This is a genomic window from Halovenus aranensis, from assembly GCF_900100385.1.
GTDB lineage: Archaea > Halobacteriota > Halobacteria > Halobacteriales > Haloarculaceae > Halovenus > Halovenus aranensis.
The window spans coordinates 201756-257128 of record NZ_FNFC01000002.1 but is presented as its reverse complement, the minus strand read 5'-3'; the positions used below and the strand labels follow the sequence as shown (position 1 = coordinate 257128).

The window sequence follows — 55373 nt, the reverse complement described above, 5'->3', positions numbered from 1 at the left end:
CTGCCGAGTTCTCGCTCGATGGCGCGCTCGCGCTCGTCGGTCATGTCCTCGTCGTCTTCCTCCACCGGGTCGTAGCCCGCGGACTCGATTGCGTCGTAGAGCTCTCGCGGGTCCGTCTGGGCGGGATTGTAGCCGACGAGTGCCTCGTCGCTGGCGAAGTTGGCGTCGGCGTCGAGGACGCCGGGGGTCGATTCGAGTGCCTCTTCGACCGTGCCCGAACACGTCGCACAGGACATGCCGAGCACGGTAATTGTTCGCTGGCTGCGCTCTGGCGTGTACCCCGACTCCTCGATGGCCGCGTAGATAGCCGACAGGGAGACGCGGTCGGGGTCGTACTCGACGTGCCCCTCGTCGGACGCGAAGTTTGCACTCACGTCCGTCACGCCGTCGAGGTCACCCACCGCGTCCTCGATGTTGCCGGAACACGTCGCACACGACATCCCGGATATCTCGATTGTGGTTGTTCGTGAGTCCATTGGCTTACCTAGGGATACGTGGGTAAGAGTTATCTCCCTTTTCCCTTTGTATCGAAAGTGAAATCGCGACAGAATTTTGGAAAGTAAATCAGAGATTGCTCCAGTGGGTTTTTGTGCTGGTCAACCGGAGTATCGACTATGAACGAGTGTCCGGAATGCGGGACCCGTGTGCCCGAAGACGGGAACTTCTGTCCCGAGTGTGGAAGACAGTTCGGCGACAGCGAGCGCACACAGGCTGAGTCCCGTCGCTCGGACCGTCGCGAAGACGGCTGGCAGTCGGATGCAGATGACGAGGACTGGAAGTATCCGGTCGACCAGTCATCGTCGTCGACAGGTCGCCACCCAGCGGACCACAAACTGCTGTTGGGGGGTGTCGGTGGATTTTCACTGTTCGCACTGCTCGAAGGAGGGCTGCGGGTCCTCTCGCCAGACCGCGTCGCGAACGAGTTGGTCGAGACGACCGCCGAAGCCGGACTGGAAATCGAACCGGGGTTCGCCGAACAGGTGGTCCTGATAACGGGAGTCGTCGGCGTCGTCATGGCGCTTGCGGTGCTGGGGGTGACGGTCCGAAACTACGTCGAAGAACAGCTTCCGAACCGGTATTTCTGGGTGCTGATTGCCACGAGCGTGGTCGGATTCCTGTTCGCCAGCAGTCTCTTTCTCGCCGCGCTGGTGGCGTTTGGTATCTACGGGCTCGTCGTCATCGACTAGAAGTCAGTCAGCGCAGCTTGGTCGCGCTCGCACATGATGTCACGACTGGTCTGCCAGGACTCTCGCGCACAGGCAGGGAGTGAGCCGCGCTCGTGGACGTAATCGCGGAGAAACGTCCGCGTCGTCTCGTCACCGGGGTAGCCGCTTCCGACAGCACCGTACTCAGACGCTAATCCGTCGACATGGGTTTCGCGGGCCGATTTCGCGATGATACTCGCCGCGCCCACAATCGGATACGTCTCGTCTGCTCCGTGCTCTGCGCGCACGTCGGCATCTGCACCAATACTCGTCTGCACCCGGCGTTCGAACCGCACGGCGTTCGTGTCGCCGGCGTCGAGATAGCAGTGGTCGCCGCCTTGGGCGAGTTCGTCGAGCGCCTTGGCGTGGCCGTCGACGGTCAACTGATTCATATCCGTCTCGGGGTCGTCGATGCGCTCGACCGGTATCTCGACGACCGAGACGGCGTCGACCTGCTCGCGGAGCTGGTCGGCAAGCTCCTCGCGGCGAGCCGGGGCGAGGCGCTTCGAGTCGTCGACAGCCGCCGGTATCACGTCGGGTTCCGCCCGCACGGCCGCGACGAACATCGAGCCGAGGACCGGCCCTTTCCCGGCCTCGTCGACACCGACGTACATACCACAGTGTCTGGCCTGAATCGATTATAAACCTTGGCTGTTTGGCAGACGCCCGTCTGACGGAATCGGGCGACGAGAGCGGAGAATCCGCCGATTACTCCTCGAACCACTCCGCTGCGACCGGCTTCGCGAGCGGATGGAGACAGCATGGCCGTCTGGCGCGCCAGGCCGCGCCGTTGAGTTCGCTCGGCTGTATCGTGATTGTGCCGCCCGCGTACGTCCCCTCGAAGACGACACGGAGAGTGTGCAATACCTCCTCGTGGGCCGGGCTCGTTCGGCGTTCGTATCTGGTGCCAAAACAGCTCTCGATGGTACACTCGATGCCAGTCTCCTCGCGCACCTCCCGGAGAGCCCCCTCCTCGAAGGTCTCCCCGTCTTCGCGGCCGCCGCCCGGAATCCCCCACGCGTGGCCGCCGCGGCCCAGAATCAGTAGGACGCGCTCCTCCTCGCTATGGGCGTCGTCGGGCATCGACTCCGACAGCGGACTCGCCTGTCCGGGCCGCCGGACAATCCAGACGTAACTGCTGCCGATGTAGCCGTCTCGGGCGGCCCGAATCTCGGCCTCAAACCCATCCGGGTCGACCGTGACCGTCTCGGACTCCGTATAGCCGATGCGGTAGTCTTCGTTGAGGCGGTCGAGACGCGACTGAACCACCGTTTTGTTGACGTGTTCGGCCATGACTCACAGCGTCGAGACTCGACAGCAAATACGTGTCGGTCGACCGCATTACGAGGAGAGCAGTTCCCGCGAGGAGTTCGTGACGACCAGCAGACTGCTGGTGCCCATCGCCACAGCGGCGAACAGGGGGTTGATGATACCTGTCACTGCGAGCGGGATGGCGACGGCGTTGTAACACAACGCCCAGCCGATGTTCTGTTTCACCCGGCGGTTGGCTCCCCGGGCGAGTTCGAACACCGTCTCCAGCGAGTCCAGGTCGTCGGTCACGATAGCCACGTCGGCGGCGTCGGCCGCCAGTGCGGTTCCGCTGCCGAGCGCGATGCCGAGGTCGGCCTGTGCGAGTGCGGGCGCGTCGTTGGTGCCGTCGCCGACCATGACGGTCTGTTTTCCGGCGCCGAGCTGTCTGACGGTTTCGGCTTTGCCCTCGGGCGGCACACCGGCGAACACGTGGTCGACGCCCGGATGGTCGCTGAATCGCGTGGTCGCACGCTCGTCGTCGCCCGTCAGGATGGCTACTTCGACCCCGCGCTCGTCGAGACGCTCGACCGTTGTGTTCCAGTTCTCGCGTGGGCTGTCGCCGACGACCACAACGCCCGTTGCCGTGCCGTCCTCACCGACGACCACGGGAACGTGGCCGTCCGCTCTCGCATCGTCGAGTGGCTCCGTGAACCGCTGTGGGACCGTCCAGCCACGCTCGGCGAACAGGTCCGGGTGACCGACGAGTACGTCGGTTCCATCGACCGTTCCTCCGACACCGGTCGGGTAGCTCTCGAACGCGGAGACACGGCCTTGTCGGGAGTCATCCGCCTCGGCCGACTCGACGACACCGCCGTCCGGTGCAACCTCGTCGGTCCCGTAAGCGTCTGCAATCGCCTCGGCAATCGGATGCGAAGAGCGGGTTTCGAGCAACGCCGCGCGTTCGAGCGTGTGCTCGTCGCCGGTCGTGTCGACGACTCGCATCTCGCCTGTTGTGAGGGTCCCAGTCTTGTCGAAGACGACGGTGTCTACGTCCCGAAGACGCTCGAAGATAGTCTCGTCGAAGACGACGATACCGCGTTCGAGCGCTTCTCTGACGCTTGATGCGATAGCCAGCGGCGTCGCCAGTCCGAGCGCGCAGGGACAGGAGACGATGAGGACGGTCAGCGCGACCAGCAGCGTCTCCGAGGGGGTTGCACCGAGGCCAGCGTGGACGACAGCCACCACGACCGCAAACACAAGCACCACCGGGACGAACACTGTCGCCAGCCGGTCGGCGAGTTGCTGGACGCCGTGGTTGGCGCTCTGGAGGTCCCAGACCATATCCGTGATGCGACCGATACTGCTGTCTGCGCTCTCGCCGACTTCGACGACGAGCGAGCCTTCGGCGAGCAGTGAGCCGCCGACGACGGTATCACCTTCTCGCTTCGGGACGGGTCGAGACTCGCCGGTGACAACTGCCTCGTCGACGGTTCCATCGCCTTCGGAGACGGTGCCGTCGACGGGAATCCGCTCGCCGTTTTTGACGAGCAGTCTGTCGCCGGGGGCGACCGCATCGACTGAAACCATGTCGGTCGCGCCGGTACCGTCATAGCGGCGCGCTTTCTCGACCTGTGCCTCTGTCAGGTCGGCGAGTTTCTCGGTCGCTCGTCCCTTGATGTCGTTCTCGTAGTAGCTGCCGGCGGTGACGACAACGATGATACCCACCGTAACGTCGTAGTAGATGTGTGACTCGCCGACGAAGATGGCAAACGTGCTGTACGCCCAGGCAGCGCCCGCGGCGAGGGCAACCAGCAGGTCCATGTTCGGCTGGCGCATCTCCAGACTCACGTAGGCACCTTTCAGAATCGGACCCCCGGTATAGAAGAGGACGATACTGGTGAGCACGCCCATCGCGACGAAGAAATACGAGGCAGAGGTACTCGCAATCATCTCTTCGAGCATCTCGGCCTGTCCAGCCGGGTAGTAGAGTCCGCCATCGAAGTAGGTCGGATAGACGACCGCGAGATACATCATCATCACGGCCATCCCGAAGAGGACGCCGACGATGAGCCGCATTAGAATATCGTCCTTGGCCTGTCGCTCTCCCATCGGGTCGTCACGCGCGTACGCCCGATACCCGAGACCGGTAAGCTGGTCGCGTAGCGACGGTTCATCGACGGTCTCGGGGTCGTGTGCGATGCGGACGGTATCGGTGATGTAGCTGGCGTCGACACTTGCAACGCCGTCGTCCTGGCTCGCCCGGCCTTCGATGAACGTCTCACAGGTCGTACAGTGCATCCCGTCGATGCGGAGAAATGTCGTCTCGTAGGCCTCGGGAACGTCGTCGTCAGCCTCCAGCGTCGCCTGAATCGCTTCGACATCGTCATCGGCAGAGAGGTCGTCTCTGTCCTCGAGCGTCTGATAGACGCCGAGACAGCCACGACAGCAAAACTGCTCGCCGCCGTCGCTCTCGACAGGGGCGGTCCCGACCGGAAGGTCACAGAGTGTACAGCTGTTGTCTGTCATTGGCCCACTGAGCAGCCGTGCCCAAGTCAGTATTGCCGCTAAGGAACCCAGTCAAAATACGCTGTCGGTTGGTGAAAGAGACACCGGAGACCGCCCATCTGGGCGGTAGATACATCTTCGGACAGGTCGTTCAGGTAGAGCGTGAAATGACACGCAGGATTCTCTGTGTCGACCCCGACGAGGCAGACCGGTAGGCACCACGAAGAACTCTCGAGAAAAAGTATCGAGGCCACAGCAAGTCGCACAGAGGCGGTAGTGCCGGCGGGCTCGGCGTCGTCGCTATCGACCCGACGACTCACGACACCAAAACGGCCAACACGCTGAGCCAGGCTGTCGACGGCCGGATCGAGGTCCGCGAGCCAGACGGGGAAGCCGACGCCGACGGCGAACTGCGCGTGCAGGACCTCCGGAACCAGCCCGAGGAGTGACAACCGTTTACGCTCCCGAGCAGGCGCTAGTCCGTCCAGTCGTCGCGGCGCTCTATCGCACTCTGGAGCTCCCGAACGCGCTCGGGTTGGTGGCGGGCGATATCTGTCGCCGTGACGACCCCGACGAGGTCGAGGTCGTCGACGACGGGGAGCTTTTTGATGTCGTGTGCTCTCATCAGCTCCAGCGCGTGTCGGATAGAGGTCTCCGGCTTCGTGGTCACCACATCGTCGCTCATCCCTCGGGTGACCGGAATCGAGTCGAGTTCGTCCCCGGCGGCGTAGGCAGCTCTGAGAATATCCGAGCGCGTGATGACGCCGACCATCCACTCGTCGACGACGACGGCGCTCCCGACGCTGTGTTCGAGCATCACCGCGATCGTCTCGTACAGCGTAGCCTCGGCCTCGACGGTCACTGGAGGCGTCGACATGATGTCAGTGACCTGCATACGCGACCTTGGGGCTACAGAAACCTAACCGTTCGGCTCGCTTACAGGGTGTCCAGTGCGCTGCCGGCCCGGATGATGGCGGACTCACCGAATGCAGGGCCGACGAACTGAACACCGACAGGAAGTTCGTCGTCGGTTTCGCCTGCCGGGACCGAGATGGCGGGGAGGTTTGCGAGGTTGACAGGCGTCGTATTCGCGTCGGCAAGGTACATCTTGAGCGGGTCGTCGAGGCTCTCGCCGCGCTCGAAGGGCGGGACCGGCATCGTCGGTGAGGCGAGTACGTCCGCCTCCTCGAGTGCCTCGTCGAAGTCCTGTTTGACCCAGGCGCGAGCGTCCTGTGCCTTCTTGTAGTACTTGTCGTGATAGCCCGCAGAAAGGGCGTACGTCCCGAGGAGAATCCGGCGTTTGACCTCCGGACCGAACCCGTCCTCGCGAGCGGCGGCAAACGTCTCGTTCCAGTTCCCCTCGTAGCCGCCGGACTGGCCGTACCGGACGCCGTCGTAGCGCGCCAGGTTCGAGGAGGCTTCGCTCATCGCAATCACGTAGTAGGCCTCGACAGCGTGCTCGACGCTGGGCAGGCTGACCTCGTGGTAGCTCGCGCCCGCCGATTCGAGGGCGTCGATAGCGTCCCAGAACCGCTCGCGGACTGCGTCGTCTGCCCCCTCGACCAGTTCGGTCGGCACACCGATGTCCATGCCCGCCACGTCGCCGTCGGCGGCGGCGGCGTAATCGGTCTCGCCGTCCGGGTCTCGTGTCGTCGCGTCGCGTTCGTCTGGCCCTGCGATAACGTCGAGCAGTTGGGCAGCTTCCTCGACGGTCGGTGCGATTGGCCCGACCTGTTCGAGGCTGTTCGCGTACGCGACGAGGCCGTACCGCGAGACGAGGCCGTAGGTCGGTTTGATGCCGACGACACCACAGAACGCGGCGGGACACCGAACAGAGCCGCCGGTGTCAGTCCCAAGCGCCATGTCGGCGTCGCCGGCCGCGACGACGGCCGCAGACCCACCGGAGGAGCCGCCGGGAACGTGGCCCTCGGCGGCGGGGTTCTCAGTCGGTCCGAACGCCGAGGTCTCGGTCGTCGTCCCCATCCCGAACTCGTCCATGTTGGTCTTGCCGGGGATGGTCGCGCCGGCCTCCTTGAGGCGTTCGACGACCGTCGCGTCGAACGGCGGCACGTACGAGTCGAGCATCGCCGAGCCACACGTCGTCGGAACACCCGCCGTCGAGATGTTGTCCTTGACCGCGACGGTTCGACCGGCCAGCGGCCCGTCGTCGGCGCCGTCGATTCGCTGTTCGGTGATGTAACCGTTGTAGCTCATGACACCCTCGGGCCTTTGAACTGCCCGTCTTCGGTCTCCGGAGCGTTCGAAAGCGCCGCCTCGCGGTCGAGACTCTCCTCGACATCGTCGGTACGCATCACGTTCGTCAGGTCAGGGTCGCGGTCGACCTCGGGAACCTCATCGAGCGTCTCGAACGAAGCAAGAATATCCGCGAACTGCTCGGCGAACAGGTCGCGTTCGTCCTCGTCGAGGTCGATTCGCGCCAGCTCGGCGATATGCTCGACCTCGTCAGTATCGACGGGTGAGTTGCTCATGCCCGAGTGGAGTGCCGTGCCAGCGGTAAGCGTTTCGAAAGGGCACGACGGGTGGTTACGTGGACCCACCGCCGGCTTTGGGTAGCGACAGCGTAACTACCGTACCACGTGGCTCGTTTTCGGAGATGGTCACGTCACCGCCGTAGTTGATGACCAGCCAGTGGACGTGAGCAAGCCCGATGCCACTGCTGTGGCTCAGCGGGTCTTCGGGGCCGACCTCGATGGCCGTCCGCTCTTGCTCGGGAATGCCCGGCCCGTCGTCTGCGACGTGGACCAGAACGGGGGCAGAGGGGTCCTCCACGGTCTCGACGGTAACAGTAACCTGTGGCCGCTCGCCGTCGTGGTGTGTAATCGCGTTGTCGATGAGTTCAGCCATCAGCGACCAGCAGGTCCCGGCGTCGATATCGAGGTCGACCGGGTCGGCGTCGACGGTGACCGAGGCCGCCGGATAGCTCCTGGTGAGGTCGGCCACAACGTCTGAGAGCACCGTATCCAGGTTACAGGTCGAATCGATATCGTACTGATTGTCGAGGGACTGGCGGACAGTCGTTATCTTGTCACTCGTGTCCGCGAGTGACTCCGCCTGGGCGAGAATCCGGGAGAGTTTGTGCTGGTGGTCAGGGCCTACCTCGTCCATGAGCGACCGCGCGTATCCCTCGATGGCCGTCAGACTGTTCCGGAGGTTGTGACGGAGTATCCGGTTCAGGTCGGCGAGTCGTTTCTCGCGGAGCTTTCGCTCGGTAATGTCTGACTGGACGCCGACGAAGTTGGTTATCTCACCCTCCTCGTCAGTTATCGGCGCAATGGTCTGCTCGACGTAGTACAGTTCGCCGGACTTGCGGCGGTTGACGAGTTCGGCCTCCCAGACCTCACCGGCCAGAATCGTCTCCCACAGCTCCGAGTAAAAGGAGTCGTCCTGTTTGTCCGATTTGAGTATCGCCGGCGTTCGCCCGACCGCCTCCTCACTGCTGTAGCCAGTATCTTCCTCGAACGCAGGGTTCACGAACTCGATGACGCCCTGTCTGTCGGTGATGAGCACCGAGTGACCGGTCTGTAGGGCGGCCTCCTTGAACAGTTCGAGTTCGTGCTGTGACTCCTTGCGCTCGGTGATGTCGTGGACAATAGAGAAGAGAAGCTCCCTGCCGTCGATATCCAGCGGAGTCGAGTGTACCTCGACGGTCCGCACCTCGCCGGAGGCGAGTTCGTGTTCGAACTCGAAGTGGTTGCGGTCCTGTGCCTTAGCGCGTTCTCGCTCGCGGGCGACCTCCGACGCTGACATGCGGTTCATCTCCTGAATAGTCATCTCGGTCAGCGTTCCGACAGAGTAGCCATAGAACGCGGCAGCGGCGGCGTTGGCCTCGATGATTTCGCCCGATTCCGGGTCGATGAGCAGCATCGGGGCGCTGTGTGACTCGAACATCGTCCGAAACCGGCGTTCGCTCTCCCGAAGCTCTGTCTCAGCCTGTTTGCGGTCACCGATATCACGGAAGACGACGAGCGCGCCGGCGACGCGGTCACCCTCTGTGAACGGCGTGACACGGGCTTCGGCCGGAACCGCATTATCGACCGGCGCAGCGTCGGGCAACACCACCGACAACTCGACACGGCACTCCGTCACACCGTCGTGTAGGACGCGGTCGATACTGCGCTGAAACGAGCCGAAATCTCCATCGATGAACTCACGCAGGCGCGTGACAGAAGCTCCGACGAGCGCGTCCGCTGGTAGCGCTGTGACCTCGCAGACCCGCTCGTTCGCGTAGATAATATCGTCGTCAGCTCTGACGACGACGACCGGCTCACGGAGGTTGTCGAGGACGGCGGCTTCCGTGACCCGGTCGAGGTCAGAACTCATTGGCCCATCGTATAGGTTACAGAAGTATCAATATTCGGGCTCCACGCAGGCACAGACGTCGCTGGTGAAATGATAGGACAGCGTATGAATGTGGACTGCCGAGATTGCACGGCGTTCGGACGCGGGTAGGCCCGCGTGCCTCCTCCACCCCGCGGCCCTTCGAGCGACAGATGTCCGAGGGCCCGCTGCTCGCTTCCGCGCCTGGCGGACTACCCTCGGTTAACCAGACGCCTGCGCCCCTGCAGGCACAGTCGTCTGGACCTCCATCCCCGAAGGACGAGGCTTCGACGTTGGCTTGCGGGGCCCGCGACCGTCTACCGCACGCCCCCGGAATTTGGTCCCACTTAAGGCCACTTGTGGTATACGAGCGGGGCCTAACCGCCCGACCTAGTCCATCTAAGGATAGTTCGCGTTCCCCATAAGGGGCTTTCGGACTGGGTCGAACTCCGTAACACCCAACAGGGTTCCCCGGCTACCGTGGCGTATGGATATCAGCGGCACCGCAAAGAAGGTCCAGCGCGCGACGAAAGTTGCCGAGGAGAGCTACAAGAAGATGCAGGTGATGATGGAACAGCTCCAGCAGCTCCAGAACGACATGGAGACGACGAGCCAGCAGGTCGACGACATGGAATACGAGATGGCACAACAGCGCGCACTGCTCGAAGCTATCGCGGACGAACAGGGGCTCGATGTCGAGGATGTCCTCGACACCGCCGACCTCCCCGAACCCCCACAGGACGACGCGACTGCCGACGAATCGACAGAAGAGCCGTCGAGCGAGTCGGGAGAAGACGACGATACATAGTCCGTTTGATACCCAGACGCGCCGCTCTGGGGTAGGCCCCTCAGGCGCTTTCGAGTCGGTACGGCCAGTAATCTTTCTCTCGAAGTGCTTTCCCGGCAGTCTTGTGGAACTCGGGGAAGTCCTCGAACTGGGTATCGTCGTCGATGTCCTCGAAGATGTCCTCGACGCTGACGACGCGCTCGTAATCGATGCGAACCGGGTGGTCACCGTACTGTTCGACGTACTCGCCGACAGTAAACGGGAAGTCTTCGCCTTCGTCGACTTTCTTTGCGAGCACGGCGTGTCCGTACTTGCGTCGCCCCTCGCTACCTTTGTCACCATCCGGGTCGTGTGGCCAGTCCATACCGGGCGTTAGTGGAAACAGACAAAAAGGATTTCCTCTCGCCGCCGTATCTGACGGTGAGATTGTACACAAGATATTTTTCTGGCAAACCGTAGGTTGCCAACATGGACAGAATGCTGCCCACCGGTCCCGCCACGGTGTTCGGACGACTATCGCGCCAGCATCTCGCACTCGTCGCGGTTGCGGTGCTGGCACTCTCTGCGGGCTGTGCCGGCTTTGTCAGCGACGACAGTGCAGACGATTCGGCACCGCTTGGCAGCGTGCCCGCCGACGCAGACGGCGTTACACACGTCGAGCCCGCCGTGTTGACGGACTCGGTCACTGAGTCTGTCGTCGAAGAGGCACTCGACAGCGACGCTGTGAGCGAGAGTGACGCCGACTGGGGGACGTGGGAAGATACGCTCACCCAGTTCGAAAACGAGACCGATATCGCGCTGGACGACGTTCACAGCATGACGACGTTCACCGGTTCGGTCGACGGTGAGGAACTGTACACGGGTACAATATTCAAGACCGACCTCGACTGGGAGACCCTGCAGGCCGCCGGCGAGGAGGATGTCGAGTTCGAAGAGACGAGCTACAACGGCGTCACCGTCTACGAGACCGACGAAGAGATGTTCGACGACTCCTCGTGGGTCGCGGACTTCGGCGACGGAACCTTCGCGGTTGGCACGGATGCCGCCGTCAAAGACGTAATCGACACCCGGGAGGGTGATGCACCCGGAATCGATGCCGAGCTCCAAGACCTCTACGAGGGGACCACCGACGGCTACGTCCGCGCGGCGACGACGCTGTCCGACGAGCAGGCCGAGATGGCAAACAGCATCACCTCCGAGGGTGGCGGCTTTGGTGAGCTGTTCGCCCCCGAGGTCGAAGCAGTGACGATGAGCTATCACACAGAAGACGACCAGCTGAACGCGGAGACAGATGTCGTGTTCAATTCCTCTGACGGCGCAGAGACGTACGCAGGCTTCCTAGAGCCGTTCCTCAGTCCGTCGTCGCTCGACGAAGACCCCGACCCCGAAGAGCAGCCCATCGAGTGGCTACTCGACAGCACAACGGTCGATTCCTCAGAAGACCGCGTCACGCTCGCATTCCGCGCCGGGCCGGAGAACCTCGTGACCGCACTCGAAGCGGCTGAGGACGCAGACACGGAGTGGTCCGAGCTGTTCGGTGACGAACTCATAGACCAAGCCATAGCGGCAGACTGAGGTCACCGCTCTGTTTTCGACACCGCAGGAGTTGGCGACACAGCGAAAAACAGCCCCACGCGACGGTATCGAGACGGATAGCGACGACGCGGAGCCTAACAGGGAAGGTATTGGTTAGTTGGGTTACGCTGATAATATGTTGTTATGTCGAATCAACAGCTTGACAGCCGTCGTAGGCGGCGCGTACTGGCCGGAATCGGTGTCGCCACGGTCGGGGCGGGGCTGTCGAGTACCGCCGTCGCCGGGCAAGAAGACACAACCGTAGAGGTCACACTGGACAACGCTGGCATAAGCGCGTGGCAGATAACAAGCGTCGACGGGGCAGACGACGTTGGGCCGACGGGTGAGGACAACCCACAGCTGACGCTCAGTGAGGGCGTTCGGTACACGTTCGTCAACAACGGCGGAAGTAGCCACCCCCTCGCGTTCTATGCTGGCGACAACGAGACGCTGTTGAGCCAGAGCGACGACGGCTCGTTCGAGGGCGATTCGGAGACAGACTGGGTTGACGACGGCGGGAGTGTCTCGTTTACGCTGACCAGCGAACTCGCCGACGAGATGGCGAGCTACGCTTGTACGGTCCACAGTGCGATGACCGGCTCCATCGAGACGACACAGGAGGGGCCGGCGGCGACAGTCACGTTTGCTGACCAGTCGACAACAGGCACGTCGGTCGTCGTCGATTCGGCCGAGCTCACCGACGGTGGCTTCGTCACCATTCACGACAGTAATCTGCTCGACGGCGACGCACTGGGCAGTGTCATCGGTGTCTCTGACTACCTCGATTCTGGGAGCTACGAGAACCTGACGGTGGAACTCGACGACCCACTCACCGAGGGCGACACGCTGGTGGCGATGCCCCACCGCGACACCGACGGCGACGAGTCGTACAGTTTCGTCGAGAGCGAGGGCGGGACCGACGGTCCTTACGTCGTCGAGGGCGACCCTGTCACCGACGACGCCGACGTGCAGGTCGACGGCGCGGCTGCGGTCCAGATGCGCGACCAGACGACGATGGGAGGGTCGGTCACTGTCGACTTCGCCAGACTCGACGACGGCGGCTTCGTCACGATTCACGACAGTACGTTGCTCGACGGTGAGCCGTTGGGCAGCGTCATCGGCGTCTCTGAGTACCTCGACGCGGGGACATACGAGAACGTGACCGTCTCGCTGGACGAGGAGTTGGCGGAGAACGACACGCTGGTGGCGATGCCCCACCGCGACACCGACGGCGACGAGTCGTGCAGCTTCGTCGAGAGCGAGGGCGGGGCCGACGGGCCGTACACGTTCGACGGCGGAGCAGTCACCGACGCGGCCGACGTGACAGTACAGGGAACGGCGACCGTCTCGTTTTCCGACCAAGAGACAGACGGTACCACTGTCGTCGTCGATACTGCGATGCTCGACGACGGCGGGTTCGTCACGATACACGACAGCACCCTCCTCGATGGCGACGCCCTCGGTAGTGTCGTCGGTGTCTCGGAGTATCTCCAGCCGGGGAGCTACGAGGACCTCGAAATAACGCTCAACGAGGAACTGACCGAGGACGACACCCTCGTCGCGATGCCTCACCGCGACACCGACGGCGACGAGTCGTACAGTTTCGTCGAGAGCGAGGGCGGCACAGACGGCCCCTATGTTGCAGACGGGAGCGCGGTCATCGCTCAAGCAGAGGTAACAGTCCTTGGAGATGCAACGGTCTCGTTCTCAGACCAAGAGACCGACGGGATGGCAGTACTAGTCGACTCCGCAGAGCTAGACGACGGCGGGTTCGTCACGATACACGACAGCACCCTCCTCGACGGCGACGCCCTCGGTAGTGTCGTCGGTGTCTCGGAGTATCTCCAGCCGGGGAGCTACGAGGACCTCGAAATCGTGCTTGACGAAGAGATGACCGAAGACGACACGCTGGTGGCGATGCCCCACCGCGATACCAACGGCAACGAAGAGTACGACTTCGTCGAGAGCGAGGGCGGCGCAGACGGCCCCTACCTCAATGGCGAGGGTAGTGCCGTCGTTGACGACGCGACCGTGACCGTCACGAGTGAGATGGACGACGGCATGGACGGCGACATGGACGGCGGTATGGACGACGAGGACGAGACCGACGAGACCGAGAGTGCAGACGGCGACGGACCCGGATTCGGACCGGTCGCCGGTATCGCCGGCCTGAGCGGGGTCGCTACGTACCTGTACCGGACACTCGGTGTCGACGACGAGTCCGGCGAAAACTGACCGCACGGACAGCAGACTGCGGTGTTGTCTACTCGTCTCGGTCGGTGACGTGTCCGTATTCGGCGGCAATTGGGTAGTTCCACCCCCGACCAAGTGCCTTCGTCGTTACTCGTAACGGCGGCGGCGTCTGGCGCCGTTTGAACTCCGAGCGAGTCACGCGACCGACCCCGGCATCGACGACTTCTTCGGGGTACGTTTCCCGAAGTGTTTCTGCTCCGGGTGTCCCTTCGATATACGCTTCGAGGACAGGGTCGAGATGCTCGTAGGATGGGAGTTCGTCGGCGTCGGTCTGGTCTTCTCGGAGTTCGGCGGTCGGCTCCTTTTCTAGAACCGTCTCGGGAATGACCGGTGACGCCGTCGCCGACGACGGTGACTGGTCGTTGAACGCCGCCGCAAGCTCGTAAACCACCCGCTTGTAACAGTCACCCAGCGGCGCGAGCGCGCCGACAGCATCGCCGTACAGCGTACAGTATCCGACGGCGGCTTCGCTTTTGTTGTCGGGGGTGAGCACGAGCGCGTTGCGCTCGTTGGCGAGGCCCATCAACACGTCACCACGGATGCGTGCCTGAATATTCTCGGCCGCAATCCCACTCAAGGGTTCCGCGTGTTCGTCTAGCTGCCGGGAAACAGCATCGACAGCCGGTCCAACGGGCACGACATCGAACTCGATGCCGAGATTTTCGGCGACTGCGCGCGCGTCGGTGACGCTTTGCTGGCTCGTGATGTGACTTGGCAGTGACACGCCGTAGACAGCGTCGGCCCCGAGTGCATCAACGGTGAGCGCGGCAGTGACCGAAGAGTCGATGCCACCAGAGAGTCCGATAACTGCCTCCTCGAATCCCGTCTTGTCGAAGTAGTCGGACACCCCCAGACGAAGCGCCTGCCGTACCTGCGATGCCGGCGGAGTATCGGGTCGGTGTGTCGGCCTGCCGGACCCGTCGAGGGGGACATCCACGAGACGTGTATCGGCTCCGAAACGCTCCAGTTGCTCGACGATACCCTCGGCTGTCGCGACAATCGAATTGCCGTCGAAGATGAGTTCGTCGTTGCCGCCGACCTGATTCACGAAGACGACCGGACACCCTGTTCGCTCGGCGTGTTCGATAAAGCGTTCTGCTCTGGCGGTTGGCTTGTCGATGCTGAACGGACTCGCCGACGGCGTCACGATGAGGTCGGCACCCATCTGTGCCGTCTCTGCGAGTGGGTCGACTTCGTGTCGGCGTTGCCCTGTGATTGTGGTGTCGTGCCATGCGTCTTCACAGATTGTGATTCCCACGTCGACACCATCGACGGTCAGCGTCGTCGGCCGGTCACCCGCCTCGAAATACCGGTGTTCGTCGAACACGTCGTAGGTCGGGAGCAGACGCTTGTGATATGTGCCTGCCCGACTGCCGTCACGGAGAACAACGGCAGCGTTGTACAGAGGGGGGCCAGTCTGTTTGCTGGTCTGGAGTGTCGTGCCGACAACGAGGGGCGGGCCCGCTGTGGTTCGTGCAGCGAGGGCGTCGAGTGCCTCCGCCTGTGCATCGATGATACCCGGCCGGTGGAGTAGGTCCCGGGGGGGATAGCCGAGCAAGGAGAGTTCCGGTGTGACGACGAAATCCGGGTCACCAGCACACACGCTGGTGTATTCGTCGGCGAGACGCTCGGCGTTTCCAGCCACGTCGCCGACGACGGGATTGTGCTGTACGATTGCAACGCGGACGTTCCGGGCCATTCCAGTTACGCCATATAGTGGCCAAACGATGATAAGCTCTGGCCGGCCCCCGTGACCCTACCGCCCGTAGGAACGTCGTTTGCCAATCAAGCGAACCGGCGTTTCAGGCGGTACAGGAGAACCAGCAGGTCACTCCAGCTGGTGGTAATCGAGTTCGTGGCCCTCGTCCAGTGCGTCCTGGACCGCGGGGCTTGGGCTACCGACCTGCTCTGTGTGGCTGGTCATGCCCCCGACGTCCGCTCGCTCGACGTAGATGTTGCGCTGCCAGTCGGTGTCTTTCTCGGTGTAATCGCGCCGGTAGTGTGCGCCGCGTGACTCGGTGCGCTGGAGTGCCCCGCGCAGGACTGATTCGGCCACCGGGAGCATGAAGCCGACATCGATTGCGAACTCGAAAGAGTCGCTCGTCATCGGCCCAACGGCCATGTTCGCGGCGCGTTCCCGCACCTCGTCCAGCCGGTCGAGTCCGGCCTGCAGCGACTCCTCGTCCCGGAGGATACCGGCGTGTTCCCACATCAGGTCCTGTATCTCGGTGAACACGTCCATCACCTCGTAGTCGCCGTCGCGGCCGGCCATCTCGGCGAGGTCGGCGAAGTGGGGCTCTGCGACGGAGGCGACGACGCTCTCGGGGACCGTGCCGGGCCCGTCGACACGAGGCGCGATTCGCTCGCCAGCGACGACGCCGAAGGCGACCGTCTCGGCGAGCGAGTTACCCCCGAGGCGGTTCGCGCCGTGGACGCCGGCCATCGTCTCACCGATGGCGAACAGGCCGTCGACGCTCGTTTCGCCGTATTCGTCGACGACGACACCACCCATGCCGTAGTGCGAGGTCGGAGCGACTTCGACCGGTTCGGTCGACATATCGACCCCGAGGTCATCGAACCGCTCGTACATCCGTGGGAGACGCTCGCGGATGAACGACCGGTCCTTGTGCGAGAGGTCGAGATAGACGCCACCGTTGTCGGTGCCACGGCCCTCGGCAACCTCCTGTGCAATCGCCCGGGCGACGACATCTCTGGCGTCGAGTTCCATCTGGTCGGGCGAGTACCGCTTCATGAACCGTTCGCCGTCGGCGTTGTAGAGCCGCCCGCCCTCTCCACGGACGGCCTCCGTGACGAGGCGCCCACTCCAGGGCTCCCACTCGGGGTCGCTCTCGTCGACGGCCATGCCGGTCGGGTGGAACTGGACGAACTCCATGTCCATCAGCTCGGCTCCCGCGTCGTAGGCAAGCGCCGCGCCGTCGCCGTTGTTCTCGTCGTCGCGAGAGGTGTGACGGTTGTAGATAGCCGCGTATCCGCCCGCCGCGAGCACGACCGTCTCTGTATTGAATAAGACAGGGTCGCCGCTGTCCATGTCGAAGCCGACAGCACCGTATGCCTGGTCTTCATCCGAGAGCAACTTCGTAATCATCACGTTCTCCCGGTACGGGATTTCGAGTTCCTGCGCCCGGCTGACGAGCGTCTTCAGCATCGACTCGCCGGTGTGGTCACCGGCAAAGGCGGTCCGACGGAACGACTGTGCGCCGAAGAAACGCTGGTCGATCTCGCCGTCGTCGGTGCGCGAGAAGTCCATGCCCCAGTCGTCGAGTTCACGGAGACGAGCGGGCATCTGTTTGGTGACCGCCTCGACTTTCTGTGGGTCGTTGATGAAATGCCCCTCGTTGAGCGTGTCGGCAGCGTGAATCGCCCACGAGTCCTCCGGGTCGTGGGTCCCGAGTGCGCCGTTGATACCACCGCGGGCCCACGTCGTGTGGGCGTCGCCGTGGCTCCGCTTCCCTAATACGAGCACGTCGTCGACCCCGCGTTCGGCGAGTTCGATGGCTGTGCGAGCACCCGCCGCGCCGGCACCGACAACCAACACCGACACGTCGACTCGGTCGTAGGCGGGTACGTCTCTCTCTGCAGCCGCGCTCGTCTCTGAGCTGTGCATACTCGGGGCTTAGGAGTCAGCACGTAAAGGGGTTGCGCGCGCATGCACGCGTGCGAGCTGGCAAGCTCAGTAGTGACCGAGTACACCGTCGCGCTTGGCCTTGCGGACACAGGCGCTGAAGACGACAAAGCCAACCAGAAGGTAAACAGCAGCCTTTGTGCCGAGAAAGACGAGGTCAGCGGCTGGTATCTCCCACAGCGGCGTTCCCGTCTCCATCGCGCCACGGAGGAGGTCGTTGCCAAACGCAAGCGGGAGGAGGTGAAACTGCGGGTCAGGTGGCGCGGCGAGCGCGCCGAGAAACAGAAACTGGACGAGCAGGAAGACGTTACTGATGCGTTTATAAATGATGGCCACCCCCCCAAACGCGAGTCCGAGTCCGAGGGCAGAACACATCGTCAACACGACGAGGACGCTGACGGTGCCGACGTTGAACGCGAGGAACGTTCCTGACGTGACCATCATCAAAACGAGCAGCAGGATGCTCGTGATGGCACCGATAGCGAGGTCGGCAACCGCCTTCAGTGCCATCACACGGTTAAGACCGAACGGGCTCATGTACAACTGTTCGAGGGTTCCCCACTGTGCCTCGTCCGATACGGCAGTTGCGGGCGTCTGGAAGGCACTGAACGACAGCGACCAGAGGAAGAAGCCGACGATAATCCCCGCCAAAGAGTCGTCGATTGCAGTGTCGCCGACGGCTGCCTGCCCGCCGAAAAACAGCATCAAGAACATGATATAAGTGGTCAAGATACCAGAGAGTGAGTTTATCCAGTATCGCTTGAACAGTGCAATCTCTCTGCCGAGAACCGCGCGTGTGAGTGCCCACGTCGCTGTTGCTTTCATGATTTTACCCCTGCTGTGTAGTCGGCGTCTCCGTCAAAGATGTCGCGTTCGCACTGTCTTCCGGCCGTCTGTCCCGTTTCGTCCGTGATTTCGAGAAATATCTCTCCGAGGTCTGGCTGTACTGTCTCGATAGAGTCGACTACTGCGTCACACGCGCGAAGCTGCTCCATCAAATTGTACAGTGCCTTGTTGTCGGGGACGGTAACGTCGAGTCTCTCACCGTGCCACTCCGTTCGAAACGAGTCGAGCCCGGAGCGCACATCGCCGGTCTCGGCAAATTCGAGACGGTAGGCGCTTGTCTGAAACGCATCGAGAAGGGCATCCATTTTGTTTCTCGTAACCACCCGCCCGTCGTTGACGATAACGACGCGGTCACAGACGTCTCGAATGGTATCCATGTCGTGGCTACAGACCACGAGCCCACGGTGTTCCTCGTCTGCAAGGCGCGTAATCTCGTCTTTGAGGTCTTCTTTCGCCTCGACATCCAGTCCCAGTGTGGGTTCATCTAAGAACAACAGCGGTGTGTCACGTATCAGTACACAGGCGAGACTCAGCTTCTGTTTCATCCCCCGCGAGAGGTTCCGTGCAACTTCGTCGGCTTTCTCAGTCAGGCCGACCCGCCGGAGAACCCTGTCGCACTGTCCGTCGACCTTTGTCGGCCGTCGCCCCTGTAGTCCCGCGAAAAACCGGAGATTCTCGCGGACGGTCAGCCGCCAGTAGACGTTTCGTGCCCCTTCGAGCATCGCAGCGACAGACCGGTAGGCCGCTCGCGGCGAATCAAACGGGTCGGCGCCGTTAACGATAATTTCGCCATCTGTCGGCGAGACGATGCCGAGACAACATTTGATGAGAGTTGTCTTCCCCGCGCCGTTCGGGCCGAGCAGGCCGACGACTTCGCCACTGCTGACATCGAGAGAGATACCGTCGACCGCGGTGATTTCACCAGCACTCCCTCGGTACACCTTCCGAACCTGCGCTGCCCTCAAAAGCGAATCATCTGTACCAGTTGCCTGTTTTCGCTCTGTCTGTGCCATTACTTCCGTAGTTGTCTTGTAGGATGTTAAATAATTCTTGGACGGCAGTCCAGTTCGAAATCTTATATTTATATCGAGATAGGTGTCAGAAGGTATTCTTGTCGGACACCCATAACGTGGGTATGGCGCAGGGAACAGAGTCGGGCGAACGACTCACGCCGACAGGGGCCTTCGGCTTGCTGGGTAACGAGACCCGGCTTGCAATCCTGCGGGAGTTGGCACAGCAGCGTCGCGTCAACTGGCAATTCGAGGGGATGCGGTTTGCAGAGCTTCGGAGGGCCGTCGGCGTGCGCGACGCGGGGACGTTCAGCTACCATCTCGATGCGCTGAGCGACGAGTTCATCGAAAAACACGGCGAGGAGTACGTGCTAAAATCGAGTGGCCTGGAGATTGCAGACGCGATACTGACCGGTCGCTACGGCGCGACAGACGGCGACCGGACGGCGGCTGTCGATTACGTCTGTCCAGAGTGTTCGAGCCAGCTACGGGCGTATTACGGACACGGTCGGTTCGCCCTGTTCTGTGACGAACACGACCATATCATCGGCACCACTCTCCCGCCAGCAGCCGTCGACGGGCGTTCGATGGAGAGGGTCGTAGAGATTGCTGTCCGTGATATGCAACACGATATGGAGCAAGCGAGAAACGGCGTCTGTTTCCACTGCTGGGGGGAGATGGACATCCGTCTCCAGCGAGGAGCCCCGATTGAACACCCCATGACAGGCGAGACCTACGACATCGAGACGGCGTCGCTGGACGAGGAGGTGGTTGCGGTCCTGGGGTGTGCGCGATGCGAGCTGGTCGCCTGGCTCGCACCAGATATTTGCGTGACCAGACACCCGGCAAACGTTGTGACACGGTACGAGGAGGGAATCGACGCTACAACGCTGATACAGCTCAGCCCCCAAGTAGAGTTAGAACGAACACTCACGGTCACAAGCCAAGACCCACTCAGAGTATCGCTCACCTACGACGGCGGCACTGGGCAGGTGACGTTCGTCCTCGACGAAGACGGCAGTGTCGACTCTGTTGAGCGCAAGTGAGGAGAGTCGGCACGCTTACAGCGAGAACTCACCGCTCGTGATGCTCTCGGCGAGCGCTACCAGATATTCGATGTTCGGCTCCCACTCCTCGGCCGACCTGGAATCGAGTTGCGTCCGGTAGATGTCCGCCCAGATGGCTGCGAGGTCAAAGGCCGCGAGCGCCCGGTAGAATCGGTCGTGGTCGAACTCAGTGCCAGTCCGTTTCTCGTAGCGGTCGACCAGTTCTCGACGGCTCGGACTCCCCGGGCTGGTGGAATACGGCGCGACTGCGGGTGCGCTGTCGCCAGTCAGGTCGTCGCGTTCGGTGTCCGGGTGTCGCGCGACGATCTCCTCGACGGGCGGCGTGGGGTCGCCGTCGTCGCGCCACCGGAGCAACAGATAGCCGAGTTCGGTGAGCGGGTCGCCGAGCCACGTCGTCTCCCAGTCGACGACAGCCGAGACTGCCGGCCGGTCGTCGCCGACGAACAGGATATTGCCGGGCCGAAAATCGCCGTGACAGACGGCGGTCCGTGACTCGGTCGGGACGTTCTCACGGAGCCAGTCAGCCACCGCCCAACACCCCGGCGGTTCGTGACCGGTCGCGGCAGTCGCAGTCTCCAGCCGGTCGATGACTTCCTCGACCTGGTCTCCGGGAGTCCGCGGCTCACAGATGTCGGTGAACGGCCCGACATCGACCGTATGGAGGTCTGCAAGCGTCTCGACGACGGTTTCTCCGAACTGCTGGCGGGCCGCCGGTGCTCGGAACCGCTCGGGCAGTGACGTACCGAGCGGGACCGCTGTCCCGTCTGCGTATGTCATCACCAAGAAAGGGTCGTCGAGTATCGTGTCCGACTCGCCGAGAAACACCGGCTCTGGTGCAGGTACCGACGTGTGCTGGAGGCGGTCGAGGACACTGTACTCCCGTCGAACGTCGAGAAAGCCGTCCGAGTCACGGAACTTGTTGGGCCGCCGGAGGACGTAGGCGTCGTCTTCGGCCGCCGTCCCGAGGGCGAGCGAGAGATTGAGCCCGTCGTGAAGCACTGCCACGTCGACAACATCCGCCCCGAGCGCCGCCGACAACTGCGACCGGAGCGCCGTGCCGTCGATATCTACGTCGTCCATGTTGTTGGTGAGGTGACAGTCGGTCAAAAGACTATTTTTTCGTTTCCAAAGACATAATGGAGCGGTCGACAACGAGGCGACATGAATATCGCTGGACGACACGCGGTCGTGACCGGTGCGTCGTCGGGAATCGGAGAAGCGACGGCCAGAGCGCTCGCAGACGAGGGGTGTTCTGTCGCGCTGGTCGCACGGCGCGAGAGCCGACTGGAGGCACTCGCCGAGGAGATAGACGGCGAGACTGTGGTCGTGCCGACAGACGTGACAGACGAGGAGGCAGTGACCGCGATGGCCGAGGAGGTCGAGTCGGCGTTTGGTGGCGTCGACCTGCTGGTCAACAACGCCGGTGTCGCCCGTGGGGGGCCAGTCGCAGAGACCGAGCTCGACGAACTGCGACCGAGTATCCGCGTCAACCTCGAAGGAGTGATGAACGTGACACACGCCCTGCTTCCGAGCCTTCTCGATGCCGAGTTGGGCGACGTGATTACCGTCTCCTCGCTGAGTGCCCGATACCCACAGGAAGGGGGCAGTTCGTACACCGCCTCGAAGTTCGGTGTCAACGGCTTCATGCGGTCGCTGCGCAAAGAGATGTCCGACGAGGAGGTCCGAGTCACCATCGTGATGCCGGGACCGGTCGTCACCGAGCTAAACGACTGGGAACACTGGGAGGGCCGTGCGATGGACCCCGAAGACGTAGCTGAGACGATTGCCTTCACCGCCTCGCGCCCGCGACGAGTCGAACTCGCCGAGGTTAGTATCGATTCGACAGATAAGCTGTAGTCGTCGATTTGGTCTGAGGCTGGCGATATCAGTCGTCGGTCGGGACGCCCTCTGTGCCGATGTCGTCGGTATCGACGTTCGCTTCGGTGAGGTCGCCGTCGCGCCAGGTGCCACGCCGGTACCAGCCGTAGGCGATGACCGCTCCGAGGACGTTCGAAATCGCAAACGAGACCCAAATGCCAGACTCGCCGACCATGTCGGCACCGACCCACGCAATCGGGAACCGGATGATACCCAACATCAGCACAGAGATTGCCGCTGCGGTGAGCGTCTTGCCAGCGCCCCGGAAGCTCCCGGTATAGGCCCGCATGATGCCGATAAACCCGAAGGTTAGCGCGACGTACCGGAGGAATTCGGTGGTGATATCGACGACCTCCGGGTCCGTGGTGAACACGTCGGCAATCGGTGCAGCAGCGAACCAGACGACGACTCCCGCGGCCGTGAGGACGCCAAACAGTACTTTGGCCGCGAGTCCCGCCGCGGCGGCTGCCCGGTCTGGTTTGTCTGCGCCGATGTTCTGTCCGGTCATCGTCTCCACCCCGCGGGCAACGGCGATAGCAGGCAAGAACACAACTGAGAACACACGCGTTCCGATACCGTAGGCGGCCACGACCTCGTCTGCGAACAGCGCGACAATGAACAGGAGGAGGTTCATCGACAGCGCCCGGCCCGTCCCCTCGATAGAGGCGGGGAGACCGATGCGGACGAGACGGCGTAGATACCCCAGGTCGGGCACCATATCGCGGAGGTGAATCTGGACGCCGCGAGTCCCCCGGAACATGATTCCGAGGCCGACCACGAGCGCGAGTGCCCGCGAGAACACGGTCGCGACGGCAGCGCCCTGAATCCCGAGCTCCGGGAACGGTCCCCAGCCGAAGATGACGAACGGGTCGAGGATGATGTTCAGGACCACAGAGCCGAACATTACCAGCATCGGCGTCACCGTGTCGCCGTACCCTCGCATCAAGGCAACGAACACGAAAAAGCCGAACATAAAGACCAGGCCAAGCGAGATGACCTCCATGTAGCTCGAGGCGAGCGGGAGAACGTCTTCGGAGGCACCCATCACATCGAGGAACGTCTCGACGAAGAAGTAGCCGGTCGTGCCCAAGACGAACGAGATGAGGGCGGCAAAAGTAACCGTCTGTGAGGCGGCGTACTCTGCCTCGCGCTCCGCGTTTGCACCGGTATACTGTGCAACGAGGACGCTCCCAGCGACCGAGACACCCATCCCGAGCGAGATAAGCAGAAACACCATCGGGAAGGCGAAGCTGATAGCCGCCAGCGCGTCGGTGTTGTACTGGCCGAGCCAGAACGTATCTGCGAGGTTGTAGGCAGTCTGAAAGAGGTTCGTCACGACAATCGGCATCGAGAGAAAAAACAGCGGCTTGCCGATATCCCCCGAAGTCAGGTCGAACTCCTCGGGGCCTTTGAACAACGCCTGGATTCGGCTACGGAGGCCGCTCATCCTGTCACTCCCAGTGTATCTCTGCGTCGGTTGCGCTCTCTCGACGAGGCGCGACGGCCGGACCTACCGCGGGGCCGACTCGATGAGAGTTGAATCGCGCCCGCGCCACGACGGGAGCTGTTGCCGACAGCCGTCGCCGTAGACATCGTATCGAGTTTGTCGCGTGCCATTCGTTTCGTATCTGACTTACTGACTGGTCAGTCAAAAGGATTTGGAAACGGTCGGCCGGGTCACTGTACCCGACTCCCTGACGTGTACGTTAACCGGTTGAGACGCCCTTTTATAACACACTCGCCGACCCACAGGGACCGAGAGACAGATGTGTGAGAGGCAGGCCGAACCGTTAGTCCGCACTCTGGCGCGGATTTGTCTTTTCGATGACGTTAAGTTTTAGTCACGGGCTCTCGTCACGCCATACCATATTATGGGAGACAGTGATAGAATCGGTCGATGCGATGGTGAAACGTCGTCAACACTGGCCGCCGACAGGCTCTCACGGAGGGCCGTCCTTTCGGGAGTCGGTGCGGCCGGGGTCACGGGGTTGGCCGGCTGTATAGGGGGCGACGATGGGGGGACAACAGGCGGCGGGTCTGCAGTCGACAGCGTGTCCATCGGTATGGTCACATCCACCTCCGGTCCGTTCGCCGTGTTCGGCAACGCGGCGATAACGGGGGCAGAGCTGGCAATAGAGGACTTGGAATCCGAGTTCGACGTCGATATCGAGCTGTCGACAGACGACTCACAGCTCGAACCGGGGACGGCACTCGAGCGTGCACGCGCACTCGTCACCGAGGGCAACGTGGACTTTCTGACGGGTGCTGTCTCGTCGTCGGTCGCGCTCCGCCTGTCGGGTTGGGCCACCGACAACGAGGTGACGTACTTCCCGACGGGCTCGCACTCCGATGCACTGACCGGCGGAGAGTGTGGCAAGTACGTCTTCCGGCCGAGCGCCTCGAACTCGATGCTGGCAAACAGCATCAGCGACGGGATGGTCGAGGCCGCCGACGAGTGGTTCCTGATGTACTCGGATTACACGTGGGGGCAGACGGCCTCGACAGCAGTCAAGAACGCGCTGGAAGACGCCGGCAAGACCGTCGTCGGTCGCGAGGCGGTCCCGTTCCCGAGTGACGACTACGCACAATACGTCAACCGGGCCGAGGCATCGGGAGCGCCCGCGATAGGGGTCTTGATCGCCGGACTGGACCTGCGGAAGGCCAGTAACCAGATTATCGCCAGCGGTCTCGAAGACCGAACGCTGGCGATGCACCAGCTCGAAGACTTCGTCTTCTGGGGGATGGACAAAGACGCCGCCTCGATTCTGGACGTTGCCGGGCAGGTCTGGGGGCCCGCAACCGACGGCGGCGAGGAGTTCAAAGAGCGCGTCGCCGAGCAGGGCGAGATGGACCCGTACGTGCGACACCTGCTTGGCTACATCTCGGTCGACCAGGGAGTTCGCGCGGCACTCAGAGCCGAATCGACCGCGGCCCCGGACATGCGAGAAGCACTCGAAGGCCACGAGGTCAGCTCGCCAATCGTCGACATGAAAGGCGGCGGAGAGATGTACTGGCGAGCCGGTGACCACCAGCTCGTGCAGCCGACCTACACCGTCACGTCACGGCCCACAGACGAGATGAGAGACGACCCATACAAGAGTTGGTTCTCGGTCGAAAACGAGTTTGCCGGTGACGACGTTGCACGGCCGGTCGAAGACACCGGCTGTTCACTGTAGGCAATGAGTGCGATACTCGACGCGCGCACGCAAGCGCAACGACTGCTGTCTGAAAGTTCGCCGGCGGCCAAGCTCGGTGGCCTCGCTGGCGTCCTGTTGTTGGGCAACGCGGCCGTCCAGGAGCCGGGGCTGTTTATCGACCAGGCGATTGGCGGGCTCGTCTACGGGATGATTCTGGTGATGATTTCCCTCGGCCTGGCGCTTGTCCTCGGACTCATGGGTGTCGTCAACTTTGCTCACGGAGCGTTGTTCATGCTGGGGGGGTACTTCACCTACGCCGCCATGGCGAGTTACGGTATCCCGTTCTGGGCGGCACTCCTGATAGCACCCGTCGGTGTCGGTGTCGTCGGCATCGTCATCGAGGTCGTCGTTCTCCGACGGCTGTACGGCAAGGAGCCGATTATCGGTCTCCTGGCAACGTTCGGGCTGACACTGATGATAGAGGAGGCCGCCCGGTTCGTCTGGGGCGCGAGTGCAGTTCAGCCGGCGAAGCCGGCGTTTCTGACCGGCGGGACCGACCTGGGCGTGACACAGGTAGGGACCTACCGCCTGTTCACTGTCGCGGTCGCAACGGTCTCGGTGGCTGGCGTCTACTACCTCATCACGAGGACCGACTTCGGACTAAGCGTCCGGGCAGGCGTTCAGGACGGCGAGATGACCGAGTTCGTCGGCGTGAATCTGCCGCTTCGGTTCACTGCGATGTTCTTTCTGGGCTCGGCCATCGCGGGCCTGGGTGGTGCGCTCCGTGTCGTCGAGTTTGGTATCGACCCAGGGGCCGCCGAGGAGTTCGTGTTGCTCGCGTTCGTCGTCGTCGTCATCGGCGGAGTCGGGAGTATCTTCGGCAGCGTGGTCGCCGGCTTGCTGGTCGGCTGGGCACAGTTTCTCATTCCCGTCGTATTGAGCGCTCTCGCTGTCATCACGGGCGTCTCTGCGATCAACGTCCAGGGAATCAGCGACCTCATTCCGTTTCTGGTGATGATTGCCGTCCTCCTGATTCGGCCGCGGGGACTGTTCGGTGAGGAGGGGTTGCTGGAATGACAGAGGAGACGACACAGGAGTCCGTCCCAAGACTCCCGACGAGGCTAGAGCGGTATCGGATTCCGCTCGGACTCCTCGTCCTCGTGCTCGCGTTACGGCCGGTGGTTTCGAGCGACCTGTTGCTCGGGTACAACGCTATCGCCAGCAAGATGCTCATTATGATGCTGTTTGTCGCGGGGTTCAACCTCTTGTTCGGATACACCGGCCTGTTGTCGTTCGGGCACGCGATGTTTCTCGGATTCGGGCTCTACATCCCGGCAATCTTCGTGTCGAACGGGCCGGGACTGTTGCCGGCCGGCGGCGGCGTCACGTTTTTGTTCGGTGTCGCGCTGGCGGTAGCCGGCGTCGCGGCCTACGGCTACCTGCTGGGGCGACTCATCGTCGGAATGGGCGAAATCTACTTTGCATTGTTGACCCTGGCGTTCTCTCAGGCCATATATTTCATCGTGCTTCGTGACCCAGCCGGTCTAACTGGCGGGTCGAACGGTCTCACGCAGGGGACGCTCCCCGCGTTCGTCGAGCAGACGCGCGGCGAAATCGCCATCGAAGCGTTCGGCCAGTCGCTCGACTGGTACTGGGCAGTGGCTCTCGTCTTTCTGGTCGGGATGCTCGCCCTCTGGCAAATCGTCCGGTCGCCGTTTGGTCGGTCACTGGTCGCAGTCAGCGAAAACGAGCAACTCGCACGGGCAATGGGTGTCAACACGACGCGATACAAAATCTGGTCGGTCACGTTCAGTGGCATCTTCTCTGCGCTCGCGGGCGTGCTGTTGATGATTCAGAGCTCCGGTGCCGCAATCGAAAACCTCAGTGTCTTCACCAGCGGTGATACCGTACTGATGGCCGTCCTCGGGGGTGTCAACTACTTCTTCGGGCCGGTCGTCGGTGCGTTCTCCTGGCTGTTCGTCGAGGACTTCCTTACGGGGTTCGAACTCTGGCAGTTCCCCCTCTCGGAACTGACTCTCGTCACCGTCGACCTCAGCGACATACTCGTCTACTGGCAGTTCCTCCTCGGCGCGCTGTTTGTCGTCGTGGTGTTGACTGCGCCTGAGGAGGGTATCTGGGGCTATCTCAGCTCGGTTGCCGAGTGGCTCCGGACCAAGCTCACGGAGGTGATAGGATGAGTCACACCGACGAGACAGGCACGCGCCAGCGTGACACCGGCGACGGTCTGTCGAGTAGCGACGACGAGCGGCCGACCATCGAGCCGACTGTGTCGCCGTCGACGGCGGCACTGGGCGTCGAGACGCTCACAAAGCAGTTCGGCGAAGTCGTTGCGGTCGATGACCTGAGTCTCGGCGTCGAGACGGGGGAGCTTCGCGCCATAATCGGCCCGAACGGAGCCGGGAAAACAACGCTGTTCAACTGCATTATGGGCACTCTCGACCCGACTGCTGGCACAGTATATCTCAGTGGCGACGACATTACCGCCGACGCCGAGGAACGACGGCCACACCTAGGGATGGCGCGCTCGTTCCAGTCGAACCAGCTGTTTGCCGACCAGACGGTTCTCGAAAATATCCGCCTGGTCGCACAGACAGCCGAGCAGGGCGCGTTTTCGATGGACCTGCTGCGCAGTCACCACACGGTCGGCCGCGAGCGGGCAATCGAGATAGCCGACGACGTTGGCCTTCAGGCCAACCTCGGCACCGAAGCGACGAACCTCCCACACGGCGAGCAACGACGGCTCGGTATCGCGATGGCGCTCGCGACAGACCCCGACGTGTTGTTGCTAGACGAGCCGACGAGTGGCATGAGCCCCGGCGCGACGGCCGAGACGGCGTCGCTCATCGAAGACATCCGTGACGAGCGTGGACTGACGGTGATTCTCATCGAACACGACATGGATGTCGTCCTCTCGATTTCGGACCGGCTGACCGTCCTCGACAGAGGGAGCATCATCGCGACCGGCCCGCCAGATGCCGTGCAGGGCAATCAGGTCGTCCAGGACGCATACCTCGGCGGTATGCGGGAGGAGATATGACGTTGCTCAGCGTCTCCGGGCTCGAGGCCGGGTACGAAACCGGGCAGGTGCTGTTCGGTGTCGACATCGACGTGGAGGACGGCGAACTCGTCTCGCTGCTTGGCCGTAACGGCGCCGGGAAGACGACGACCTTGCGGGCAATCGCGGGCGGTACGGAACCGACCGTGCTCGGCGGGACCATCGGTTTCGACGGGCAGGAGCTTTCGGGGTCGGCACCGTACGAAATCGCAAGCCGAGGCATCAGCTTCGTTCCCGAGGAGCGACGCTGTTTTCCGCGGCTCTCGGTCGTCGAGAACATCCGGCTCGCAATCAACCACGCGGAGAATCCGAAAGACATCGAAACCGTACTGGAGTTTTTCCCGGAGCTCTCGGAGATGCGCGAGAAACACGCGAAAAACATGAGCGGTGGCGAACAGCAGATGCTCGCAATTGCCAGGGCTCTGGCTGCAAACCCGCGGCTGATGTTACTCGATGAACCCTTCGAAGGGCTCGCGCCCTATATTGTGCGCCGCATCGAGGACATCATCGCCGAAATCAACGACCAGCAAGAGATTGCTGTGCTTCTGGTCGAGCAAAACGTGGCTGCGGCGGTCGCGGTCGCCGACTACCACTACATCCTCGCCGAGGGGCGCATCGTCGAGTCGGTATCGACGGCCCAACTCAGGGCAAACGAGGAGGTCAGACAGCGGTATCTCGGGGTCTGACGCTTACTGCCCCGCAAAGGGGTCTTCGATGTCGTGTTCGACCGCCAGCGACGCGAGCTGGTCGACGACCCGGTCGGGGAGTGGGATGCCTTCTTCGGCCCGGTTTTGCGCGGTTCGGTGTTCGGCCTCGCCGGGCAGCAGTGGTGTTGACCCCGATGCAGCGTCACCGACGGCGACCTCCGGATGGGGGTCGGCGGCACGGAAGTGGTCGACGAAAGCCTCGACTTGCGCGGCCATCTGCTCGCGGTCACTGAACTGTGTCGGGTCGATTGCCATGAAGAAGGCGCCGTTCGTGAACCACGCATCGGGGTCGCGCTGGCCGGCGACTGGCCCGCCCCCAAGCAGTCCCGCAAACAACTCGGCCATCACAGCTAAGCCGGTTCCTTTGTGCCCGGCCGTGGTTCCGCCGAGGGGTCGAATAGCTCCCCACGTGTCTCCGTCACGGAACTCGCCCATCTGTTCCGGGTCCGTCAACGGCTCGCCGTCGGCTGTGACTGCCCACTCGGGTGGAAGCGGTCTGCCGTTGGCCTCGGCCGCGTCGAGTTTGCCGTGGGCGACCTGTGACGTTGCCATATCTAACACGAGCGGGAACGGGAGTTTGTCGAACGTCGGAACTGCAGCCGTGATAGGATTCGTCGAGAACCGCCGGGTGGTCGACCCGGCAGGCGCGACGACGAGTCCTCCGCCAGACGTGTGGACAAAGGAGAGAAAACACAGCTCTCGTTCAGCGAGACGCTCGGCCCACTCGCCGATTCGGCCGAGGTGTGTCGCGTTCCTGATGCCGACCGTAGCAAGCCCGTACTGGGCGCTGCGTTCGGCCAGTGTCTCCACCGCGGTCCGACCGACCACGTGGCCGAACGCACCACAGCCGTCGACCACTGCTGTCGGGCCGTCGGTCGTCGTCACCTCGGGTTCGGCGTCGGGCACGAGCACACCGTCAGCTATCATCTGGCCGTAGGTCGGGATGCGGAGAACGCCGTGAGACGTGTGTCCCTTGCGGTCAGCATCGACCAACGAGGTGGCGACATCTTCGGTGGTCTTTGCCGGCGCACCCAGCGCCCGCAACAGCGACGCCGCGTGTGTTTCGAGGCGGTCTGCGTCGATTGTCACCATCGTTTTCGCCTTGGCAGGGAGCCACATAATGATTGGCTACAGCCACTGTGGCTCGACGGACTGGCGTCTCGGCGGACACTACGGGGGCGGTGAGAAGAGACCAGTCCTGCCCACGAGCGAGTTCGCTCGTCAGTCACCGAGCAGTTTCTGTATCTCGTCCAGTTTCAGATAGATAGCGAGTCCGAGAATCGTCGCCGGCCAGAGCCCGATGAACTGTCCGCGCTGTTTCTCGCCACGGACGTAGTAGTAGTACAGTGCCAGAGCGACCGAGCCGATAGACGCCATCACTGCGGGCCCGACCCCACTTTTGTCTGTAACTCCCATCTCGCTGGGTTTGTTGGTTTGTTCATCCATACCATATATACTGTCTTATGCTACATATTCTTTTGCACGGTATCTTCTCCACATGACAGGTTCGGAGACATCGGTGGAGACGACTGGTTTCTCAGCCGTAGCAAATCGCACGCGCTGTCAGTTCGCTGGCGACGAAATCAAGACGATGGCACACCAAAGACAGCCATGCTCACGTGTCCGCAGTGTGGCTATTTCCACGGAAGCACCGACGAGCGAGGCCGCCCGGCAGGCCAGTACGACGATTCGATAGACCAGACGGCTGCACAGGAAGACGATGGCTCCTTTTATTGCCCGCGGTGTAGCGAGACAGTCACAACGGGAGACGGCGACTGAGTAAAACTGGGTACGGCCCCGTCGTCTGTGGTCACTCCTCACGCGGGAGATACTGAATCGGATTCACTGGGCACAGCTGCGGGAACTCGGTGAGTAGGTGGCGGAGCACGTGGACGTGGCCGGACCCGACCAGAAAGAGGACGCGGTCGCTGGAATCGTCGACTGCTCGCCAGATGTTGTGGACCATCCGGAGATTCCGACGGTACCACTTGGCGAGTGCGTCGGGGCCAGCGTAGTTGTCGCCGTCGCCGTAGCGGAGGAACTCGTCGAACATCCCGTCGTTGTGATGCAGGGCAGCCTCCTCGTTCAGGTACCGGTGATAGGCGGTGACCGTCGAGTCTGTGAGTTGCTCGTCCATCGTTGTCTTGAGCTGTTCTTCGTCGAGTCGCGGAACGTCTATTTTGGGACTGGTGTCGATATCTCCCTGTTCGAGTTCCTCGAATTCAGCACTCCTGCCCAGCATTTCAGGCATATCGACAGGGACAACCCGGTCGTGACCGAGCCGGTCGGCCAGCCGAAATCCGACCTGAATAACCTCGCTGCGACACTCCATTGTGACATCCTCACGCTCTGGGTGAGGTGGTTCAAGTTCGTATTTCTCGTCGTAGGTGCATTGCCCATCTCTGTACCGCTTATAAATACGGTTGACCGTTTCTGCGTGCTTGGCAGGCCTCTCGACGGCCACAATATCCGGGTCCGCGGCTTCTAGGTGACCTACGAACGATTCGAGTTCGCGCTGGCGTGGCTCGTCTAGAACGTCGTCGGCGCTGACGTTCACGTTATCCAGCCCCGGTTCGTCCATATGGTAGGTCCCGAGGAGGACTACCTCGACCTGTTCCGGTGTGGGTGTCGGCCACGTCGGTGTCTTTCTCGCGGTTGCTTTCGGTCGTAGCATCGTGACCATTCGTTAGGGGGCTGGGAGGATAATTGTTTGTAGAAATACATTTCTATCGAGATGATTATTGAACTCTGTTTCAACGTTCGGTCTGTCGCGTTTCGACGAAGTCGAACGCGTCGTCGAAGACAACCGTCCACCCATCTCCGAGCGCGATAGGTATTCGAACGCGTGTCGGGTTCGACGTTAGCGCCACATCCCCAACCGCTAGATGGTCGAGTGTCCACCAGGGTCGCTCGCGAAGGTCGATTCCGTGGTCGTGGTGGAGCGCGATGACGGCCGGTTCGGCAAGCGCCGCAATCGATGGGACAGCATGCCACCACCGCCCACATCGTTGGCAGTCAGTGAGCACAATCGCGTCGGTTTCTTGCCCGTCGAACCAGTCCGGAGCGGCCTCGTCAGCGGGCGTGACAACCCCGCGAGAGACGCGTCCTCGGCAGTTCGGACAGAAGCCGTGTGCCGCATCGAGTTCCATGCGGCGTGTGTGGCGGCCGACGACCTCCGGGAGGTCTTCCAGGGGCCAGTCTTCGAACATCGCTGGCGGAATATCTGGGTCCGTCTGGACGGACTTGCACGCGGTGCATGCAATAGTGACGCCCGATTTCCTGAAATACGCCGACAGGCCACCACCGCACTCCGAGCAAGCGCCGCCGGCGTCGACGGCCTCCTCGGGGATGCTGGACGTGACACTACCCGAGAGGAGTGCTCCCATGAGCTGCCAGCCTGCCGGCGTCAGCGTGTATCCGCGGTCAGTCTTGCGGACGAAGCGATCACAGAGCTTGTCGACGTGGTAGTGACACTGTCCAGGGTCGTCGACGCCAACGCGTTCGCGAATCTCACCGAACGAGAGCGGGCCGCCGTTAGCCGCCTGAAGCGTCTGCAAGACGGCGATTCTGGTCTCGTGGGCGGCCAACTCGAAGGCCGCCTCCGGCGAGAGTTCGTCCTCGACGTAGGACGGGCCGGGGTCGTTCCCCTCGGATTTGTTCCCGGTCATTCTCTTGTCGATACTGGTTCCAGCGGTAAAGTAACTCGCGTCACTTCAGATACGTCTGGAACCGCGACGAGCGTCAGGAACGCCACCTCTTGTTAAACTGGATGCCGGTCAGCGTCAGCGAGCCGACGATAATTGGTGTCCAGTACACCAGACCGCGGGTCAAGACAACGGCAGTGATAATTGCCGCCCGCTCCCCGCCTGTTATTCCGAGAAGGAGGAGAATCTGTGCGCCTTCGATGCCCCCGCTCCCGCCCGGCGTCGGGACAGCAGAGGCAAGCAGCGAGACGGGGACGATAAACACGACTAACGCGAGCGAGACGCTCAATCCCACGCCACCCAGCGCGAGCCAGAGCAAGATTCCTTGGGTCACTGTCGCTGCCGTCGTAAGCGTCGACGCAGCGAGTACAACCGGTTTGTTCGTCGAAATCTCCTCGACCGACTCGCTGAAGCTATCGATTCGCTGTCGTATCTCGGCCTCGTCGACGCCGGAGACACCGGGTATGTAGGTTAGTCCCCGGTTCAGCGTCGATACGACCCGGTGGATGACCCGTTTTGCGGGGGCAGGGTTGCGGTACACGAGCGCCACGACGACGACGAACGCCGCGATGCTGACGGTGAAGACGGCGACGAGTGACCGAATCTGGTCGGGAATCGTCGCGTCGTAGAGGGCGATGTAGCTCCCGCCAAACAGCATGACCAGAATGCCTGGCGTGAACCCGACGACCTCCTTCGTCGAGAGCGCAGCGACGCTTTTCTCGAAGGACTGACCGGTCCACCGGGACATGACGACACCGCCGGCGGGGACGCCACTCGCCGGGCCAAGCGGCGTGAAGTTGTTTGCGAGGTTGACCGTCGTATTCATAAAGATGCTCTCGATTGGCGAGACGTTCAGTCCTGCGCCAACCGAGACGGTAAACAGAACCAGACCCATACAGACGGTGCCGAGCGCGTTCACCAGCAAAATAGCCGCCAGTCGGTTCTGTGAGAGTTTGGAGGCCTCGTTGAGGAACTCCGTCGGTCCCGCCAGCAGGATGAAAGCCCCGTAGATGACGACCCATGCGCCGACGCCGAAGACGACGTGTCGCCTGCTTATCTCCACTGGCGACCCCCCGGCTGTCCGAGACGGTTTCCGGCCTCTGGCGTGCTGTCGTGGCGGCCCGATCTATCCACGGCTGTCGGTCGCCGCCTGAAGTCGGCGACGACTGCTCGTAGCGGCGTCGACACCCAACCAAAACGGTCTTTGGATGCCGCAATCGTCTCCCCAGCGAATAGACTGCCCGCTCGTGACGAGACACGTCTGGCCGACAGATTCGCGGGGTACTCCATATAGGGGGCGTAGCATGTGCTGTTATTAAAATTGGCCGACTCGCGATTCGCTCCGAACGCCTTGCATGGACAGAGCGTGCGCGACTGCGGAGGAATCGACCGTGCTGTGCAGCGAAGACAGCCGCCACGGGGAGGTGCTGACCCAGAGTCGTCGCGTTTATTACCGACGGTTGTCGCTATCAGAGTATGTCCGGACTTACGCGTGTCACAGAGCGCCTGCCGTTACCGCCAGCGGGCAAGGAGCTCATGGAGAACCCAGAGCGGATACCAGCGCTCACCCGAGACCGGTTCACTGCCGTCCGGCGGCTCGCGGCGCTGCCACACCTCATCGAGCATCGGGACGAGTTCGAATCGGTCGAAGCGTACTGCATGTTCATCGGCCACGGGCGCACGGGCCACAGCCTCGTCGGTAGTCTCCTGAACGGCCACCGCGAGATGGTCGTCTCACACGAACTAGATGCCCTCCGCCTCCTCGACCGGGCGAAAGTCCCCGTCACCCGCGACCAGTTGTTCTCTGCCATCCTGCAACGCAACGCCGAGTTCACTGGTCTGGGTCGAGAGTGGGAGAAGTACAGCTACGACATCCCCGGAACGACACAGGAGGATTTCGACCGCCTGCGGATTATCGGCGACAAGAAAGGCGCGGCCTCGACGCGCCGACTGGGCACCAGCCCCGAACTGCTCGGCGACCTCCGTGAGACGGTCTCTGTCCCGATTCGGGCCGTCCACGTGGTCAGGAACCCGTTCGACACGATTGCCTCCCGACGCAAGCTCAAAGAGACCTGGCGGGAGTACGGCATCGAGAAGTACTTCGCTAACGCAGACAACGTCGAACTCATCTCTGAGATGCTGGATGCTGACGAACTCTTTCGCCTCCATCACGAGGACCTCATCGATGACACGGCTGGCGTGCTGTCTGACCTCTGTGATTTTGTCGGCGTCGAGGCCGACGAGGACTATCTCACTGCCTGTGACGACTTCGTCTTCGACTCGCCGAAACACACCCGAGAAGAAATCGACTGGACTGACGAGGAAATCGAGCGAATCAGCACCAAGAGTCAGCAGTACGACTGGCTCTCACATTACACGTTCGATGAGTAACACAGCCACCCTCAGGGTCGATGAACCGCACGGACAGCCGACACAATCGAGGGGGCGCACATGATTCAGCCACACGGCAACGCACTCGTCGACAGGACGGTCGACGCCGAGCGGAGTGAACAGCTTCGCGATGGCTTCGAAGACCTCGTGACGGTCACTCTCGACCGGAATCTCCTGTTCGACTTCCAGAACCTTGCACAGGGCGTCTACAGCCCGTTGAGGGGATTCATGGGGCGTAACGACTTCCTGAAAGTCGTCAACGACGTGACCCTCGAAAGCGGTGTCCCGTGGCCGCTCCCGATTGTACTCGACATTACGACCGAGTTAGCGAACGAAATCCAGCCTGGCGACCGGATTGGGCTTCGTCGTCCTGACGGCCAGCCGGTCGGTGTGATGGACGCAGACAGTGTCTACCGGTACAACGAAGCAGAGACGTGCCACAACCTGTTTGGAACGACAGAGGAAGACCATCCGGGCGTGCGCACGGTTCAGGACAAGAACCCGTTTTTTGTCGGGGGGCCTATCAAGGCCTTTGCAGATGAGTTGCCACGGAACGGTGGCTACGACCTCACGCCAAAGGAGACACGCGTGTTGTTCAAGAAACGGGGCTGGGAGACCATCGTCGGGTTCCAGACCCGGAACGCCCCACACCGCGCACACGAGTACCTCCAGAAGTCCGCGCTCGAACACGTCGATGGGCTCCTCATCCAGCCGAAGATTGGTGAGAAAAAGCCCGGGGACTACACGAACAACGCCATTCTCAACGGCTACGAGGCCCTCATCGAGGGCTACTATCCGACGGACTCGGTCGCCCTCTCGATATTCAAATCACGGATGATGTATGCCGGTCCCCGTGAGGCCGTTTTCGACTCCATCGTCCGGAAAAACTACGGCTGTACCCACTTCATCATCGGCCGCGACCACGCCGGCGTTGGCAACTACTACGGCGACTTCGAGGCACAGCGGCTGTTCGACGGAATTGGCAACGTCGGCATCGAGCCGCTGTACTACCACTATGCCTTTTACTGCACGGAGTGTGATGGAATCGTTTCGGAGAAGATATGTCCTCACGACAGTGAGTGCCACATAGAGCCAAGCGGCACAGAGCTCCGGAAGTTGCTCTCGGATGGAGAGCGACCATCGCCCGAGCTGATGCGTCCGGAGGTTGCCGACGCAGTACTGAGTACGGACGAGGTTTTCACCAAATAAGACAATGTTCACACTCTGGTTCATGGGCCGACCGGCCGCCGGGAAGTCAACGCTTGCAAGTCGCGTCGAAGACCACCTCGTCGAGCGCGGGTTCGACATAGAGAACCTGGACGGCGACGAGATTCGGAAGCATCTCCACCCGGACCTTGGCTTCTCGCGGGAAGACCGTCGGACAAACAACCGTCGAACAGCCTACATCGCGAAGCTGCTCAACAGAAACGACATCCCGGTCATCGTCGGGATGATTACGCCGTTCCGGGACTCCCAAGAGCAAGCCCGGGACATCATCGAGGACGAAGGCGAGTTCGTGCTCGTCCACGTCAAGTGTTCTGTCGAAGCCGCCCAAGAGCGTGACCCGAAGGGACTCTACGAAGAGGCAAAGAAGGGCAACATCGAGAAGTTCACTGGCATCAACCATCCGTTCCAGGAGCCGTTGAACCCGGATATCGTCGTCGACACCGAGGACCAGAGCATCGACGACGGAGTCGAACACGTGTTGCGCGAACTCGAAGCACAGGGCGTAATGGACGAACACATCGACACCGAGTACAGTTTCGGAATCACCTCCAAAGAAGAGAGAGAAGTCACCGAACGACTCGAAGAGCTTGGATATCTGGACGAGTAGCCACCACGCCGACGCCTTGCTACAGTTCTCGAAGGTACGGCGTCTCGGCGCTGACGGGCCCGGTAATCTCAGACAACGACTGATAGTGATTATTGCGGTAATTTTTGTGACCACGTTACAGGAATCGTCGTGTCACATCCTGTGAACTCCGTCTGCTGTTACCACGGCGGTAACGACTCGCAATAATCACTATGAGCGGTGACTGTCCAGCTTAGTTATACGAAGAGGGTAAAAAGCAGGTACGAGCCGACAACAGAGAGCGACGGCGTGAGAATCCAGAGAACGACGATTCTGCTCACGGCTGCTGGGTCGAACAGGCTCTCGGCGCTCAGGACGTCGCTCTCTTCCTCACCGATTGCCGGGACCGACTGAGACGTCTCGTCTGGCTGTTCGGGTGCCTGTTCTGGCCCCCCCGCGAGTTCGCCGACAGTCGGTCCCGCGGGCTTTTCGTCCTCGGTCGAGGCCGCAGCAAGTGCGCCTGTATTGAGCACCATACCGGGGTCGCCGCGCTCTGGCGGAGTTGCAAGCTCTGCGAGAGTCGCCACACGGCTCGCTCGCCCCCAGCCAAGACCGATGATACAACACGTCGTGCTCACGGCGAGGCTCGCGGGAATACCGTAGTACGAGAGGACAGTGATTATGCTTGCGCCCACCGTCGAAACGATGAGCGCCGCCAGAATCGGGAGGTCTGTGATGCCGTCCCCGACTGTCGCCAGTGTGCGTCTGGCGATTGTGAACCCGCCGAGACTGATAGCTGCGACGGCAAGCAACACGCCCTGGTCGACGCTGACCGCGCCGTTGCCGACCAGCGGCGCAACCGCATTCGCGGCGTTCGACGCGCCCGCGCTGAATCCCATGTAGCAGGCGATTACCAGAACCAGCAGCGAGCCGAGGATGTCCCGTGGCTGTGCGTCCTCGTTCACCCGGAACCGCGGGAGCCGTCCCGACCGGTCAATCTGGAGTAACTGGTCTTCTAACCGGGTAAAGGAGAGACGTGCTTCGAGTCGCGGATAAATGTACCGGCCGATAACAGCACCAACGCCAAGCCCGATAAGCGGCGCGACAATCCACGCCGAGACGATGGTAAACATCGTCGCCTCCTTGAGTGTGCCTGTCGCGAGTCCGAGGCCGACAATCGCACCGACGGCTGTCATCGACGTCGAGGCGGGAACACCGTAGATGTTCGAAATCAGCAACGATAGACCGGTGAAAAAGAGAACCCCGACGCCAGCCGCCGGGGTGAACTGTGCGGCCGGGACGATACCCTCGCTCATCGTCGTGATGACGTTGCGGCCCACCGTCCAGGCCCCGAGAAACGCAAACAGCATGAACAGCGTTCCGGCGGTTGCCTTCCGCACGATACGACTTCCGACTGCCGGTCCGAACGCGACACCTGTCGAGGAGCCGCCGATGTTGAAGCCGACAAACGCCGCGACTACCAAGCCGACAGCGACCAGTGGTGTGAGCATGAGTGGCGGTTTTCGTATGGTGTCGGGCCGAGGGACCTAATGGTTTGTATGCCGGTAAGCACTTTCCCGAGAGACGTAGTCCGCCTCGGCGAACTGTCCGTGCAGTAACACTCGCCGTCATCGTTTCACAGCCCGTCGAATCGTCTAGCCCCTCGTGTCCGGATGAGAGTCATCCAGCGTGTAGGAAGTATCACCAGGGCCGATTCCGGAAATTGACAGACGGAGACTGGCGGGCTCTCTATACGGGTTCCGTGCTGGCTGGCAAGCGCAGATTATCAGGGTGGTACACATATGTATCCACAGTCCTAAGCAGGCATATGGGAGGACAACAACACGAGACGACGACAGAGACAGAATCGAACCCAAGTCCTGCAGCCCTCTCGCTCGTCGGAGGATTCGTTGGCACGGTCAGTGGTCTCAAGCGTAACGGTGTTCCTGGTGCGGTCGTCGGCGGTCTCATCGGCGGGACGGTCGGCTACGTTAGCGGCGCATCGCTCAACGACGAGGCCACAGCAGGACCGGACATCGAGACCGAACCGGTCAGCGTCACGGTCGCCGACGAAGAAGATGACGACACAGATTCCGAAAGCGGGGCCGCGGATGAGACCGACACGAGCGAAGATGACGACACAGACGCCGACGAAGGCGACGAGTAGCGAGACAGACAGTAGCTCAGAGCCTGTCGAGTCGTGACCGACTCTGACAGATTCGAGCAGAGGTCAGCTCAGGTCTGGCGGTCCAGAGTCACCTCGTCGTGCGGCGACGATGCCAGCAACGAACAGTGCGGCCCCGACCACGAGGAGGCCAATGCTGAGAAGTCCCGCAGACAGGAAGACGCCGACACCGACGAAGGCGGTTGCCGTGGCGTGTAGTATGGCCGTTGTTTTCACGGTGAGAGCTTGTCTTTCACGGATTAAAATGGCTCGATTGTGGCCGGTGCCTGATTCGCTCGTCGCGTTGGCTTTCGTACCCAGGTGCCCCGACCTCGTTTATCGTTGCCTTGGCAACGGCTGGTGACCAACTCCTTGCGGGCACAAATGATGGACGAATCCTGCAAGGACGGGGGAGGGATTGGGTTTCGCTCGGGACAGTTCCGGTTTCGCCGGATGATCAGCAAGCGTACGGTGTCACCTCACTCCTCAGCATTGCAGGTTACGGAGACGTCCGTAATCGGCAGTCAGTCTTTCGACCGCCTACGGCAGGCTTCTACGACACCGTACAACCGTTACCGAATTCAGTCTCCCGGATTGGCCGTCTTACCGTTGAGACCGCTGGCCACGGCCAGCTCTCTGACCGGGGAAGTACTCGACCAGAGAATACCTGCCAGCGCCGAAATACTAACTCCTGCCACCGGAAGAAATCCGAACGGGCCGGTGACGGCGGCCAGTCGTCCTGGAATAAGGTTTCCGAGCCCGCCCGCGAGGTGGAGGGTCATCGAGCCCACAGACAGGACGGTCAAAAGCTGCGACTACTGGGAGCGAGATACTCTCGTGGATATCGTCGGTTACCGACGGTTCGACGACCGCGCCACACGCCGAGCAGAGGCCGCGGGTGACCTGATTGACCTTGGACCGGGGACACCGCTCAACGGCATCGACGAAGGCCGTAGGGTCGCGCTTCCACGCCAAGCTTGGCGGAACGCGGATGGCAACCACCGACTGGCCGCAGTCTTGGCAGTGGATTCTGAACCGCTCGTCGTCGGTTCGCTCGCTAGACCGGTGTTTGCTCGACGGTCAGCGGCTCTCGGTTCTGTCACCCAAAGTAGTTCGCCGGCGTCAGGCCCGCGAGCCCGCCGCCGACACTCGGTATGTCTGCTGTGCTCGTGCGCTCATGGTCTCTCACTGTGCTGTGACCCAGGATAATGGCAGGTATCGGACGGGAGTACTCTCGGATGGAAGGATCCGTCCGACTGACTCCCAGCCGCTGGAGGTACGTCGAAGGAGCGTTCCGTGGTGAGTCCCGGTCATCACCGCATCGTCACTGGCACACCATCCCACAGCCACTTCTTCAGGTGTTGGTGAGGAGACCTGTTCGAGTCGCTTCCCATTTTCACACTCGAACAGTGCGTGGTCGGTGTCTTCCTCCCAGGACGACGACGAGCCAGGTGCCCCACCTGCGTAGATGCGACCCTCGTGGCTGAGTGCCTCCCGGAAGTACCGCTGGTAGTGATCCGTATCCAGTCGCTCCCACGTTCGGCCCGTGTCCGAGGACCGATACAGGCCGCTTCCCGTCGAAGCGACCATCGTCTCCTCGTCGACCAGTTCGATGTGGTGGATGTCGTCGGTGTGGGGCGCATCGAACCCGTCGATCGCCCGGGCGGTCCAGGTCTGTCCACGGTCGTCGCTGACGTAGATGCCACCGACTTCGATTCCAACGACAATCCGGTCGGGGGCGGCCGGATGGGTCTGGAGGCTTCGGACCTGGGCCAGTCCGTCGTGGCGGGGAATCCCCCAGTCAGTCTGTTCGCGCAACTCCTGAAAGCCGTCTACCTCTTCCCAGGCCTCCGCATCGCTTGGCACTCCCGAGTTACACGCCGCAACGTACACTTTGGCCGGGCGTGTCCCCGCGTACAGCATCTCACCAGACGGGCTGGCAGTGACAGCGTAGACTTCCTCCTCTGGAAGCGAGAGCGTCATCCACTCTTCGCCGTCCGGTGAATACTGCAGTTTAGTGTCTGTGGTGGCAAACAGACCATCGATCCCCTCGGACTGGGTAATTCGGAACACTTCTCCGGCGTCGTGCACTTTTGTCGTCTCGAAATCATTTCCTCCCTCGACACCTGTTACCCGGTAGATGCCATCCGTAGCGCCAGCGTACAGCATAGGTCGTTTTCCGCCTCCTTCAGCAGTATCTTGTGCGTCGCTATTCAATTGGTTGGGTATCTTCGACATGGTTTCGAGTGGGCCGATTTCGTCTGTGTTATCAATCGAACTGTCGATTGGTTACGGGGTGACGACAAGTTTCCCCAGGTAGCCACCAGCAAGTATCTCTTGGTGTGCCTGACCGGCATTACCGATGGAGTAGACATCCGCGACGACGGGTGTCAGTACATCCCCCTTCATCAAGCGGGCAAGTCGTTGAAGCACCGGCCGTCGAGTCGGATGGCTGTCCATCCTAAGCGGTTGAATGGTTACTTCTTTGCCATAGAAGGGTCGCCCGTTCGTCTGGGGGATGTGGCCCATCGTACTGATGATGTGTCCGCCCTCGGTGACGACCGAGAGGTCGAGTTCGAGATACTCCTCGAGTCGATGGTCGAGAATCGTTTCGACCCCGGCGCCGCCGGTCGCGGCGAGAATGTCTTCGGCGAGCGAGTCGCTCTCGTAGTCGAGGGCCACAGCAGCACCCAGATCCGTGAGGCGATCCCGAGCAGCCTCTGTGCCGGCTGTCGTTATAACTTCGGCCCCACTGTGTGCGGCGATCTGGACGGCAGCGTGACCGACACCGCCCGATCCGCCGTGGATGAGGACGCGGTCACCAGCCTGGACACCGGCGAGTTCTTCGATCGCTGTCCAAGCGGTCGCACCGACGTTGCCGATAGCACCGCCGGTCGCCCAGGACACGTTCTCTGGCAGGTGCGCGAGTTTCTCCGCCGGGATTGCGGCGTACTCTGCGAACGTTCCTCCCTCAGCACGGTCCATCCCAGATGCGAAGACGCGGTCACCCTCCTCGAATGACGAAACGTCCTTGCCGACCGCTACAACGAGTCCCGCACCGTCGCCACCGGGAATCGTCGGCAGTGGGGGGTCGCCGTACTGACCGGACCGGAACATCACGTCGACGCGATTGACGCTGGCAGCTTGCATCTCGACGAGGACTTCGTCGCGGTCAGGGGTCGGACGGTCGACCTCGTCGACCTGGAGTTCGTCCGCACCGCCGTAGTCGTGGTAGCGAACAGCTTTCATCTCTCGTTCACCTCTGAGAAGGGAGGTGCCGCGGTGGTTGTGGTCGGAGCGGTGCGACCTCGAATGCCGTTCGTGATTGAGTTCTTCGACATCACATGTGATTCATACAAGGGAGACTCGGTAGCGCTTCTGTGGACGATACTCTGTAGCTTTATATGGCCCCAGCATCAGGATAGCAAGAATATGACAACCGGTATCAGGTGAGCGCGCTGGTCACCACTCCCGCGTATTGGCCAGGCTCATCTTCAAGTTAAGTGCTACCCGACTCAAGTACTAGTCAAGACGGAGTGTAAATTGCCGAATATGGTCGATATCAATATTCGGAAAGCGAAAGGTAAAGATGCTGAAACTCTCGCTGCAGTATATCACAGTGCCTATCAGGAAAACCGGGAGTTAGGCTTCCCTGCCAAAGCAGAATCAGTAGCGCCAGATACGGTCGAAACGTGGATTGAGGTAGACCATGTGTATGTCGCCGAGAACGACAGCAAGATCATTGGTGTCGTTCGCCTCAGCGAAACGGATCCAGAGCGTATCAAATTGAGCCGGCTCGCAGTCGATGAAGAGTGGAAAGGGAACGGCATCGGGAGCCGATTAGTTGAGCATGCAGAACAAGTAGCCCACACAGAAGACGAGACGACGGTCTGGTTAACAACGCCCGAAGAGCATCCGTACCTCCCGGAATTTTACCGGTCCCGTGGATACGAAAAGACGGGGGAATATCCTCTGGAATACAGAGATTATGACGAAATAATCCTCGAAAAACAGGTGTGACGGTCACTCCCATACTGAGACGGGACGTAGTAGCTCCGTTCAGCCATCACAGCGAGGACTGGAGGCCTGCCATGCCGGCTCGGACCAGCGCTGCTTCGCCTTTCTGGAGATGTTCACTCACAGTGTTGGGTGCGAGTCCGAGTTCGTCTGCGATGTCCTCGTGTGTGGCTGCTCTGGGCGTGTCGTAGTAACCCAGTGCCAGTGCCGTCTCGATGGTTTCCTGTTGGCGCTCACTTAGTCTCGTCGTGGGATCTACAGTAGCGCTCGGAAATTGGTGAATTTCTTCGACTTGCACGTCTATCGTTTCGGGTGTCGTATCGATTGTTGTCTGGAGAACATCCGGGCTCCCGATGATGTGGCCCTGAATCGTTCCGTCACGATAGACCAGTGGTCGTCGGACGAGTAGTCCCGAGCGGTCGACTGCTTCGGCAACGCCACCAAAGACAGGGACATCTTCGTCTTGCAGTTCGAGGTGTGCATATGAGACCCGCTCGTCAGTTTCCGACAGGGTGACTGATTCGACGCCTGTTGTCTGCCGTGCAAGGTGACCGAATCGCTCGGCGTCGCCATCAATACCGTAGAGATGCGTCGACGTGACAGACGCACCACGGTTCCAGTCGATTGCATGGGCTTCAGTCACATCTGGGGAGGTGAGCAAGTATTCGAGGAAGGATGGTGAGGGCTCTAACTCTGGCCGGACTGTAATGCGAATGTGTTTCATGTTTTCTTCAATACGTTCCTTCGATATATACTGAGCTGTTTCAAGAAAGTTAGACGTAACTGCTGTCGATTGGGCGTTCCGCAAGGCAGTCTTGCCAAGGGTGAAATTATCCTTGCCACACACGAATCGACAGACAGAGTCGAGAGTCACGAAGTGTGGGACCGAACCGCCACTGGAATCGTTCGCTTCCCGGACGAAAGCACAACCATTGCGCCAGTAGCGAGATGAATCGGCGGTTAGGCAACTGTGACAAAGAATTACGACCGGGAAACCCGCGATGGGCGCTGCAGGATTTGAACCCGCGGCATCTTGGTCCGAAGCCAAGTGCTCTGTCCAAGCTGAGCTAAGCGCCCGCATCGATATAGTCCCCGGGTGAGCGTATTAAACCCCGCGATTCAGGACAGGCGAGACGAAAAATCATATATATCCGCCGAAATACTGATATGACAAGGCAGTCGGACACGTCACGGGGGAAGGCGTGGACGAGCCAGGAGTAGACCTATCCCAATGTACGATCTTGGACCGGAGTTTGAGAACGCGTCAGTTGAGCCTGGAACCAATCTGTTGGTTTCAGGGCCCGCACTGAGTGGCAAGCGGCGCCTCGCGTTCGAAGGACTCGCAACTGGAGCCGAGCGCGGAGAGGGGTCAGTCATCATCACAACGCGAGACAGCGCTGACCGTGTCCTCAGGGACTTTCGGTCGCTGCTCGGCGGGCAAGAGCAGTCTCCGCTCGGTATTGTAGACTGTGTAACACAACACCAGGGGCGGTCGACATCGGATACCGAGCTGGTGAAATATACCTCTTCGCCGACAGATATGACCGGTATCGGTATCAAATTCTCGGAGTTCGTCGAGGAGTTCTACGGGGAGCGAGAAGCCACACAGAACCGCATCGCGATGGATTCGCTGTCGACGCTGTTGATGTACGCCGACCTCCAGACCGTGTTCCGGTTCATGCACGTGTTGACCAGTCGCATCGAGGACGCCGACGCAATCGGTCTGTTCGTCATCGAGTCGACGGCCCACGACGCAGAGGCGATGAACACGCTGAAACAGCTGTTCGACGGCATCGTCAGGGTCGAGAAAGACGGAACGACTCTCCAGCTTCCGGAAACAGCCTGAGGTACGGCATCGACGAGTCACGGCGACCGGGGGTTCTTTTAGAAGCGGAGGCCGTACCAGACACATGCGCGTAGAAACAGACACACAGCTCCGTGACCTGCTCGATGCCGAGCGTATCGCCGTTGTTGGCTGTTCGACGACCCCGGGCAAGGAGGCACACGAGATACCGAAGTACATGCTCGAACAGGGATACGAGGTGATTCCGGTCAACCCCTACGCAGGCAGTATCTTCGGGAGAGATGCATACGACAGCCTCGCAGCAGTCGAGGAGACCATCGAGATGGTCGACGTGTTCCGACCGAGCGAGGAGGTGCCGGGTATCGTCGAGGAGGTACTGGCGAGACACGCCGACCGAGGCGATATCGAGTCGCTCTGGCTGCAACTCGGCATCAGTGACGACGAGGCGACAGCGGCGGCAGTCGAGGCCGGTATCGACGTCGTGCAAGACCGGTGTCTCAAAATCGAACACCAGCGGCTGGTGTGACAGCAGCGATACTTCTTTTCCGGTCGCCCGTCGTAGTATCGCCATGGTCGCAGTTGGCGATTCGGCCCCCGATTTCATCGCGACAGCACTCGTCGACGGTGAAGGGGTAACACTCGAACTGTTTCGGGAGGTCCAGTCACACGAGGCGACAGTTCTGTACTTCTACCCAGCCAATTTCGTTCCCGAGTGTACAGCAGAACTGTGTGCCGTTCGGGACGCAGGCTGGTGTGAACACGACACCCTCGCCGTTATCGGTCTCTCGGGCGATAGTCTGTTCAGCCACGCTGCGTACACGACCGAGTACGACCTCCCGCTTGCGCTCGTGTCAGACTTTCACAGCAGTGTCGCCGAGCAGTACGACCTGCTTGCAGACGACTGGGAAGGCCACAGCCATATCCCCGAGCGGGCGGCAGTCGTCATCGACAGTGACTGGGAGGTACGCGCAGTCGAGCGCGAGGGAGAGCCACTGGCCTGGGCGTCACCGGCGCCAGTCGAGCGGGTCCACGAACACGTCCGCGATGCTGGTATCGACGTGGCCCGCCCGGACGTGCGCTACGAGTGACCTGCAACGCTTTTGACTCTCCTCGCGGTAGCAGAGCCATGAACTTCGAGGAGTTCGTCCTCGCAGCGAGTACCGCGAGTCTCGACGATAGCGAGGTTGCGAGTCGGCACGCGGACGCGCTCGAACTCCGGCTCGACCTCGGGGACCTGACTGTCGATACACTCGACGCCGACCTGCCGATACTGGTCACCAACCGCCTCGATAGCGAGGGAGGGAATGCTCCCCGCGGTGACACACGAATAGAGACACTGTGTCGTGCTATCGAGCAGCCTGCGGTCGAGGCCGTCGACATCGAACTCGCGGCGGTGACCGACGGAGACGGACAACGGGTCGTCGAACACGCTCGTGCACACGGCGTGGCTGTCGTCGTGTCGACACACGATTTCGAGGGCACACCAGCAACGGCGCATCTGCTGGACGTGCTTGAGCAGGCGAGCGAAATCGGAGACGTGGCCAAACTCGCAGTCACCGCGAGCGACCGCGGGGACGCACTCGATGTGCTCGCGGCGACACACGAGGCGACCCGGGCGGGACAGACTGTGGCGACGATGGCAATGGGAGAAGCGGGCAGACACACCCGCGTCGTTGCGCCGCTGTATGGCTCACGGCTCGGGTACGCGCCACTCGACAGTGACCGGGCGACTGCACCCGGTCAGTACGACCTCGAAACGTTCCGACGGCTGTATGAGTTTATCCGCGATGACAACCGGGCCGGGCCAGGTCGCTGAGAGACGGAGGGAAGAGTACATTATCCTCGAACTCGCAACGTCGAACAGTGAGCGATTCGACATCCGAGACGCAGTCCCGGAAACGCCCGTGGCTGGCGTTGGCTCTGACGCTTCTGGTGCCAGGGTTGGGCCACGCGTATCTGCGGTTGTGGCTGCGGTCGATACTGTGGCTGGCGCTGTACGTGACGGCCTCGACGTTCGTGTTGCCAGACGACGCCACGCCAGGAGAGTTATCTGTCGACGCATTTGTCGCGGCGAGCGAAGCGGTCCCGCTGGAGGCAGCAGCCGTCGTGTTGGGCGTCTCAGTCGTCTGTCTGGTCGACGTCTACATGATGACGAGTCACGTCAACAACCGTCTGCGGCGAGCGAGCGGTGCGGTAACGGTCTGTCCGAACTGTGGCAACGAGATAGACGAGGACCTCTCGTTTTGTCACTGGTGTACGACAGAACTCGAAGAGTCGGAGGCGTGAGCTACTTTTCGATGATGCTCTCCTCGACGGCCTCGCCGAAGTGGCGGGCCGTGTCGTCGTAATAGATACGGACCTCGTCACCGACATCGAGGTCGGTCACAGCTATGCGACCGTCCGGCGTGCTGACTTTGATAGTCTCTGCGTTCTGGAGCAGGGTTTCGACGCGGTCGCCGTTTGTCGTTTCGGCCTGGATGCGGAACATCGGTCGCCGCTCGATTTTTGCACGACCGACGAGCGCGTCCCGAGTGCTGCCATCTGTGTCGGTAATCTGAACTACATCGCCACTCGACAGCTCAGAGAGATAGTTCGTCTCGCCGCCCGGCACACGAGCATACGCGTGGACGGCACCCGCGTTCACCCGGAACGGCCGGGAGTCGACATACGGCGAATCCGCAGTTTCGGCGTGGACGAAAAAGAGGCCACGAGCCATAGAGCCGACAAGCATCCCCTCGTCGTCGTCCATGAGTGACCCCGTGTCGATACAGACGCGGTCAGCCGAGCCGGTCTGTTCGATGGCGGTTACTTCGGCCCACACCAGGTCGAGTTGTTCGCGGTCCATCTCCGCGGCGACTTCGACTGTCCGGCGAATCTCGTCGGGGTCGTCGGTGTCGAGCAAGACGCCGTCGGCTCCCCGCTCTAGCGTCTCGAAGGCCGTCCGAGCTTCCTGGGCGGTCGTCGCGCCGGCGACCAGCGTCGTCTCCTCGCCGATGCGGGCGATCAGGTTTTCCAGCGGGATTATCTGCCAGTCCTCGCCGACGACGAGCGTGTACTCGGCCTCGGCGGCAATCTCCTCGGCAAAGGACTCGTACTCCTCGTCGAGAATTCTGACGAACCCGCCGTCGGCGGCGTTATCGCCTCGGCGAAGCGCAGAGAGGTCAGCCGACCCCGAGAGGTCAGGCGGGAGGTCAACAGTGCCGTCGCCCTCAGTGTCTTTGCCGACGAGAACGGCGTCTGCGTCGGCCTGGTCGGCCTCTGCGTCCATCACGTGAACGTCGTCGCCAGCAAAGGCGGCGACAGAGACTGCGCCGAGTGACCGGACGCGTTCGACGTCGGCCTCGTCGACGACCACCCAGTCGACGCCGGCTTCGAGGCCGGTGGTGATGCGGCGCTTTCGCTGCTCCCAGTCGCCGACCGTATCGTCGGCTTTGAGCCAGACAGAGCGTGTCATGTCCGTAGGCTTGCAGGCGGGGGGCTTGAACGTGGCGGAAGAGGAGATGAGTCCGCGCTAGCGGGCAGTTACCCTCGGTCGAGAGCTTCCTGTACAACCGCGCTCGGAGTCTCGTATCCCTCCAAGACGGCGAGTTCGTCTATCTCTGCCAACAGCTCCCTGGGGAGCTCGACCTCGACCGCGACGAGTTCGTCATCGTCGTCCGAAACCATGTCGAGACCGTTTGCACAGGAGCCAAATAAGTGTGCGTCGGACAGCCGGCAGACGCAAGGGGGCGGCGGGTTCGCGGCGAGAGCGCGAGGTTGTTGCAGCGAGCGCGCAGCTTTAGTCCGCTGGCGTCTTATATGGGGCCATGTTGCTCGTTCGCGGCGCCGCAGGCGGAACGGCGTTGACGGGAACCGTCTACGAGGAAGGCGAAGAGCCGCCACAGTTCAGCGGCAGTCCCGACGGCGACGCTCCCTACGTCTGGGTCTGTGACGAGTTCTACGAGGTCGACAGCGGCGGCAGTAGCCAAGTCATCGACGGTCAAGAGATACAGGTCGCCTTCGAGTCACCGATGCCACGCGGCTTCAGCTCGAAACACCAAGCGCTGGAGGCGGCCCGTGAGCACGTCCGAACACAGTTCGCCCGGCTCGGCATCGAGCCCGAGGCCGTTGCGACCGAGGTAATCGAAGTCGAAAAGAGCTGAGTTACTCGTCGAGAAAGGCCGCGACGAGTTTCGATTCCGCTCCGTTGAGCCGCTGTGACGTCGCAGACTCAGAGATGCCGAGTTCCTCGGCCACGTCGCCGAGGTCGGCGCGTCTGGGCGTGTCGTAGTAGCCCATCTCACGGGCACACTCCATCGCCTCGCGCTGTTTGTCGGTGACAGCAGTCACGTCGATTTCAGTGGTCGCCGTGGAGTCAGTGCCGTCGACCAGCCAGTCCACCGTTACGGTGGCACCGACCGCCCGCAGTCCACTGATGACCTCGCGCAGGACGCTCCGTTCCGGAATTGTGAGGACGACAACTATCGACCCCGACCGGACACCGCGTATCGACGGGATGCAGTCGTGCTCTTTGAACACCGGGCAGATACACTGGCTGGAGACAGACGAAGAGAGGTACTGTCGTTCCGTCTCGGCGTCGTCGAACGAGAGTTCCGCGTGACACTCGGCCGTGTCCTCCTCAGAGACACACGATTTGAGTTGTTGTGTGACTGCCGTCGCGTCGACCCCCGCGCTGGCGACGGCACAGCTGGATTCGGAGTGGGGCTCGATAGCTAACTGAGCGCGCAACGCCGGCCCGCCGCTCGTGCCGGTCCGGCCGTGACTCTGACAGCCTGAGTGTGCCATCGTATGTTACCCTTCATATGCTCGGATTATAAAATAGCGTGTCCAGTCCTACGGCGTGAGAATGCAGCCACACTGAGCCGAGGGCGTCGTCTGTCTCTCACTGACCCAACACGCTGGTGCGCTGGGTCGTCGGGTCGAGGTAGACCACAGCTTCCCCGCTATCGGTGTCGGCGTGGGCGACCCAGACGCTCAACTGCCGCTCGATGTCGATGTCGGCAGCGTCGTACCCCTCGTCGTCTAGCGCTTCCTCGACGAGACGACGCGCGTGGCCTTCGTCTTCGACGGTCACGTCGGTGTCGGGGAGTCGGACCGAGAGCACGGGACAACTCGCGTGACGGACGAGTCGCTCGGTGACGCTCCCGACGAGGTGACGTTTCACGCCAGAGCGGCCGTGGGTCCCAGCGACGATGACGTCGATTGCCTCGCCGTTTGCGTAGTCGAGAATCGTCTCGGCCGGACTTCCCCTCCGGACTGCGGTGTGACAGTCGACATCGTGTCTGTTGGCCATCCGCTCGATAGTCTCGACGGCCTGGTGGGCGCGGTCGTCCAGCGAATCCGTCGACATGCCGGCATCTGTGAGATGGCCGGTCAGCGCGGCGTCGATGACGTGGAGCGTATGTAGTGTCGCTCCGTGGATTTCCGCCAGTTCGATGGCGTGGAGCGCGACGTGGGCAGTGCCTGTACTCCCGTCGGTCGGAACGAGGATGTGGTCGTACATACTGTAAATTCGAGTAGCTAAACGGAAAAATGAGCGCGGTGCTTACCAATGCGTGAGAATTCAGTAACAGGTCTCTCCCACAGAGCAGTCAGGCGGCCGCTGTTCCCGTACACTGAGAACGGAGCCGCGGTTATTTACTAGCTGTTCAGGGACTGTACGGTATGTCAGCGTCACCCCGTTCCGGTCAACACCGGAAGTCGTTTCGACAACGGTACGAGGACCTGTTGTGGTGGATGATGGACCGTCTCGGTGTCACCGAGTCGGTCGAACGGAAGGTGGTCACGGCCGTGGTACTCCAGTTCGGTGCGACTGTCGCGCTTTTCGTGAGTCCGTTCGTGCTTTCGGGCATCGTCTGGTACGTGTTTTCGGCGGCACTGTTCGGCGCTGCGATACTGGCGCTGGTAAACACGTTACTCATCGTTCGTCGCGACTTCACCCGACCGATAGTCGCCCTCGACGAGGCGGCCCGGACGATTGCCCAAGGCGACCTCGATGTCGACATCGAGCAATCGAGCCAGCGAGACGAAATCGGCAGCCTCACGTCCGCATTCGCGGAGATGCAGGAATATCTGGTGACAGTTTCGGCGCAGGCCGACGCACTCGCACGCCAGGAGTTCGACGACGAGGTGCTCACAGAGGACGTGCCAGGGGCGTTCGGCGAGTCGCTGGACGAAATGGCCGCCAGCCTCGAATCCTACACCACGGAGCTAGAGGAGATGACGGCGGAACTCGAAGCGCGGTCACAGCGTCTCGAAGCTCTCGTGGACGCGTTCGGGGAGGCCGCTCGAAAGGCACGTGACGGTGACCTGACTGCGACCATCGACGGAGACAGCCTCGACGTGCGCGACGACCAGTACCGCGAGCTTGTCGACGCGTACAACGAGCTCGTGGGAACCCTCGGCGACACGGTCATGGAGGTCAAGACGTTCGCCGGAGATGTCGCAGACGCGAGTGACTCGGCCACAGCACAGATGGACGAAATCGACGCCGCAAGCGACCAGGTGGCACGCTCGACCCAGGAGATATCCAGCGGTGCCGCCGAGCAAAGCGACGACCTCCAGACGGTCGCCGCAGAGATGAACAGGCTGTCTGCGACCGTCGAAGAGATTGCCGCCTCGGCGAACGAGGCGGCCGAGACGGCGAGTCACGCCGCCGAACAGAGCCACGAGGGACGAGAGTCTGCCGAGGTCGCAATCGAGGAACTCGACGAACTCGAAGCCGGAATCGGTCGGACCGCGACCGCAGTCGAGTCGCTGGTCGACCAGATTGGGGAAATCGACGATATCGTCTCATTCATCGAAGACATCGCCGAACAGACGAATCTGCTCGCGCTCAACGCTGGCATCGAGGCCGCCCGGGCCGGGGACGCCGGTGATGGGTTCGCAGTCGTCGCCGACGAGGTCAAACAGCTTGCAGAGGAGACACAGGACTCCGCGGCCGAAATCCAACAGCGCATCGAGGACGTCCAGACGGCGTCGGCCGAGACTGTCGACGACGTTCGAGCGCTCGAACACCAGGTGTCAGACAGTGTCGAGACCATCGAGACGACGCTGCATAACTTCGAGGACATCGTCGAGGAGGTAAACGCCGTCGACACGACAGTCCAGGAAATCAGCAACGCGACAGACGACCAGGCGACGACGACACAGGAAGTGGTGAAGATGGTCGACGACGTGGCAAACGTCAGCGAGGAGACGACGAGCGAGTCCGAGAATCTCGCCGCCGTTGCCCAACAGCAGACGGCGACTATCTCTGAAGCGAGCCGGAACATCCAGCACCTCTCGGAGCGAGCGACGGACCTGCAGGCACTGCTCGAAACGTTTACGCTCGAATCCGGGTCACCGAAGGCAAGCCCGCGCACAGACGGCGGTAAGCCGATTCACAGTCGTTCCAACGACTCTACCCACATACGGGAGGGTGTTGGATACACGCAGTGACACACCGATGTCGCTGTAACTCAGTTGGGGCTTACTCTCAGTTCAGAAGACAGGTCGGTTCGAGCGAGCGGTCGCCGTCGTCGCCGGTGTCGAACTCGAATCTCGCGCCGCCGGCCTCGCTCGCCGTGATAGTGACCGACCAGCCGTGTGCTTTCACAATCCGTTCGACGATGGCGAGCCCGAACCCGCTCCCGTTCTGGCTGGTCGAATAGCCCGACTCGAAGACCGCAGCCGAGTCGGGGATACCGGGACCGTCGTCTGCGACGAAAAAGCCGGTTGCCGTCTCACCGACGCTGACAGTCACGTCCGGCCCGACGTGTTCGACCGCGTTGCGAAAGAGATTCTCGAAGACGTGTCTGAGTCTGTCGGGGTCTGCCTCTATCTGTGGGTCCTCCCGGATATCGAGTGTCGCCTGTGGTGTCTCGACAGTCTCCCAGCAGGTCGTGGCAATCTCACCGACCGAGACGTGTTCCAGGTCCTCGACGAGGTGGCCGTCGCGGGCGAGGGTCAGCGTGTCCTCGATAATCGTCGAGATGCGTTCGTGTGCGTCGGCGATACCGTCGAGATGCTCGCGTGGGTGGTCGGCCTCGCGGGCGTGTTCGAGCCGGAGCATCGCCACGTTGAGCGGGTTTCGCAGGTCGTGTGAGACGATAGAGGTGAACTCGTCGAGGCGCTGATTTTTCCGTTCGAGCTTCCACTCGTATCGGTGGCGTGCTATCTCGTATCCCAGCCAGTTGGCGAGCGTCGCGACAGTCGACTGGAGCGCCGACAACACCGGCTCCTCACGGGGACGTTCACCGCCGAAACAGAGCGTTCCGTACGTCGAGCCGTCGACCTGGATGCGAGCCCCGAGATAACACCGTAGCCCGAACCGCTCGAAGGCTGGGTCGTCCTGCCAGTCGGTTTCGGCTGCATCGTCGACGACAAGCGGTTCGGCCTGGGTTATCGTCTTCCGACAGTAAGTCCGCCCGAGCGGGTCTGTCGTACCCTCCTGAATCAGGTCGTGGTCGCCGCTGGCGGCGATAACGTGCTGGGTGCCGTCCTCGATACGGGTGACGTAGGCGACGGGCAAATCGAGGTGACGACAGCCAACATCGAGGACGGCCTCGATTTTCTCGTCGAGGGACATCTCTGTGTCTGACGTGAGGTTGTAGACGGCCGAGAGCGTTCGCGCCGACCGCTCGACCTGTGTTTCGAGCGGGCGGCGTGTCGTCACGTCGCGCTGGATACCGACAAACCGGTCGACATCCCCGTCACCGTCTGTTACCGGCGCGACCGTCTGGCGTGCGACGTAGCGCTCGCCGGATTTGCGTTCGTTGATCGTCTCCTCTTCCCAGACGCGACCGTCGAGAATCGTCTCCCAAAGCTCCTCGTAATAGGCTTCGTCGTGGGCTCCTGAGCTGAGAATCTGTGGGGTTTGCCCGACTGCCTCCTCGCTGGAGTAGCCCGTTATCTCTTCGAAGGTCCCGTTTACGTACTCGATTGTGCCGTCTGTGTCCGTGATGACGATAGCAGCGGCAGCGTCCTCGACAGCAGCCTCGACGCAGTCGGGCCGGTCAGTGCGGGCGCGCTCTGTCGCGGCCGTGAGACGAGCAGGGAGGTCGGCCAGCGACGAGTCTCCAGCAGGAATGTAGTCGGTGACGCCCGCAGCGATGGCCCGGCTTGCAAGCTGTTCGGAGCCAGCCACAGCGAGAAGGACAACAGGGAAGGCACGCGCTTTGGCGCGGACGCTGTCGAGCAACTCGATGCCGGTCATATCGGGCAGTTCGTACCGACTGAGGAGGCAGTCGACAGCGCCCGACTCGAACAGGGCCAACCCGGCCTCGCCGTCTTCGACAGCCATAACCTCGAACGATACCGGTGTGGCCGACGTTTCGAAGGCAGTCTTCACGGCGTCTGTCAGGTCCGTGCCAACGTAGCCGACAGTCAGCGAGTCTACGGGAGGGGTATCATCGGTGACAAAGCCGTCGTCCGGGGGGTCGGGTCCATCGGCTCGTCGGTCTGAGTCCATTGCTGATAGATTTCTCTCCGGCGACCTAAACGCCAGTCTGTATTCTGGCGCGTTTTAAATCGCCAGACCGCACGAAACCGAGCCCGCCATTTAATATGGCTTCACGCAGAACACACCCCACTGTCACACAGAGAGTCCACCGTAGGTCTCACGGCTCTCTTTCAGGGCACGGACCGTCAGCTATGGTCATCGAAACGTCGCTGCCGTCGGCCGGTCTCGCAGTCGCGGCTATCCTCGGGTCTGGCTATTTTCTGGCGGTCATGTGGTCCCGCCGACGGGAGCCGACCGCCCGGCCCCTCTTTGGGCTGGCGGCGACCCTAGCCGGCACGGCCGTCCTCCACCTCCTTCACGTCCATCTCACGCCGACACACACCGTTCTGGCACGGCGAGTCAGCGAGGACTTTGCCGACGTGTTCTGGATTTCGGCTGTTCTCACGAGCTATATTGCCGTCCTCGGCCTGTGGACGGTGTTCGTCTTCACGTACACCGGACGCGGGACGTGGGTGACGCGGCTTGTCGCGGCGACCGTCGGCGGGCTGTTCGTTCTGGAGGCCGGCAGCCTGTTTCTCGTAGCGACGGGGATAGCACTGACGACCAGAGTCGTCGAGGCGATTCTGGTCGTCAGTCTCGTTTTAGTGCTTGTACTCGCAATCGTCGGCGTCTTTCTCGTCCTCGACGAGGCGACCCGTCTCGGGCCGCTTTTGGTCCGGGAAGCTGCCGTGTTGTCTCTGGCTGCGGGGACGCTGTTCGGGAGCGCCTGGCTGTTTCTCCG

The 55373-nt window shown here is 61.8% G+C and carries 56 protein-coding genes, 1 tRNA gene, 1 other RNA gene and 1 pseudogene (2 of these 59 cut by a window edge); 26 read left to right on the top strand and 33 right to left on the bottom strand.

Going from position 1 to position 55373, the window contains the following annotated elements; translation table 11 throughout:
- Positions 1-476, bottom strand: the 5' end (the start) of a protein-coding gene (locus tag BLR34_RS03155) for a heavy metal translocating P-type ATPase (protein WP_092699339.1). 2167 nt of this gene lie to the left of the window's left edge; 476 of the gene's 2643 nt are visible here — the first part of the coding sequence; it begins with the start codon at positions 474-476; its stop codon lies beyond the left edge, outside the window.
- Between the two features lie 138 nt (positions 477-614).
- On the opposite strand from BLR34_RS03155, the gene BLR34_RS03150 reads away from it, so the two are divergent.
- Entirely contained in the window at positions 615-1187 is a 573-nt protein-coding gene (locus BLR34_RS03150; protein WP_092699337.1) for a zinc ribbon domain-containing protein, read from the top strand.
- Here BLR34_RS03150 and rnhB read toward each other — a convergent pair.
- The 3 genes from rnhB to BLR34_RS03135 all read right to left on the bottom strand — a co-directional run bounded on the left by rnhB (position 1184) and on the right by BLR34_RS03135 (position 4982).
- Entirely contained in the window at positions 1184-1819 is a 636-nt protein-coding gene (gene rnhB / locus BLR34_RS03145; RefSeq protein ID WP_092699335.1) for a ribonuclease HII, read from the bottom strand. The two genes, BLR34_RS03150 and rnhB, sit on opposite strands and share 4 nt — an antisense overlap.
- Positions 1820-1913: 94 nt before the next feature.
- The gene (locus BLR34_RS03140; RefSeq protein WP_092699333.1) at positions 1914-2498 is read right to left on the bottom strand and encodes an NUDIX hydrolase; all 585 of its coding nucleotides are present in this window, start codon (positions 2496-2498) and stop codon (positions 1914-1916) included.
- Positions 2499-2546: 48 nt separating this feature from the next.
- The gene (locus BLR34_RS03135; RefSeq protein ID WP_092699331.1) at positions 2547-4982 is read right to left on the bottom strand and encodes a heavy metal translocating P-type ATPase; all 2436 of its coding nucleotides are present in this window, start codon (positions 4980-4982) and stop codon (positions 2547-2549) included.
- A 71-nt stretch (positions 4983-5053) separates the two neighbouring features.
- Between BLR34_RS03135 and BLR34_RS17490 the strand changes: the two genes are divergently transcribed.
- The gene (locus tag BLR34_RS17490; protein ID WP_281240900.1) at positions 5054-5176 is read left to right on the top strand and encodes a hypothetical protein; all 123 of its coding nucleotides are present in this window, start codon (positions 5054-5056) and stop codon (positions 5174-5176) included.
- A 260-nt stretch (positions 5177-5436) separates the two neighbouring features.
- Here BLR34_RS17490 and BLR34_RS03125 read toward each other — a convergent pair whose 3' ends face one another.
- The 5 genes from BLR34_RS03125 to ffs form a co-directional block, all read right to left on the bottom strand.
- Positions 5437-5856, bottom strand: coding sequence for a CBS domain-containing protein (locus BLR34_RS03125; protein WP_218120834.1), 420 nt, complete (start codon positions 5854-5856; stop codon positions 5437-5439).
- 41 nt (positions 5857-5897) lie between these two features.
- Positions 5898-7175 carry an Asp-tRNA(Asn)/Glu-tRNA(Gln) amidotransferase subunit GatA gene (gene gatA, locus BLR34_RS03120; protein WP_092699327.1) on the bottom strand — a complete coding sequence of 426 codons (1278 nt, stop codon included), beginning with the start codon at positions 7173-7175 and terminating at the stop codon, positions 5898-5900.
- The gene (gene gatC, locus BLR34_RS03115; protein WP_092699325.1) at positions 7172-7450 is read right to left on the bottom strand and encodes an Asp-tRNA(Asn)/Glu-tRNA(Gln) amidotransferase subunit GatC; all 279 of its coding nucleotides are present in this window, start codon (positions 7448-7450) and stop codon (positions 7172-7174) included. The genes gatA and gatC overlap by 4 nt, the downstream gene beginning before the upstream one ends.
- A 55-nt stretch (positions 7451-7505) precedes the next feature.
- Positions 7506-9302: a PAS domain-containing protein gene (locus BLR34_RS03110; protein ID WP_092699323.1), complete on the bottom strand. Its 1797-nt coding sequence runs from the start codon at positions 9300-9302 to the stop codon at positions 7506-7508.
- Positions 9303-9390: 88 nt separating this feature from the next.
- Positions 9391-9700: signal recognition particle sRNA (gene ffs, locus BLR34_RS03105), an RNA gene on the bottom strand.
- 86 nt (positions 9701-9786) lie between these two features.
- Between ffs and BLR34_RS03100 the strand changes: the two genes are divergently transcribed.
- Complete coding sequence (locus tag BLR34_RS03100) at positions 9787-10107, top strand: DUF5798 family protein (RefSeq protein WP_092699321.1); 321 nt, start codon at positions 9787-9789, stop codon at positions 10105-10107.
- A gap of 40 nt (positions 10108-10147) precedes the next feature.
- Here the strand turns inward: BLR34_RS03100 and BLR34_RS03095 are convergent, their stop codons facing one another.
- Positions 10148-10450: a DUF5785 family protein gene (locus BLR34_RS03095; RefSeq protein WP_092699319.1), complete on the bottom strand. Its 303-nt coding sequence runs from the start codon at positions 10448-10450 to the stop codon at positions 10148-10150.
- 104 nt (positions 10451-10554) lie between these two features.
- Between BLR34_RS03095 and BLR34_RS03090 the strand changes: the two genes are divergently transcribed.
- Both BLR34_RS03090 and BLR34_RS03085 read left to right on the top strand, forming a co-directional pair.
- Positions 10555-11661, top strand: a complete 1107-nt coding sequence (locus BLR34_RS03090) for a hypothetical protein (protein ID WP_092699317.1) — start codon at positions 10555-10557, stop codon at positions 11659-11661.
- A 144-nt stretch (positions 11662-11805) separates the two neighbouring features.
- On the top strand, positions 11806-13896 hold the full coding sequence (locus BLR34_RS03085; protein WP_176765227.1) for a cupredoxin domain-containing protein: 2091 nt from the start codon (positions 11806-11808) through the stop codon (positions 13894-13896).
- 28 nt (positions 13897-13924) lie between these two features.
- On the opposite strand, the gene BLR34_RS03080 is transcribed toward BLR34_RS03085, so the two are convergent.
- The 4 genes from BLR34_RS03080 to BLR34_RS03065 all read right to left on the bottom strand — a co-directional run bounded on the left by BLR34_RS03080 (position 13925) and on the right by BLR34_RS03065 (position 19416).
- Positions 13925-15613, bottom strand: coding sequence for an NAD+ synthase (locus BLR34_RS03080; protein ID WP_092699315.1), 1689 nt, complete (start codon positions 15611-15613; stop codon positions 13925-13927).
- A gap of 129 nt (positions 15614-15742) precedes the next feature.
- The gene (locus BLR34_RS03075) at positions 15743-17539 is read right to left on the bottom strand and encodes an L-aspartate oxidase (RefSeq protein WP_092699313.1); all 1797 of its coding nucleotides are present in this window, start codon (positions 17537-17539) and stop codon (positions 15743-15745) included.
- 66 nt (positions 17540-17605) lie between these two features.
- A complete protein-coding gene (locus tag BLR34_RS03070) occupies positions 17606-18382 on the bottom strand; it encodes an ABC transporter permease (protein ID WP_092699311.1) in 777 nt (258 codons plus the stop codon).
- Positions 18379-19416 (bottom strand): ABC transporter ATP-binding protein, encoded by a 1038-nt coding sequence (locus BLR34_RS03065; RefSeq protein WP_092699309.1) that lies wholly within the window; start codon positions 19414-19416, stop codon positions 18379-18381. The genes BLR34_RS03070 and BLR34_RS03065 overlap by 4 nt, the downstream gene beginning before the upstream one ends.
- 122 nt (positions 19417-19538) lie before the next feature.
- Here BLR34_RS03065 and BLR34_RS03060 point away from each other — a divergent pair, with 122 nt between their 5' ends.
- Positions 19539-20459 carry a winged helix-turn-helix domain-containing protein gene (locus BLR34_RS03060; protein ID WP_092699307.1) on the top strand — a complete coding sequence of 307 codons (921 nt, stop codon included), beginning with the start codon at positions 19539-19541 and terminating at the stop codon, positions 20457-20459.
- A 15-nt stretch (positions 20460-20474) separates the two neighbouring features.
- On the opposite strand, the gene BLR34_RS03055 is transcribed toward BLR34_RS03060, so the two are convergent.
- On the bottom strand, positions 20475-21560 hold the full coding sequence (locus BLR34_RS03055; RefSeq protein ID WP_092699305.1) for a phosphotransferase family protein: 1086 nt from the start codon (positions 21558-21560) through the stop codon (positions 20475-20477).
- A gap of 81 nt (positions 21561-21641) precedes the next feature.
- Here BLR34_RS03055 and BLR34_RS03050 point away from each other — a divergent pair, with 81 nt between their 5' ends.
- Positions 21642-22337 (top strand): SDR family oxidoreductase, encoded by a 696-nt coding sequence (locus tag BLR34_RS03050; protein ID WP_092699303.1) that lies wholly within the window; start codon positions 21642-21644, stop codon positions 22335-22337.
- A gap of 28 nt (positions 22338-22365) precedes the next feature.
- Here the strand turns inward: BLR34_RS03050 and BLR34_RS03045 are convergent, their stop codons facing one another.
- The gene (locus tag BLR34_RS03045) at positions 22366-23805 is read right to left on the bottom strand and encodes an MATE family efflux transporter (protein WP_092699301.1); all 1440 of its coding nucleotides are present in this window, start codon (positions 23803-23805) and stop codon (positions 22366-22368) included.
- 616 nt (positions 23806-24421) lie between these two features.
- Here BLR34_RS03045 and BLR34_RS03040 point away from each other — a divergent pair.
- From BLR34_RS03040 to BLR34_RS03020, 5 genes are read left to right on the top strand one after another with little or no spacing between them, the layout of a single operon-like run.
- Positions 24422-25534 carry an ABC transporter substrate-binding protein gene (locus BLR34_RS03040; protein ID WP_176765226.1) on the top strand — a complete coding sequence of 371 codons (1113 nt, stop codon included), beginning with the start codon at positions 24422-24424 and terminating at the stop codon, positions 25532-25534.
- A 3-nt stretch (positions 25535-25537) separates the two neighbouring features.
- Positions 25538-26572 carry a branched-chain amino acid ABC transporter permease gene (locus tag BLR34_RS03035; RefSeq protein ID WP_092699298.1) on the top strand — a complete coding sequence of 345 codons (1035 nt, stop codon included), beginning with the start codon at positions 25538-25540 and terminating at the stop codon, positions 26570-26572.
- Complete coding sequence (locus BLR34_RS03030) at positions 26569-27693, top strand: branched-chain amino acid ABC transporter permease (protein WP_092699296.1); 1125 nt, start codon at positions 26569-26571, stop codon at positions 27691-27693. The genes BLR34_RS03035 and BLR34_RS03030 overlap by 4 nt, the downstream gene beginning before the upstream one ends.
- Positions 27690-28553, top strand: a complete 864-nt coding sequence (locus BLR34_RS03025; RefSeq protein WP_092699294.1) for an ABC transporter ATP-binding protein — start codon at positions 27690-27692, stop codon at positions 28551-28553. Before BLR34_RS03030 ends, BLR34_RS03025 begins: the two co-directional genes overlap by 4 nt.
- Entirely contained in the window at positions 28550-29257 is a 708-nt protein-coding gene (locus BLR34_RS03020; RefSeq protein ID WP_092699292.1) for an ABC transporter ATP-binding protein, read from the top strand. Before BLR34_RS03025 ends, BLR34_RS03020 begins: the two co-directional genes overlap by 4 nt.
- 3 nt (positions 29258-29260) lie before the next feature.
- Here BLR34_RS03020 and BLR34_RS03015 read toward each other — a convergent pair whose 3' ends face one another.
- Entirely contained in the window at positions 29261-30370 is a 1110-nt protein-coding gene (locus tag BLR34_RS03015; RefSeq protein ID WP_176765225.1) for an Ldh family oxidoreductase, read from the bottom strand.
- A 129-nt stretch (positions 30371-30499) separates the two neighbouring features.
- Positions 30500-30724, bottom strand: coding sequence for a hypothetical protein (locus BLR34_RS03010; protein ID WP_092699288.1), 225 nt, complete (start codon positions 30722-30724; stop codon positions 30500-30502).
- Between the two features lie 165 nt (positions 30725-30889).
- On the opposite strand from BLR34_RS03010, the gene BLR34_RS16850 reads away from it, so the two are divergent.
- A complete protein-coding gene (locus BLR34_RS16850) occupies positions 30890-31057 on the top strand; it encodes a hypothetical protein (protein WP_176765224.1) in 168 nt (55 codons plus the stop codon).
- A 31-nt stretch (positions 31058-31088) separates the two neighbouring features.
- Here BLR34_RS16850 and BLR34_RS03005 read toward each other — a convergent pair whose 3' ends face one another.
- The 3 genes from BLR34_RS03005 to BLR34_RS02995 all read right to left on the bottom strand — a co-directional run bounded on the left by BLR34_RS03005 (position 31089) and on the right by BLR34_RS02995 (position 34045).
- The gene (locus BLR34_RS03005) at positions 31089-31952 is read right to left on the bottom strand and encodes a DUF5694 domain-containing protein (protein WP_092699483.1); all 864 of its coding nucleotides are present in this window, start codon (positions 31950-31952) and stop codon (positions 31089-31091) included.
- A gap of 79 nt (positions 31953-32031) precedes the next feature.
- Complete coding sequence (locus tag BLR34_RS03000; protein ID WP_092699286.1) at positions 32032-32946, bottom strand: winged helix-turn-helix domain-containing protein; 915 nt, start codon at positions 32944-32946, stop codon at positions 32032-32034.
- 73 nt (positions 32947-33019) lie between these two features.
- The gene (locus BLR34_RS02995) at positions 33020-34045 is read right to left on the bottom strand and encodes a lysylphosphatidylglycerol synthase transmembrane domain-containing protein (protein WP_176765223.1); all 1026 of its coding nucleotides are present in this window, start codon (positions 34043-34045) and stop codon (positions 33020-33022) included.
- A gap of 413 nt (positions 34046-34458) precedes the next feature.
- On the opposite strand from BLR34_RS02995, the gene BLR34_RS02990 reads away from it, so the two are divergent.
- Genes BLR34_RS02990 through cysC form a run of 3 tightly spaced genes read left to right on the top strand, consistent with a single transcriptional unit; the run spans position 34459 to position 37207 of the window.
- Positions 34459-35373 (top strand): sulfotransferase, encoded by a 915-nt coding sequence (locus BLR34_RS02990; protein ID WP_092699282.1) that lies wholly within the window; start codon positions 34459-34461, stop codon positions 35371-35373.
- Between the two features lie 60 nt (positions 35374-35433).
- Positions 35434-36582 carry a sulfate adenylyltransferase gene (sat, locus tag BLR34_RS02985; RefSeq protein WP_092699280.1) on the top strand — a complete coding sequence of 383 codons (1149 nt, stop codon included), beginning with the start codon at positions 35434-35436 and terminating at the stop codon, positions 36580-36582.
- A 4-nt stretch (positions 36583-36586) separates the two neighbouring features.
- Positions 36587-37207 (top strand): adenylyl-sulfate kinase, encoded by a 621-nt coding sequence (gene cysC / locus BLR34_RS02980; protein WP_092699278.1) that lies wholly within the window; start codon positions 36587-36589, stop codon positions 37205-37207.
- A gap of 215 nt (positions 37208-37422) precedes the next feature.
- On the opposite strand, the gene BLR34_RS02975 is transcribed toward cysC, so the two are convergent.
- Entirely contained in the window at positions 37423-38676 is a 1254-nt protein-coding gene (locus BLR34_RS02975; protein WP_092699276.1) for an inorganic phosphate transporter, read from the bottom strand.
- 317 nt (positions 38677-38993) lie between these two features.
- On the opposite strand from BLR34_RS02975, the gene BLR34_RS02970 reads away from it, so the two are divergent.
- Positions 38994-39332 (top strand): hypothetical protein, encoded by a 339-nt coding sequence (locus BLR34_RS02970; RefSeq protein WP_092699274.1) that lies wholly within the window; start codon positions 38994-38996, stop codon positions 39330-39332.
- Between the two features lie 63 nt (positions 39333-39395).
- Here BLR34_RS02970 and BLR34_RS16845 read toward each other — a convergent pair whose 3' ends face one another.
- The 4 genes and pseudogenes from BLR34_RS16845 to BLR34_RS02955 all read right to left on the bottom strand — a co-directional run bounded on the left by BLR34_RS16845 (position 39396) and on the right by BLR34_RS02955 (position 42578).
- Positions 39396-39566, bottom strand: coding sequence for a hypothetical protein (locus BLR34_RS16845; protein ID WP_176765222.1), 171 nt, complete (start codon positions 39564-39566; stop codon positions 39396-39398).
- Positions 39567-40013: 447 nt separating this feature from the next.
- Positions 40014-40370 (bottom strand): annotated as a pseudogene (locus BLR34_RS17730) (DUF7351 domain-containing protein); the annotation flags it as partial.
- Between the two features lie 144 nt (positions 40371-40514).
- Positions 40515-41498: a WD40/YVTN/BNR-like repeat-containing protein gene (locus BLR34_RS02960; protein ID WP_092699270.1), complete on the bottom strand. Its 984-nt coding sequence runs from the start codon at positions 41496-41498 to the stop codon at positions 40515-40517.
- Between the two features lie 120 nt (positions 41499-41618).
- Positions 41619-42578: a quinone oxidoreductase family protein gene (locus tag BLR34_RS02955; RefSeq protein WP_092699268.1), complete on the bottom strand. Its 960-nt coding sequence runs from the start codon at positions 42576-42578 to the stop codon at positions 41619-41621.
- 303 nt (positions 42579-42881) lie between these two features.
- Between BLR34_RS02955 and BLR34_RS02950 the strand changes: the two genes are divergently transcribed.
- Positions 42882-43349, top strand: coding sequence for a GNAT family N-acetyltransferase (locus tag BLR34_RS02950; protein ID WP_218120833.1), 468 nt, complete (start codon positions 42882-42884; stop codon positions 43347-43349).
- 46 nt (positions 43350-43395) lie between these two features.
- On the opposite strand, the gene BLR34_RS02945 is transcribed toward BLR34_RS02950, so the two are convergent.
- Both BLR34_RS02945 and BLR34_RS02940 read right to left on the bottom strand, forming a co-directional pair.
- The gene (locus tag BLR34_RS02945) at positions 43396-44070 is read right to left on the bottom strand and encodes a helix-turn-helix domain-containing protein (RefSeq protein WP_092699266.1); all 675 of its coding nucleotides are present in this window, start codon (positions 44068-44070) and stop codon (positions 43396-43398) included.
- Positions 44071-44348: 278 nt separating this feature from the next.
- Positions 44349-44423: transfer RNA gene (locus BLR34_RS02940), tRNA-Arg, on the bottom strand.
- Positions 44424-44577: 154 nt separating this feature from the next.
- Here BLR34_RS02940 and BLR34_RS02935 point away from each other — a divergent pair.
- The 5 genes from BLR34_RS02935 to BLR34_RS02915 all read left to right on the top strand — a co-directional run bounded on the left by BLR34_RS02935 (position 44578) and on the right by BLR34_RS02915 (position 47436).
- Positions 44578-45192, top strand: coding sequence for an RAD55 family ATPase (locus BLR34_RS02935; RefSeq protein WP_092699264.1), 615 nt, complete (start codon positions 44578-44580; stop codon positions 45190-45192).
- Between the two features lie 64 nt (positions 45193-45256).
- Positions 45257-45676 (top strand): CoA-binding protein, encoded by a 420-nt coding sequence (locus BLR34_RS02930; protein ID WP_092699262.1) that lies wholly within the window; start codon positions 45257-45259, stop codon positions 45674-45676.
- 43 nt (positions 45677-45719) lie between these two features.
- Entirely contained in the window at positions 45720-46238 is a 519-nt protein-coding gene (locus tag BLR34_RS02925) for a redoxin domain-containing protein (protein WP_092699260.1), read from the top strand.
- 38 nt (positions 46239-46276) lie between these two features.
- Complete coding sequence (locus BLR34_RS02920; RefSeq protein ID WP_092699258.1) at positions 46277-46966, top strand: type I 3-dehydroquinate dehydratase; 690 nt, start codon at positions 46277-46279, stop codon at positions 46964-46966.
- Between the two features lie 47 nt (positions 46967-47013).
- Complete coding sequence (locus tag BLR34_RS02915; RefSeq protein ID WP_092699256.1) at positions 47014-47436, top strand: DUF7575 domain-containing protein; 423 nt, start codon at positions 47014-47016, stop codon at positions 47434-47436.
- A 1-nt stretch (position 47437) separates the two neighbouring features.
- Here BLR34_RS02915 and BLR34_RS02910 read toward each other — a convergent pair whose 3' ends face one another.
- Positions 47438-48604 carry a 3-dehydroquinate synthase II gene (locus tag BLR34_RS02910; protein WP_092699254.1) on the bottom strand — a complete coding sequence of 389 codons (1167 nt, stop codon included), beginning with the start codon at positions 48602-48604 and terminating at the stop codon, positions 47438-47440.
- Positions 48605-48672: 68 nt separating this feature from the next.
- Positions 48673-48816 carry a ribbon-helix-helix domain-containing protein gene (locus BLR34_RS16840; RefSeq protein WP_176765221.1) on the bottom strand — a complete coding sequence of 48 codons (144 nt, stop codon included), beginning with the start codon at positions 48814-48816 and terminating at the stop codon, positions 48673-48675.
- A gap of 140 nt (positions 48817-48956) precedes the next feature.
- Between BLR34_RS16840 and BLR34_RS02905 the strand changes: the two genes are divergently transcribed.
- The gene (locus tag BLR34_RS02905) at positions 48957-49292 is read left to right on the top strand and encodes a DUF7113 family protein (protein ID WP_092699252.1); all 336 of its coding nucleotides are present in this window, start codon (positions 48957-48959) and stop codon (positions 49290-49292) included.
- A gap of 1 nt (position 49293) precedes the next feature.
- On the opposite strand, the gene BLR34_RS02900 is transcribed toward BLR34_RS02905, so the two are convergent.
- Both BLR34_RS02900 and BLR34_RS02895 read right to left on the bottom strand, forming a co-directional pair.
- A complete protein-coding gene (locus BLR34_RS02900; protein WP_092699250.1) occupies positions 49294-49935 on the bottom strand; it encodes a helix-turn-helix domain-containing protein in 642 nt (213 codons plus the stop codon).
- Positions 49936-50032: 97 nt separating this feature from the next.
- Entirely contained in the window at positions 50033-50653 is a 621-nt protein-coding gene (locus BLR34_RS02895; RefSeq protein WP_092699248.1) for a universal stress protein, read from the bottom strand.
- 236 nt (positions 50654-50889) lie between these two features.
- Here BLR34_RS02895 and BLR34_RS02890 point away from each other — a divergent pair, with 236 nt between their 5' ends.
- Entirely contained in the window at positions 50890-52590 is a 1701-nt protein-coding gene (locus tag BLR34_RS02890; RefSeq protein ID WP_092699479.1) for a methyl-accepting chemotaxis protein, read from the top strand.
- A 37-nt stretch (positions 52591-52627) separates the two neighbouring features.
- On the opposite strand, the gene BLR34_RS02885 is transcribed toward BLR34_RS02890, so the two are convergent.
- Positions 52628-54601, bottom strand: coding sequence for a PAS domain S-box protein (locus tag BLR34_RS02885; RefSeq protein ID WP_092699246.1), 1974 nt, complete (start codon positions 54599-54601; stop codon positions 52628-52630).
- A 182-nt stretch (positions 54602-54783) separates the two neighbouring features.
- On the opposite strand from BLR34_RS02885, the gene BLR34_RS02880 reads away from it, so the two are divergent.
- Positions 54784-55373, top strand: the 5' end (the start) of a protein-coding gene (locus tag BLR34_RS02880; protein ID WP_176765220.1) for a PAS domain S-box protein. Its footprint extends 1057 nt past the window's final position; the window shows 590 of its 1647 coding nt (coding positions 1-590); it begins with the start codon at positions 54784-54786; the stop codon falls past the right edge of the window.

What these genes read in the sequence shown, in the direction of transcription:
- BLR34_RS03150 (WP_092699337.1), top strand. Translation starts at nt 615, where the DNA reads ATGAACGAGTGTCCGGAATGCGGGACCCGTGTGCCCGAAGACGGGAAC.
- rnhB (WP_092699335.1), bottom strand. Translation starts at nt 1,819, where the DNA reads ATGTACGTCGGTGTCGACGAGGCCGGGAAAGGGCCGGTCCTCGGCTCG.
- BLR34_RS03140 (WP_092699333.1), bottom strand. Translation starts at nt 2,498, where the DNA reads ATGGCCGAACACGTCAACAAAACGGTGGTTCAGTCGCGTCTCGACCGC.
- BLR34_RS03135 (WP_092699331.1), bottom strand. Translation starts at nt 4,982, where the DNA reads ATGACAGACAACAGCTGTACACTCTGTGACCTTCCGGTCGGGACCGCC.
- BLR34_RS03125 (WP_218120834.1), bottom strand. Translation starts at nt 5,856, where the DNA reads ATGCAGGTCACTGACATCATGTCGACGCCTCCAGTGACCGTCGAGGCC.
- gatA (WP_092699327.1), bottom strand. Translation starts at nt 7,175, where the DNA reads ATGAGCTACAACGGTTACATCACCGAACAGCGAATCGACGGCGCCGAC.
- gatC (WP_092699325.1), bottom strand. Translation starts at nt 7,450, where the DNA reads ATGAGCAACTCACCCGTCGATACTGACGAGGTCGAGCATATCGCCGAG.
- BLR34_RS03110 (WP_092699323.1), bottom strand. Translation starts at nt 9,302, where the DNA reads ATGAGTTCTGACCTCGACCGGGTCACGGAAGCCGCCGTCCTCGACAAC.
- BLR34_RS03100 (WP_092699321.1), top strand. Translation starts at nt 9,787, where the DNA reads ATGGATATCAGCGGCACCGCAAAGAAGGTCCAGCGCGCGACGAAAGTT.
- BLR34_RS03095 (WP_092699319.1), bottom strand. Translation starts at nt 10,450, where the DNA reads ATGGACTGGCCACACGACCCGGATGGTGACAAAGGTAGCGAGGGGCGA.
- BLR34_RS03090 (WP_092699317.1), top strand. Translation starts at nt 10,555, where the DNA reads ATGGACAGAATGCTGCCCACCGGTCCCGCCACGGTGTTCGGACGACTA.
- BLR34_RS03085 (WP_176765227.1), top strand. Translation starts at nt 11,806, where the DNA reads ATGTCGAATCAACAGCTTGACAGCCGTCGTAGGCGGCGCGTACTGGCC.
- BLR34_RS03080 (WP_092699315.1), bottom strand. Translation starts at nt 15,613, where the DNA reads ATGGCCCGGAACGTCCGCGTTGCAATCGTACAGCACAATCCCGTCGTC.
- BLR34_RS03075 (WP_092699313.1), bottom strand. Translation starts at nt 17,539, where the DNA reads ATGCACAGCTCAGAGACGAGCGCGGCTGCAGAGAGAGACGTACCCGCC.
- BLR34_RS03070 (WP_092699311.1), bottom strand. Translation starts at nt 18,382, where the DNA reads ATGAAAGCAACAGCGACGTGGGCACTCACACGCGCGGTTCTCGGCAGA.
- BLR34_RS03065 (WP_092699309.1), bottom strand. Translation starts at nt 19,416, where the DNA reads ATGGCACAGACAGAGCGAAAACAGGCAACTGGTACAGATGATTCGCTT.
- BLR34_RS03060 (WP_092699307.1), top strand. Translation starts at nt 19,539, where the DNA reads ATGGCGCAGGGAACAGAGTCGGGCGAACGACTCACGCCGACAGGGGCC.
- BLR34_RS03055 (WP_092699305.1), bottom strand. Translation starts at nt 21,560, where the DNA reads ATGGACGACGTAGATATCGACGGCACGGCGCTCCGGTCGCAGTTGTCG.
- BLR34_RS03050 (WP_092699303.1), top strand. Translation starts at nt 21,642, where the DNA reads ATGAATATCGCTGGACGACACGCGGTCGTGACCGGTGCGTCGTCGGGA.
- BLR34_RS03045 (WP_092699301.1), bottom strand. Translation starts at nt 23,805, where the DNA reads ATGAGCGGCCTCCGTAGCCGAATCCAGGCGTTGTTCAAAGGCCCCGAG.
- BLR34_RS03040 (WP_176765226.1), top strand. Translation starts at nt 24,422, where the DNA reads ATGGTCACATCCACCTCCGGTCCGTTCGCCGTGTTCGGCAACGCGGCG.
- BLR34_RS03035 (WP_092699298.1), top strand. Translation starts at nt 25,538, where the DNA reads ATGAGTGCGATACTCGACGCGCGCACGCAAGCGCAACGACTGCTGTCT.
- BLR34_RS03030 (WP_092699296.1), top strand. Translation starts at nt 26,569, where the DNA reads ATGACAGAGGAGACGACACAGGAGTCCGTCCCAAGACTCCCGACGAGG.
- BLR34_RS03025 (WP_092699294.1), top strand. Translation starts at nt 27,690, where the DNA reads ATGAGTCACACCGACGAGACAGGCACGCGCCAGCGTGACACCGGCGAC.
- BLR34_RS03020 (WP_092699292.1), top strand. Translation starts at nt 28,550, where the DNA reads ATGACGTTGCTCAGCGTCTCCGGGCTCGAGGCCGGGTACGAAACCGGG.
- BLR34_RS03015 (WP_176765225.1), bottom strand. Translation starts at nt 30,370, where the DNA reads ATGGTGACAATCGACGCAGACCGCCTCGAAACACACGCGGCGTCGCTG.
- BLR34_RS03010 (WP_092699288.1), bottom strand. Translation starts at nt 30,724, where the DNA reads ATGGATGAACAAACCAACAAACCCAGCGAGATGGGAGTTACAGACAAA.
- BLR34_RS16850 (WP_176765224.1), top strand. Translation starts at nt 30,890, where the DNA reads ATGCTCACGTGTCCGCAGTGTGGCTATTTCCACGGAAGCACCGACGAG.
- BLR34_RS03005 (WP_092699483.1), bottom strand. Translation starts at nt 31,952, where the DNA reads ATGCTACGACCGAAAGCAACCGCGAGAAAGACACCGACGTGGCCGACA.
- BLR34_RS03000 (WP_092699286.1), bottom strand. Translation starts at nt 32,946, where the DNA reads ATGACCGGGAACAAATCCGAGGGGAACGACCCCGGCCCGTCCTACGTC.
- BLR34_RS02990 (WP_092699282.1), top strand. Translation starts at nt 34,459, where the DNA reads ATGTCCGGACTTACGCGTGTCACAGAGCGCCTGCCGTTACCGCCAGCG.
- sat (WP_092699280.1), top strand. Translation starts at nt 35,434, where the DNA reads ATGATTCAGCCACACGGCAACGCACTCGTCGACAGGACGGTCGACGCC.
- cysC (WP_092699278.1), top strand. Translation starts at nt 36,587, where the DNA reads ATGTTCACACTCTGGTTCATGGGCCGACCGGCCGCCGGGAAGTCAACG.
- BLR34_RS02975 (WP_092699276.1), bottom strand. Translation starts at nt 38,676, where the DNA reads ATGCTCACACCACTGGTCGCTGTCGGCTTGGTAGTCGCGGCGTTTGTC.
- BLR34_RS02970 (WP_092699274.1), top strand. Translation starts at nt 38,994, where the DNA reads ATGGGAGGACAACAACACGAGACGACGACAGAGACAGAATCGAACCCA.
- BLR34_RS02960 (WP_092699270.1), bottom strand. Translation starts at nt 41,498, where the DNA reads ATGCTGTACGCTGGCGCTACGGATGGCATCTACCGGGTAACAGGTGTC.
- BLR34_RS02955 (WP_092699268.1), bottom strand. Translation starts at nt 42,578, where the DNA reads ATGAAAGCTGTTCGCTACCACGACTACGGCGGTGCGGACGAACTCCAG.
- BLR34_RS02950 (WP_218120833.1), top strand. Translation starts at nt 42,882, where the DNA reads ATGGTCGATATCAATATTCGGAAAGCGAAAGGTAAAGATGCTGAAACT.
- BLR34_RS02945 (WP_092699266.1), bottom strand. Translation starts at nt 44,070, where the DNA reads ATGAAACACATTCGCATTACAGTCCGGCCAGAGTTAGAGCCCTCACCA.
- BLR34_RS02935 (WP_092699264.1), top strand. Translation starts at nt 44,578, where the DNA reads ATGTACGATCTTGGACCGGAGTTTGAGAACGCGTCAGTTGAGCCTGGA.
- BLR34_RS02930 (WP_092699262.1), top strand. Translation starts at nt 45,257, where the DNA reads ATGCGCGTAGAAACAGACACACAGCTCCGTGACCTGCTCGATGCCGAG.
- BLR34_RS02925 (WP_092699260.1), top strand. Translation starts at nt 45,720, where the DNA reads ATGGTCGCAGTTGGCGATTCGGCCCCCGATTTCATCGCGACAGCACTC.
- BLR34_RS02920 (WP_092699258.1), top strand. Translation starts at nt 46,277, where the DNA reads ATGAACTTCGAGGAGTTCGTCCTCGCAGCGAGTACCGCGAGTCTCGAC.
- BLR34_RS02910 (WP_092699254.1), bottom strand. Translation starts at nt 48,604, where the DNA reads ATGACACGCTCTGTCTGGCTCAAAGCCGACGATACGGTCGGCGACTGG.
- BLR34_RS16840 (WP_176765221.1), bottom strand. Translation starts at nt 48,816, where the DNA reads ATGGTTTCGGACGACGATGACGAACTCGTCGCGGTCGAGGTCGAGCTC.
- BLR34_RS02905 (WP_092699252.1), top strand. Translation starts at nt 48,957, where the DNA reads ATGTTGCTCGTTCGCGGCGCCGCAGGCGGAACGGCGTTGACGGGAACC.
- BLR34_RS02900 (WP_092699250.1), bottom strand. Translation starts at nt 49,935, where the DNA reads ATGGCACACTCAGGCTGTCAGAGTCACGGCCGGACCGGCACGAGCGGC.
- BLR34_RS02895 (WP_092699248.1), bottom strand. Translation starts at nt 50,653, where the DNA reads ATGTACGACCACATCCTCGTTCCGACCGACGGGAGTACAGGCACTGCC.
- BLR34_RS02890 (WP_092699479.1), top strand. Translation starts at nt 50,890, where the DNA reads ATGGACCGTCTCGGTGTCACCGAGTCGGTCGAACGGAAGGTGGTCACG.
- BLR34_RS02885 (WP_092699246.1), bottom strand. Translation starts at nt 54,601, where the DNA reads ATGGACTCAGACCGACGAGCCGATGGACCCGACCCCCCGGACGACGGC.